This is a genomic window from Paenibacillus ottowii, from assembly GCF_006874425.1.
Classification (GTDB): domain Bacteria; phylum Bacillota; class Bacilli; order Paenibacillales; family Paenibacillaceae; genus Paenibacillus; species Paenibacillus ottowii.
Genome location: NZ_VIJZ01000006.1, coordinates 288,358 through 331,054, shown reverse-complemented (window position 1 = coordinate 331,054; position 42,697 = coordinate 288,358). Strand labels below are relative to the sequence as shown.

The 42,697-nt window shown below is 44.0% G+C and carries 35 protein-coding genes, 15 tRNA genes, 1 rRNA gene and 6 pseudogenes (1 of these 57 cut by a window edge); 51 read left to right on the top strand and 6 right to left on the bottom strand.

The window, feature by feature from the left end; genetic code table 11:
- The 31 genes from FKV70_RS16480 to FKV70_RS16325 all read left to right on the top strand — a co-directional run.
- A 23S ribosomal RNA gene (locus tag FKV70_RS16480) occupies nucleotides 1-672 on the top strand; the annotation flags it as partial.
- Nucleotides 673-737: 65 nt separating this feature from the next.
- Nucleotides 738-813 (top strand) — tRNA-Asn (locus FKV70_RS16475).
- A 3-nt stretch (nucleotides 814-816) separates the two neighbouring features.
- Nucleotides 817-908: transfer RNA gene (locus tag FKV70_RS16470), tRNA-Ser, on the top strand.
- A 17-nt stretch (nucleotides 909-925) separates the two neighbouring features.
- Nucleotides 926-997 (top strand) — tRNA-Glu (locus FKV70_RS16465).
- Nucleotides 998-1,065: 68 nt separating this feature from the next.
- A tRNA-Val gene (locus FKV70_RS16460) sits at nucleotides 1,066-1,141 on the top strand.
- A 25-nt stretch (nucleotides 1,142-1,166) separates the two neighbouring features.
- Nucleotides 1,167-1,243, top strand: a tRNA-Met gene (locus FKV70_RS16455).
- 15 nt (nucleotides 1,244-1,258) lie between these two features.
- Nucleotides 1,259-1,335 (top strand) — tRNA-Asp (locus tag FKV70_RS16450).
- A gap of 37 nt (nucleotides 1,336-1,372) precedes the next feature.
- A tRNA-Phe gene (locus tag FKV70_RS16445) sits at nucleotides 1,373-1,445 on the top strand.
- 23 nt (nucleotides 1,446-1,468) lie between these two features.
- Nucleotides 1,469-1,544, top strand: a tRNA-Thr gene (locus tag FKV70_RS16440).
- Nucleotides 1,545-1,548: 4 nt separating this feature from the next.
- A tRNA-Tyr gene (locus tag FKV70_RS16435) sits at nucleotides 1,549-1,634 on the top strand.
- Nucleotides 1,635-1,641: 7 nt separating this feature from the next.
- A tRNA-Trp gene (locus FKV70_RS16430) sits at nucleotides 1,642-1,715 on the top strand.
- Between the two features lie 18 nt (nucleotides 1,716-1,733).
- Nucleotides 1,734-1,806 (top strand) — tRNA-His (locus FKV70_RS16425).
- Nucleotides 1,807-1,815: 9 nt separating this feature from the next.
- Nucleotides 1,816-1,890, top strand: a tRNA-Gln gene (locus FKV70_RS16420).
- A gap of 6 nt (nucleotides 1,891-1,896) precedes the next feature.
- A tRNA-Gly gene (locus FKV70_RS16415) sits at nucleotides 1,897-1,968 on the top strand.
- A gap of 12 nt (nucleotides 1,969-1,980) precedes the next feature.
- Nucleotides 1,981-2,055 (top strand) — tRNA-Cys (locus FKV70_RS16410).
- 11 nt (nucleotides 2,056-2,066) lie between these two features.
- A tRNA-Leu gene (locus FKV70_RS16405) sits at nucleotides 2,067-2,145 on the top strand.
- 663 nt (nucleotides 2,146-2,808) lie between these two features.
- A complete protein-coding gene (locus FKV70_RS25910; RefSeq protein WP_155762583.1) occupies nucleotides 2,809-2,949 on the top strand; it encodes a hypothetical protein in 141 nt (46 codons plus the stop codon).
- A 202-nt stretch (nucleotides 2,950-3,151) separates the two neighbouring features.
- The gene (locus FKV70_RS16395) at nucleotides 3,152-3,673 is read left to right on the top strand and encodes a MarR family transcriptional regulator (protein ID WP_142613508.1); all 522 of its coding nucleotides are present in this window, start codon (nucleotides 3,152-3,154) and stop codon (nucleotides 3,671-3,673) included.
- Entirely contained in the window at nucleotides 3,654-4,430 is a 777-nt protein-coding gene (sufC, locus tag FKV70_RS16390; RefSeq protein ID WP_142613507.1) for a Fe-S cluster assembly ATPase SufC, read from the top strand. Before FKV70_RS16395 ends, sufC begins: the two co-directional genes overlap by 20 nt.
- Nucleotides 4,431-4,453: 23 nt before the next feature.
- On the top strand, nucleotides 4,454-5,761 hold the full coding sequence (gene sufD, locus FKV70_RS16385) for a Fe-S cluster assembly protein SufD (protein ID WP_425280361.1): 1,308 nt from the start codon (nucleotides 4,454-4,456) through the stop codon (nucleotides 5,759-5,761).
- Between the two features lie 43 nt (nucleotides 5,762-5,804).
- Nucleotides 5,805-7,202 carry a Fe-S cluster assembly protein SufB gene (gene sufB / locus FKV70_RS16380; protein WP_142613506.1) on the top strand — a complete coding sequence of 466 codons (1,398 nt, stop codon included), beginning with the start codon at nucleotides 5,805-5,807 and terminating at the stop codon, nucleotides 7,200-7,202.
- A gap of 312 nt (nucleotides 7,203-7,514) precedes the next feature.
- A complete protein-coding gene (locus FKV70_RS16370) occupies nucleotides 7,515-7,754 on the top strand; it encodes a NifU family protein (protein ID WP_013373004.1) in 240 nt (79 codons plus the stop codon).
- Between the two features lie 440 nt (nucleotides 7,755-8,194).
- On the top strand, nucleotides 8,195-8,752 hold the full coding sequence (locus FKV70_RS16365) for a TetR/AcrR family transcriptional regulator (protein ID WP_063209679.1): 558 nt from the start codon (nucleotides 8,195-8,197) through the stop codon (nucleotides 8,750-8,752).
- 142 nt (nucleotides 8,753-8,894) lie between these two features.
- A complete protein-coding gene (locus FKV70_RS16360) occupies nucleotides 8,895-10,106 on the top strand; it encodes an MFS transporter (protein ID WP_142613505.1) in 1,212 nt (403 codons plus the stop codon).
- Between the two features lie 142 nt (nucleotides 10,107-10,248).
- Nucleotides 10,249-10,560 (top strand): LiaF transmembrane domain-containing protein, encoded by a 312-nt coding sequence (locus FKV70_RS16355; RefSeq protein WP_017428655.1) that lies wholly within the window; start codon nucleotides 10,249-10,251, stop codon nucleotides 10,558-10,560.
- Between the two features lie 87 nt (nucleotides 10,561-10,647).
- On the top strand, nucleotides 10,648-11,316 hold the full coding sequence (locus FKV70_RS16350) for a PspA/IM30 family protein (protein ID WP_142613504.1): 669 nt from the start codon (nucleotides 10,648-10,650) through the stop codon (nucleotides 11,314-11,316).
- A 7-nt stretch (nucleotides 11,317-11,323) separates the two neighbouring features.
- Complete coding sequence (locus FKV70_RS16345; RefSeq protein WP_142613503.1) at nucleotides 11,324-11,809, top strand: PspC domain-containing protein; 486 nt, start codon at nucleotides 11,324-11,326, stop codon at nucleotides 11,807-11,809.
- Nucleotides 11,809-12,513 carry a PspA/IM30 family protein gene (locus FKV70_RS16340; RefSeq protein WP_142613502.1) on the top strand — a complete coding sequence of 235 codons (705 nt, stop codon included), beginning with the start codon at nucleotides 11,809-11,811 and terminating at the stop codon, nucleotides 12,511-12,513. Before FKV70_RS16345 ends, FKV70_RS16340 begins: the two co-directional genes overlap by 1 nt.
- Nucleotides 12,514-12,661: 148 nt before the next feature.
- Nucleotides 12,662-13,309, top strand: coding sequence for a cell wall-active antibiotics response protein LiaF (gene liaF / locus FKV70_RS16335; RefSeq protein WP_063209667.1), 648 nt, complete (start codon nucleotides 12,662-12,664; stop codon nucleotides 13,307-13,309).
- A gap of 16 nt (nucleotides 13,310-13,325) precedes the next feature.
- Nucleotides 13,326-14,405, top strand: a complete 1,080-nt coding sequence (locus tag FKV70_RS16330) for a sensor histidine kinase (protein WP_142613501.1) — start codon at nucleotides 13,326-13,328, stop codon at nucleotides 14,403-14,405.
- Entirely contained in the window at nucleotides 14,383-15,033 is a 651-nt protein-coding gene (locus FKV70_RS16325) for a response regulator (RefSeq protein ID WP_013372995.1), read from the top strand. The genes FKV70_RS16330 and FKV70_RS16325 overlap by 23 nt, the downstream gene beginning before the upstream one ends.
- 73 nt (nucleotides 15,034-15,106) lie before the next feature.
- Here FKV70_RS16325 and FKV70_RS16320 read toward each other — a convergent pair whose 3' ends face one another.
- Entirely contained in the window at nucleotides 15,107-15,586 is a 480-nt protein-coding gene (locus FKV70_RS16320; protein WP_142613500.1) for a hypothetical protein, read from the bottom strand.
- A gap of 251 nt (nucleotides 15,587-15,837) precedes the next feature.
- Here FKV70_RS16320 and FKV70_RS16315 point away from each other — a divergent pair, with 251 nt between their 5' ends.
- From FKV70_RS16315 to FKV70_RS16305, 3 genes are all read left to right on the top strand, one after another.
- Nucleotides 15,838-16,602, top strand: coding sequence for a YwmB family TATA-box binding protein (locus FKV70_RS16315; protein ID WP_142613499.1), 765 nt, complete (start codon nucleotides 15,838-15,840; stop codon nucleotides 16,600-16,602).
- Nucleotides 16,603-16,789: 187 nt separating this feature from the next.
- A complete protein-coding gene (gene zwf, locus FKV70_RS16310; RefSeq protein WP_142613498.1) occupies nucleotides 16,790-18,346 on the top strand; it encodes a glucose-6-phosphate dehydrogenase in 1,557 nt (518 codons plus the stop codon).
- Nucleotides 18,347-18,644: 298 nt separating this feature from the next.
- Nucleotides 18,645-20,225, top strand: a complete 1,581-nt coding sequence (locus tag FKV70_RS16305) for a peptide chain release factor 3 (protein ID WP_063209656.1) — start codon at nucleotides 18,645-18,647, stop codon at nucleotides 20,223-20,225.
- A gap of 149 nt (nucleotides 20,226-20,374) precedes the next feature.
- Here the strand turns inward: FKV70_RS16305 and FKV70_RS16300 are convergent, their stop codons facing one another.
- On the bottom strand, nucleotides 20,375-20,608 hold the full coding sequence (locus FKV70_RS16300) for a small acid-soluble spore protein SspI (protein WP_063209654.1): 234 nt from the start codon (nucleotides 20,606-20,608) through the stop codon (nucleotides 20,375-20,377).
- A gap of 157 nt (nucleotides 20,609-20,765) precedes the next feature.
- Here FKV70_RS16300 and FKV70_RS16295 point away from each other — a divergent pair.
- The 12 genes and pseudogenes from FKV70_RS16295 to FKV70_RS16235 form a co-directional block, all read left to right on the top strand.
- Nucleotides 20,766-21,434, top strand: a pseudogene (locus FKV70_RS16295) (potassium channel family protein); the annotation flags it as partial.
- Between the two features lie 79 nt (nucleotides 21,435-21,513).
- A complete protein-coding gene (locus FKV70_RS16290) occupies nucleotides 21,514-22,302 on the top strand; it encodes a TrmH family RNA methyltransferase (RefSeq protein WP_142613497.1) in 789 nt (262 codons plus the stop codon).
- A 525-nt stretch (nucleotides 22,303-22,827) separates the two neighbouring features.
- Nucleotides 22,828-23,529 (top strand): response regulator transcription factor, encoded by a 702-nt coding sequence (locus tag FKV70_RS16280; RefSeq protein ID WP_142613495.1) that lies wholly within the window; start codon nucleotides 22,828-22,830, stop codon nucleotides 23,527-23,529.
- Entirely contained in the window at nucleotides 23,526-24,512 is a 987-nt protein-coding gene (locus FKV70_RS16275; RefSeq protein ID WP_064798002.1) for a sensor histidine kinase, read from the top strand. The genes FKV70_RS16280 and FKV70_RS16275 overlap by 4 nt, the downstream gene beginning before the upstream one ends.
- Nucleotides 24,513-24,612: 100 nt before the next feature.
- A complete protein-coding gene (locus FKV70_RS16270; RefSeq protein ID WP_142613494.1) occupies nucleotides 24,613-25,392 on the top strand; it encodes an ABC transporter ATP-binding protein in 780 nt (259 codons plus the stop codon).
- Nucleotides 25,358-27,370, top strand: a complete 2,013-nt coding sequence (locus FKV70_RS16265; protein WP_142613493.1) for an ABC transporter permease — start codon at nucleotides 25,358-25,360, stop codon at nucleotides 27,368-27,370. Before FKV70_RS16270 ends, FKV70_RS16265 begins: the two co-directional genes overlap by 35 nt.
- 182 nt (nucleotides 27,371-27,552) lie before the next feature.
- Nucleotides 27,553-28,662, top strand: coding sequence for a TolC family protein (locus FKV70_RS16260; RefSeq protein WP_142613492.1), 1,110 nt, complete (start codon nucleotides 27,553-27,555; stop codon nucleotides 28,660-28,662).
- Between the two features lie 35 nt (nucleotides 28,663-28,697).
- Entirely contained in the window at nucleotides 28,698-30,158 is a 1,461-nt protein-coding gene (locus tag FKV70_RS16255; protein WP_142613491.1) for an efflux RND transporter periplasmic adaptor subunit, read from the top strand.
- Entirely contained in the window at nucleotides 30,155-30,892 is a 738-nt protein-coding gene (locus FKV70_RS16250; protein ID WP_142613490.1) for an ABC transporter ATP-binding protein, read from the top strand. Before FKV70_RS16255 ends, FKV70_RS16250 begins: the two co-directional genes overlap by 4 nt.
- Nucleotides 30,889-32,103 carry an ABC transporter permease gene (locus FKV70_RS16245; RefSeq protein WP_142613489.1) on the top strand — a complete coding sequence of 405 codons (1,215 nt, stop codon included), beginning with the start codon at nucleotides 30,889-30,891 and terminating at the stop codon, nucleotides 32,101-32,103. Before FKV70_RS16250 ends, FKV70_RS16245 begins: the two co-directional genes overlap by 4 nt.
- Before the next feature lie 111 nt (nucleotides 32,104-32,214).
- A pseudogene (locus FKV70_RS27115) lies at nucleotides 32,215-32,854 on the top strand (polysaccharide deacetylase family protein); the annotation flags it as partial.
- Nucleotides 32,855-32,929: 75 nt separating this feature from the next.
- On the top strand, nucleotides 32,930-33,373 hold the full coding sequence (locus tag FKV70_RS16235) for an RNA polymerase sigma factor (RefSeq protein ID WP_244310761.1): 444 nt from the start codon (nucleotides 32,930-32,932) through the stop codon (nucleotides 33,371-33,373).
- A 91-nt stretch (nucleotides 33,374-33,464) separates the two neighbouring features.
- On the opposite strand, the pseudogene FKV70_RS27025 reads toward FKV70_RS16235, so the two are convergent.
- From FKV70_RS27025 to FKV70_RS16215, 4 pseudogenes are all read right to left on the bottom strand, one after another.
- A pseudogene (locus FKV70_RS27025) lies at nucleotides 33,465-33,618 on the bottom strand (PTS sugar transporter subunit IIC); the annotation flags it as partial.
- Nucleotides 33,615-34,172: pseudogene (locus FKV70_RS16225) on the bottom strand (transketolase family protein); the annotation flags it as partial. The pseudogenes FKV70_RS16225 and FKV70_RS27025, both read right to left, overlap by 4 nt.
- Before the next feature lie 2 nt (nucleotides 34,173-34,174).
- Nucleotides 34,175-34,570 (bottom strand): annotated as a pseudogene (locus FKV70_RS16220) (transketolase); the annotation flags it as partial.
- Nucleotides 34,570-35,611: pseudogene (locus FKV70_RS16215) on the bottom strand (L-fucose/L-arabinose isomerase family protein); the annotation flags it as partial. The pseudogenes FKV70_RS16215 and FKV70_RS16220, both read right to left, overlap by 1 nt.
- A 460-nt stretch (nucleotides 35,612-36,071) precedes the next feature.
- Between FKV70_RS16215 and FKV70_RS16210 the strand changes: the two are divergent.
- The 5 genes from FKV70_RS16210 to FKV70_RS16190 all read left to right on the top strand — a co-directional run.
- Nucleotides 36,072-37,517 carry a 6-phospho-beta-glucosidase gene (locus FKV70_RS16210; RefSeq protein ID WP_142613488.1) on the top strand — a complete coding sequence of 482 codons (1,446 nt, stop codon included), beginning with the start codon at nucleotides 36,072-36,074 and terminating at the stop codon, nucleotides 37,515-37,517.
- A 270-nt stretch (nucleotides 37,518-37,787) separates the two neighbouring features.
- On the top strand, nucleotides 37,788-38,618 hold the full coding sequence (gene licT / locus FKV70_RS16205; protein WP_142613487.1) for a BglG family transcription antiterminator LicT: 831 nt from the start codon (nucleotides 37,788-37,790) through the stop codon (nucleotides 38,616-38,618).
- A 247-nt stretch (nucleotides 38,619-38,865) separates the two neighbouring features.
- Nucleotides 38,866-40,755, top strand: a complete 1,890-nt coding sequence (locus FKV70_RS16200) for a beta-glucoside-specific PTS transporter subunit IIABC (RefSeq protein WP_142613486.1) — start codon at nucleotides 38,866-38,868, stop codon at nucleotides 40,753-40,755.
- A 220-nt stretch (nucleotides 40,756-40,975) separates the two neighbouring features.
- Nucleotides 40,976-42,406: an alanine/glycine:cation symporter family protein gene (locus tag FKV70_RS16195; protein ID WP_142613485.1), complete on the top strand. Its 1,431-nt coding sequence runs from the start codon at nucleotides 40,976-40,978 to the stop codon at nucleotides 42,404-42,406.
- 137 nt (nucleotides 42,407-42,543) lie between these two features.
- Nucleotides 42,544-42,697: the beginning of a bifunctional transcriptional activator/DNA repair enzyme AdaA gene (locus tag FKV70_RS16190; protein ID WP_142613484.1), read on the top strand. It continues 452 nt past the right edge of the window; the window shows 154 of its 606 coding nt (coding positions 1-154); its start codon is at nucleotides 42,544-42,546; its stop codon lies beyond the right edge, outside the window.

Below are 42,697 nucleotides of genomic sequence, written 5' to 3'. Positions count from 1 at the left end.
CGAGGACAGTGTCAGGTGGGCAGTTTGACTGGGGCGGTCGCCTCCTAAAGAGTAACGGAGGCGCCCCAAGGTTCCCTCAGAATGGTTGGAAATCATTCGAAGAGTGCAAAGGCAGAAGGGAGCTTGACTGCGAGACCTACAAGTCGAGCAGGGACGAAAGTCGGGCTTAGTGATCCGGTGGTACCGCATGGAAGGGCCATCGCTCAACGGATAAAAGCTACCCTGGGGATAACAGGCTTATCTCCCCCAAGAGTCCACATCGACGGGGAGGTTTGGCACCTCGATGTCGGCTCATCGCATCCTGGGGCTGAAGTAGGTCCCAAGGGTTGGGCTGTTCGCCCATTAAAGCGGTACGCGAGCTGGGTTCAGAACGTCGTGAGACAGTTCGGTCCCTATCTGTCGTGGGCGTAGGAAATTTGAGAGGAGCTGTCCTTAGTACGAGAGGACCGGGATGGACGTACCGCTGGTGTACCAGTTGTTCCGCCAGGAGCACCGCTGGGTAGCTATGTACGGAAGGGATAAGCGCTGAAAGCATCTAAGCGTGAAGCCCCCCTCAAGATGAGATTTCCCAATTAGTAAGACCCCTTGAAGACGACGAGGTAGATAGGTTGGGGGTGGAAGTGCAGTAATGCATGGAGCTGACCAATACTAATCGGTCGAGGGCTTATCCTAAGATAAGACGCAATAAAGTTTCGGATCCAGTTTTCAGGGTGTAATCTTGAGGAAAATGTTAATATTCCCTGATAGCTCAGTTGGTAGAGCACTCGACTGTTAATCGAGTTGTCACAGGTTCGAGTCCTGTTCGGGGAGCCATATGGAGAGGTGTCCGAGTTGGCCGAAGGAGCACGATTGGAAATCGTGTAGGCGCCAAAAGCGTCTCGAGGGTTCGAATCCCTCTCTCTCCGCCAGAATTATTTTATAGCATGGCCCGTTGGTCAAGGGGTTAAGACACCTCCCTTTCACGGAGGTAACAGGGGTTCGAATCCCCTACGGGTCATAAAAATAAATAAAAAAAAGTTGCAATAAAAAGTTTGTTATGGTATAATATGAGAAGTGTTCCGTTAAGGAGGCTTAGCTCAGCTGGGAGAGCATCTGCCTTACAAGCAGAGGGTCGGGGGTTCGATCCCCTCAGCCTCCACCATTTTAAAATAAATATTTATTACTGTCGCGGGGTGGAGCAGTTCGGTAGCTCGTCGGGCTCATAACCCGAAGGTCGCAGGTTCAAATCCTGCCCCCGCAACCAATGAAAATCCATTATGGAACTGTGGTGTAGAGGCCTAACATGCCTGCCTGTCACGCAGGAGATCGCGGGTTCGAATCCCGTCAGTTCCGCCATTAGTAATTTGTTTCTTTATAAGAAGCCTTTTTATGAGGCTCGGTAGCTCAGTCGGTAGAGCAGAGGACTGAAAATCCTCGTGTCGGCGGTTCGATTCCGTCCCGAGCCACTTTTTAACTGAATAGTTTTTGTGCCGGTGTAGCTCAACTGGTAGAGCAACTGACTTGTAATCAGTAGGTTGGGGGTTCAAGTCCTCTCGCCGGCACCATTTTGGAGGATTAGCGAAGTGGCCAAACGCATCAGACTGTAAATCTGCTCCCTTACGGGTTCGGTGGTTCGAATCCATCATCCTCCACCAGTTTTATAGGGGCATAGTTTAAAGGTAGAACAACGGTCTCCAAAACCGTTGGTGTGGGTTCAATTCCTGCTGCCCCTGCCAATTACTTCTTTTCCTGTGGCGGTCGTGGCGAAGTGGTTAACGCACCGGACTGTGACTCCGGCATTCGTGGGTTCAAGCCCCATCGGCCGCCCTTTCTTATTGGGGATTAGCCAAGCGGTAAGGCAACGGACTTTGACTCCGTCATGCATAGGTTCAAATCCTATATCCCCAGCCATCTTATGCGGACGTGGCTCAGCGGTAGAGCATCGCCTTGCCAAGGCGAGGGTCGCGGGTTCGATTCCCGTCGTCCGCTTTTTTATAATCTGGCGCCATAGCCAAGTGGTAAGGCAAAGCTCTGCAAAAGCTTTATTCCCCAGTTCAAATCTGGGTGGCGCCTCCATAATTAAATATGCCGGCGTGGCGGAATGGCAGACGCGCTCGACTCAAAATCGAGTGGGAAACCGTGGAGGTTCGAGTCCTCTCGCCGGTATTAACCAAAAGAGTTCATTAGAGACATTCTCTAGTGAGCTTTTTTTATTTGAGCTTTAGTACCCCACTCATTGCTTGAGCTGAAGACACCTTTGAGTTGTATTCCAAATGCGAATAAATATTTGCCGTTGTTGCATAATCGCTGTGGCCTAATCATTCCTAAACTTCTTTCATGCTTACCCCTAGTACATCTACATAAATATACTCCAGGTATTCAAGACAATAAGAATTGTCAGAAGATAAGCGATAGGATTCCTCTTATTCCTTCATACGAATCAGAAGCTCATAGAACGTGACCATCAGTGGCAGTATATGGCGACTGGCTTTATTCTTGGTTCAGTCCTTTCCAATTTCAATATATCTACCATTCAAATTGCCCGATGTGGCGGTATGTTTAATATTAATAGTCCAATTCAATAAATCAATAGCCGACCATTTTAACCCTACGGCCTCGCTTCGGCTTAGCCCATAAAAGGCAGCCAGGATAACGAAAAGCTCAATTCTTTCGCCTCGGATTACTGCGAGGAGTTGATTGGGCTCCTCGGCATTGTAGAAGCTCACGATAGCGTACTCAAACGCGGCGATACGGCTTTAAAACAGCTCGGCCAAGCACCACCTTTGTCCTCTTTTTACGATAGCAACCCCGGTTTGTGGCAGGTGTACCATGACGTTCATAGGCCACGGTATTGGACTTGGCTTCGGTTATCAGATCCATCCGGGTGCTGCCGAATGGGTACCATTGATCAATCCTCGCAAAGCAGGAATGATCAGAGGTATACAAGACCATTTCTGGGACGTGCCCTAGTCAAAACACAGCATGAGGCCGATGACAATGACAACAAACCCATGAAAAACGCCTCCAAAATTGCGTCACATTCAACACAATTGATATTGATAATCAATATCAATTGTGTTAATATGGTTTTGTTTACTAGTGAACAAAATATAATCTAATGGTGACACTGAACTTGATCTGCAACTACTACAAGAGAGGGGAGATTGGGAAATTGGAGTTTCAAAATCATTTTAAAGGTCATCTTTACGAGCAATATATTAAAATGCTACATCTGAATGAGCTGTATACTGAACAAGAAATTAACTCGTTTCGGCAACAGGCCAGAAAGTACCAGATTGACATGCTCTCCAATAATATTACTAGTGTACACGTTATTGATTGCATTGGTGATTATGAACCGATAAAACATACCGGGATTGTGGAGAAGATGGGGTTGTCCAAAGCTAGCATTACTAAAATTAGTGCAAAGCTGCTGGAAATGGGCTTCATTATGAGAAGCCAACTGAACAGCAATCGTAAGGAGATTTACTTTAGTTTAACGGATAAGGGAAGACACGTTTATCATTTGCATAAAGAACTGCACAAAGAAAAAGAAGAAAGGTTTTACAAATTCATTGAAGCCTATTCAGAGGTTGAGCTGCAGACTATTGGAAAATTTATGAGTGATTTGGTGGCGCGTGCCGAAGAATACTCCGAAGGGAAGTTTATGATAAATGACGACATTAAAGATTGAGAAATTAAGATCCAAGATTGAAGGGAAAGAAATTTTAAAAGGGCTCACACTGGAGATTCATGGCGGAGAGATTCATGCGATTATGGGGCCTAATGGGACGGGAAAAAGTACATTGGCTTCAGCTTTAATGGGCCATCCCAAATATGAGGTTACTGGCGGTAAGGTGACATTGGACAATGAAGACCTTCTGGATATGGAGGTGGATGAGCGTGCCCAGGCAGGTTTGTTCCTCGCTATGCAATACCCAAGTGAAATTGCTGGCGTGACCAACTCGGATTTTCTTAGAAGTGCCATCAATGCACGGCGTGAAGAAGGCGATGAGATATCCTTAATACGTTTTATCCGTGAAATGGAGAGCAAAATGCAGGGGCTAGAGATGAACCCGGAATTTATGCATCGTTATTTGAATGAGGGATTCTCTGGCGGTGAAAAAAAGCGGAATGAGATTTTGCAAATGATGCTGCTTGAACCCAAGTTTGTGATCCTGGATGAAGTGGACTCAGGACTTGATATTGATGCACTGCGTATTGTGGCCAATGGCGTAAATGAGATGCGCAGCCCGGATAGAGGCTTTTTAATCATCACCCATTATCAACGACTGTTGAATTATATTACCCCGGATTTTGTGCATGTCATGATGCAAGGCCGGATAGTTAAATCTGGCGGTCCGGAGCTTGCCCACCGTTTGGAGGCTGAAGGGTACGATTGGGTGAAGGAGGAACTTGGGATTACGGATGAGACGGTAAGTGAAGCTTAAAAGCCGGAGAGGAGGAACAGCACGTGGATATACAAGCTAGGGTTTCAATGAATGTGGACGATTTACGCGCATGGTCAAGCGCTAAGGATGAACCTCGTTGGCTGATTGAACGCCGCGTTCACGCACTCGAACTGGCAGGGACGCTGAAGTTGCCTAAAGTGGAGAAAATCAATCTTGAAAAATGGGATATCTACGAAAGTGGAGATTACAAAGATGAGAATGCGTGGTCTAGTTTGGAGGAAGCGCCGGGGGTTGTTCAAGGTTTGGTTGCTTCTCCGGTGAAAGGCGGACTAATCGTTCAGTTCAACTCGGATGTAGTGTATACGAAATTGTCCGAGGGCTTAGCCGCCCAGGGAGTCATTTTAACGGATCTGCATACTGCGGCAAAAGAGCATGAGGAGCTGGTTCAACGTTATCTCTTTCAGGCAGTAAAGCCAGAAGAGCATCGTTTATCTGCTGCACACAGTGCCTTATGGAGTGGTGGCGTTTTTCTATATGTCCCAGACGGTGTAGAGGTTGAAGCACCTATTCAAGCGATCTTTCTTAACGATACAAGCGGTGTGTGTTTTGCTCCTCACGTCTTAATTGTGGCAGGGAGCAACAGCAAGATCACTTACGTGGATAATTGTGTATCGAGTCGTGATGATGTCAAGGTATTGCATAACGGTGTGACGGAGGTCTTCGCGGGGGCGGGCTCAAAGGTGCAAGTAGCTTCGGTTCATCAGCTTGCTGCAACTACAACAGATTTCACCCAGCGACGGGCGGTCGTTCTTGCTGATGGGGGTGTGGAATGGATTATCGGTGAGATGAACAATGGTTATACCGCCAGCGATACCAAGACTTTGCTACAAGGCAACGGGGCGGTCTCCGACAATAAGGTGATTGCTATTGGCACAGGCAATCAAAAATCGAGCTATACAACTCAAGCTCAGCATTTTGGCAAAAGCTCGGTAAGCCAGATGATCACGCGTGCAGTCATGCTTGAAGAAGCTACGGCCATTATCAACGGCATTACAAAGATTGAAAAAGGTGCAACCCATTGTGATGGTCAGCAAACAGAACGCGTGCTTATGCTAAGTCCTAAAGCTCGCGGCGATGCCAATCCGATCCTGCTGATAGATGAGGATGATGTAACCGCGGGTCATGCTGCATCCGTGGGGCAAGTAAATGCAGAGCAAATCTATTATCTGATGTCGCGCGGGATATCACGGAGTGAAGCCGAACATCTTGTTATTTTCGGATTTCTCGCTCCTATCATTTCGGAGATCCCGCTGGAAGGTGTTCGCAGTCGCCTAAAAGATTTGGTGGAAAGCAAGCTCGGCAGATCATAGCAAATCAAAATGAATCTTGAAAGGTTAAAAAGGAGTGATACTAATGGCTAAAAAAGCACCAGATATGGGCGAATATAAATATGGGTTTCGCGACAAGCACCAGTCTATTTTTCAATCTGGAAAAGGTCTAACGGAAGAAATTGTCCGGGAAATTTCCCGAATCAAGGAAGAGCCGGAATGGATGCTCAATTTTCGGTTGAAAGCTTTGAATCAATTCTACAAAATGCCGATGCCTAATTGGGGAGCGGATTTGACCGGGCTAAATCTTGATGACATCCAGTATTACGTTCGCCCTTCTGAAAAACAGGGAAAGACCTGGGAGGAGGTTCCTTCCGAGATCAAAGCAACCTTTGACAAGCTGGGAATCCCTGAAGCGGAGCAAAAGTTCCTGGCGGGCGTATCCGCTCAATATGAGTCGGAAGTAGTTTATCATAGCATGCGGAAAGAACTGGAGGATCAGGGCGTTATTTTCCTTGATACGGATACTGCATTAAAGCAATACCCCGAAGTGTTTAAGCAACATTTTGGGACGATTATCCCTCCCGCAGACAATAAATTTGCGGCGCTTAATAGTGCGGTTTGGTCAGGCGGTAGCTTTGTATACATTCCGAAGGGTGTTCATTGCGAGGTTCCTATACAAGGTTATTTCCGTATTAATTCTGAAAATATGGGTCAATTCGAGCGGACATTAATTATTGCCGAAGAGGGCAGCTTTGTCCATTATGTTGAAGGATGTACAGCACCTATTTATAGTACCAGTTCTCTGCATAGTGGAGTTATTGAAATTATTTGCCGGAAAGATTCCCGTGTCCGTTACACGACCATTCAGAATTGGGCTCCTAATATCTACAACTTGGTAACCCAAAGGGCTGTGGCAGAAGAAAATGCCACAATGGAATGGGTGGACGGCAACATCGGCTCCAAGGTAACAATGAAGTATCCGGCGGTATTATTGAAAGGGCGGGGAGCCAAGGGGTCCATCCTGTCTATTGCCGTAGCCGGTAAAGATCAGCATCAAGATGCTGGCGCGAAGGTAATTCACCTTGCTCCCCAGACAACATCTACGATTATATCCAAATCCATCAGCAAGCAGGGCGGAAAAGTAAACTACCGAGGGTTGTCCAGCTTCAGCCGCGATTCCGCAGGGTCCAAGTCCAATATTAAGTGCGATACGTTGATATTGGATAACATGTCAACATCAGATACGATTCCGTACAATGAAATTAAAAACGATCAGATTACTTTGGAGCACGAGGCAACAGTATCCAAAGTGTCCGAGGAACAATTGTTTTACTTAATGAGCCGCGGGCTTACAGAACAAGATGCTACACAAATGATTGTAATGGGCTTTATTGAACCGTTTACCAAAGAATTGCCAATGGAATATGCCGTTGAAATGAATCGGTTGATTCAATTCGAGATGGAAGGAAGCATCGGTTGATTCATTAATTTAATAGATCAAACCTTATCATTCTTTAATGAGGTGCTAGTAATGAAGAAAAATAATTCGGACGATTCGGAACTAGCTCAAATTACTCGAGAGATACGAAAACTTCAGTTCTGCCTCCATATGCTGTCAGGATTGAGCGCAAGTTGTGGTGTGATGATACCTTTAGACTCTATTCATACGCTTATAAGGGAACTTTCGGATCAAGAGGTCACTCTTAGGCAAAAAGCAAAGGATCACTCAGACGATTTAGGATGAAAAAAGGTCTGAATGACGGTTGGTAAAACAATGGGAGGAGTTGAAATAATGGATGAAAATGGAGTTTTATTCGATGAAGTATCGGAAGTTCTTCTCAAACTACGTCCTTTCTTACTGCGTGACGGTGGAGATGCTGAACTGGTCGAAGTTGAGAATGGTATAGCAAAATTAAGATTTTTGGGAGCTTGCAATGGTTGCCCAAGTGCTACGATTACGTTAAAGGTTGCTATTGAGCGCGCAATTCTTGAGGAAATTGATGATATTAAAGAAGTTGTACAAGTATTCTAAATTCCTTGATACTGAGCAACTGAGTTAGTCCTGTCGCAGACCATAGCTACGGAAGTTGATTCCGCTGCTCAATATCAAAGTACATCGACAGATTACCTTGCGGTCGAAATCGACGAGTAGCGTTTTTTTTCACTTCGTTAAACAAGGTATTATCAAGGTTTTTTAATTCGTTATCGAGTGGGAAACCGTGGAGGTTCGAGTCCTCTCGCAGGTATATACAAAAGGATGATAAAATGCTTAAAGGCATTTTATCATCCTTTTTATTAATTGCATTCTCAATTTCGGCTACATAATTAATCAGGTGGTCAGATGAATGAAAGATAAGAACTTCGCATAGTTTCTTTTCTAGATATTTGACCAGCGCTTTGATCTTATCGTAAGATGATGGTACTAGAAAAACATTTATAGTTTATTAAGTGTAAAAGAAATGAGGAATGCATATGCAAGAAAGAATTTTGGAAGCTTTTGTAGAGGAAGTTCATGAAAATGGCTTGAAATTCACGATGGATGATCTTGCGAAAAGACTTGCTATCAGTAAGCGTACGTTGTATGAAAATTTTTCGTCTAAGACGCTTATTTTAGAGACGCTTATTGAGCGTACCAATGATGATATGATTCGAAAAACGGAGCAAATTATCCAAAACAGTGAATTATCTTTGTTAGAAAAGATAAAACAATCGATTAGAGTGATGCCGTTGTACTATAAATTTTATGATTTGAGAATATTGGATCAGATGAAAAAGTATTATCCTGAGCAATGGAAAAAGGTACATGCAGATTTAAACGATTGGTCTCCAATTAGAACATTAATTCAGGAGGGTATCCGAGAAGGAATTATTGTGAACAAAAATGAAGCTTTGATCATGAAGCTTATTATTGATTCAGTGAACCTGACGCTTGATCAGCGTTTCTTTCTGGATAACAGTGTGACGGTAGAGGAAGCTACTTATTCCATTGTAGATATATTGTTATTTGGGTTAGTCGAGAAGCAAAAATAGTCTAATAATATATGCCTATAAAAGGAGGGCTTTTTTTATAAGAAAACTAAAAAAACAATTAAAGTTTTTTTGTTTTTGGAGTTGAAATACTGAAAATTTACTAAGGATAAATAAAATGTTCTTGAAAAGGAAGGGTGGAAATATGTCTATTCTGACAAGAAATCGGGGAGCAATGCTGTTATTGATGCTTAACATTTTTTTAGCATTTATGGGGATTGGATTAGTTGTTCCCGTGTTACCGAAATTTATAAGCGAGCTAGGGATGAACGGTTCTTCCATGGGACTGATGGTTGCAGCTTTTGCGCTGACGCAGCTTTTATTATCACCCTTATCTGGAAAATTGTCTGACCGTTATGGACGTAAAAAGTTGATTGTTTTTGGAATGATCATTTTCATGCTATCAGAGCTTGTTTTTGGACTAGCGAGTTCTGTTCCTACGTTATTTGTTGCGAGAATCCTGGGCGGGGTAGGTGCAGCGTTGCTCACTCCTTCTATAATGGCCTACGTCGCTGATGTGACCTCATTTGAGGAAAGAGGCAAGGGGATGGGGATGATCAATGCAGCAATTAACACGGGCTTCATCATCGGGCCAGGAATTGGTGGTTTGTTAGCCGCCTATGGAATACGTATTCCTTTCTTTGCAGCGGCAGGAGCAGCAGCAATAGCGGCTATTTTGTCTCTGCTCGTGCTGCCTGAGTCTTTAAGCAAGGAAAAACAACAGTACAATAGAGAACTTCCGCGTCAAAAAGAAAATCTTTTACAACAGTTTGCCAAGTCCTATCAATCTCCGTATTTCATGGGCTTGCTCATTGTATTTGTCGTTGCTTTTGGGCTGGCGAATTTTGAAACGGTATTTGGACTGTTTGTTGATCATAAATATGGTTTTACACCGATGGATATCGCCATCATTATAACGACAGGCTCTATTTTGGGAGCAGTTGTGCAAGCAACTATATTTGGCTGGATCATTAACCGTTTTGGTGAGAAAAAGGTAATTCATCTTTGCTTGGCTATCGGAGGACTGTTTATTTTTCTAACTTTATTTGCCGAACAGTACGTGATGATTATGCTGACGACCTTCATCATTTTTCTGGCTATGGATATCCTTCGCCCGGCAGTAAGTACTTCTCTATCGCGACAGGCCGGGGATGAGCAAGGGTTTGTGGCCGGCATGAACTCATCCTATACCAGCTTGGGTAATGTGATTGGACCATTAATTGCAGGACTGTTGTTCGATGTTCATATTAATCTGCCTTATATGGTTGCAGCTATAGCGTTACTAGCTTGTCTCGTCCTTTCACTACGTTCCAAGCAAGCGGGTGAGCAAAACTCGATGGCCCGTACACTAGAGTAACATAGAAGTGGTTAGCCGCAGGTCTATATTCACCCCCGACTTAGGTCTAGGTTTAAAAACCGTCTGGGGTCCGTTTTGCCAAACGCTAGGTCCGCGTACAATAAGAACATAAGCAAGACACAGTGAAAGGCGGTGAGAAATAATGAGAGTTAACAAAGGGAATGGGTTAGCCATTGTACTGATCGTGTTGGGTTCGATTATGCTGCTCGGTAAGTTTACTCCGTTTTTCGGTCACTTTGTAGGACATCTGATTGGTTACTTAATTCCGATAGCCATGATTATGCTGGGGTACTACGGTGTGAAAAGAGGAAATGCACTCTTCGGTTGGATCGTGCTTGTGCTCGGGGTACTAATTTTACTGGGCAAGCTGTCCTGGCTGATTGGACCACTGCTGGCAATCGGGTTAATCATTTTTGGTGTATCCATGCTGAGTGACCGTAGAAGACGCTACTAATTGTGACAGTGTGAGGAAGAAGAAAATGCACGTAAGCAAAGAGCATGAGATGATGAAAATACGAAATTGTGAAAGGAGTAGACGCCAATGAGTGTTTTTCGAAGAATGCGTGATATTACAGTAGCAACCTTCAATGAGCATTTGGAACAAAGTCAAGATCCGGTCCAACTCATTGACCAGTTTCTATATAATACCCGCAAGGAAATCGCCGAAGCGGAAAAGCTTCATCAGCAGTATGCAGTGCATACAAGACAAATGAAGCAGCAGTTGGATCATGCATTGTCCATGCAGGCCAAACGGGAGGAACAAGCGCTTCTGGCCTTGAAAGCAGATGAAGAACACGTTGCAAAGCTAGCCCTTCAGGAAAAAATGCTGTATGCAGAAAAAGAAGAGCAGTATAGAGAACTGTGGGAGCAGAGCCGTGAATCCTTACGTGAATTGGAGCAGCAACTGGATACATTAAAGACAGAGTACGAGACAGTTCACAGTAAGCGTCAATATTATGCTGCACGTGTACAAACGTTGAGACTCCAGCAGCAAATGAACGAACGGGCAGGTACATACGGCGGACGAAATGTTCCCCGAATGTTCAACCGCTTGGAAGACCGGGTAGCTGATATGGAAGCAGAAACAATGAGTCTGCGTGATTTGCGCCGGGGTGAGGAGTATACGAGGGATGCTCACAGCGGTGGATCGCTACTCGAACAAGAGTGGGCGAGACTGAAGAGCAAGCTGAACAACAACGGGAAGGAGTAAGTTAATTATGACCCGAATTTACCGATCAAGCCGGGATAGAGTATTAACTGGAGTATGTGGCGGTCTTTCTGACGCAACAGGAATGGACTCAACTTGGATACGTATTCTGGTTGTGATCAGTTTCTTTATTACAGCAGGCACCACATTTATGATTTATGTAATTGCTGCGTTAGTTATTTCCAAGGAGCCAAGATCTCCTTACGATGGGGGATTTGGTCCAGATAGCGGTCCCTACACCCATCAAGACCCACGCTATTATGGCGGTAGTAGTACTAGAACACAGTATGGACAGGGAAATGGTTACAATCAAGGCGGCGCATACGGCAACTCAAACGCGTTTGGTCAGGATGCCCGCTATTCATCCAAATTTAATACAGGGCACAACAGTGATCTGGATTCCATGATGGAAGATATCGAGAAAAAAGCAATGAAAAAGGAACTGGAAGAGTTACGTAAAAAAGTAGAGCAATTCGAGAAGGGAGAACGTAAATAATGGGAATCTTTAAAAGAATGAAGGATATGACAAGAGCATCGGTGAATGAAATGTTGGATAAAGTGGAAGATCCGATTATCATGTTAAATCAGTACTTGCGCGATATGGAGGCAGAAATTCACGAGGCTGAGGTAACAGTCGCCAAGCAAATGGCAAATGAGCGCCGTATGAAGCAGCGTTTGGAAGAGGCTGTGCGTGTATCCAATGAGCGCGAAAAGCAGGCCGAATCTGCATTGCGAAATGGCCAGGAAGAAGTAGCTCGTAAGCTGCTGGGCGAGAAGATTTATTTTGTGCAAAAGCAGGATGAATATCGTGACTTGCACACTCAAGCCGAGCTCCAAGCCAAAGAACTGGTACAGCAGCTTCACGGGATGAAGGATGAATTCTATAAAATGCGCAATAAGCGTAATGAGCTGGTATCCCGTGCTCAAATGGCAAAAGCCAAAAAGCAAATGTCGCAAATCAATAGCTTGCACACGATTGAAAGCGGGTCTGCTTCACTGGGCTTCCACCGCATGGAGGAAAAAATCATGCATATGGAGGCAGAAGCTGACGTACTGCGTGCCCCTTATCGCCAAGCACCGGGAGAGGCTTATGTTAATCCCGCAGAGGCTGAAAAACAATTTAAAGTGGATGAGCAGCTTCAACAGTTGAAGTCCAAAATTCAGGCAGGGGCTAAACCTGTAGATATTAAGAAAGACTAACTACTCGGAACTTAAACATTATGATATGCTGTATAGATGGACACTGATCAATAATAGTGCTCAATCTGTATGATTCAGGAAGCCATATGGCGATATATTACGCCACTATGGCTTTTCCTTCCTGTATAAACAAAAAAGGGGGTGCAGCATGGAGAGAAAAAAATCGGCCTTGGCACTGGCAGGGATTGGCATCGGGATTATCATTTTATTCGGTCAGTGGATTGGGTTCCTCTCTGTGGTTGCACTGATCCTAATGTTGGCAGGAATATATAAGATTCGCAATTCCAAAATCAAAAAGGGCTATACGATGCTTGCAATCGGTGCCGGTCTGCTGGTGCTGGATCATTTGTTCTTGTTTGTGGTGATCACCTTGGCTTCGCTGGCTGTGTTCTATTCACGTTCCAGGAAGCTGCATAAAGGTCAAAGCTCCATATTCAAACACAATTTCATATCCAATCATAAGTGGGATGAAGTACCGTGGAGCTTGCGCAGTACAAGCATATGGCATGTGGTTGGTGATGTGGATGCCGACCTGACGCTGGCTCTTCCAGAGGAACGTGAGCCCGTCGTATTCTTACAAGGGATCTTCGGTGACATTGACATCACGTTGCCAGATAATTACGGTGTAGAGGTAGAGATGTTCGTATTGTTCGGGCAAATTCAGTTTGACCGGGATCATGAGGCGGGGATGCTCAATCGACTGGTGTGGAAGTCTCCTCATTTTGAGCAGAGTGAATATAAAGTGAAGTTTGTCGTTTCGTACTTGGCGGGCGATGTCCGCATTCGATTTTATTGAACCAGGAGGAACCGGGATGAATCACAAGAAAACGTCCAACATGGTAACCCGCAGTATGGGTGAAGGTATCCTCCTGTGTGTTGTTGTGGGCGTAGTTGTTTTTTATATGCTGTATACATATGGATATGTGAAGTCGTTCCCAACCTGGGGGATGATACTGAAAGTAGCAGGCGCCGTTATACTGGTGTTGATTGGCACAGGGGCAATGTACGGATTTTATGAAAGCTATCGCTTTAAAACCAGACTGGAAATGCTGAGAGAGACATTGCTGATGTGGGAAAAGGGAACTCCTGCACGTGAGTTGCCACCCTTGGGGCATGATGAGCTGGGCAGATTAGAAGAGCAGTTGGAACGGATCGGGCGTAAATGGCAGGAGCAAGTTACGTCTTTACAACGCTTATCTACGGATAATGCTCAGTTGGCAGAACAGGCACGGATGACTGCGATCGTGGAGGAACGACAGCGGCTGGCCAGAGAGTTGCATGACGCCGTATCGCAGCAATTGTTTGCTATTTCCATGACAGCAACGGCTGTGGGCAGAACACTGGACAAGGATTTTGATAAAGCGCAGCGTCAAGTTGCATTAATTGAAGAAATGTCTTCCGTGGCACAATCCGAAATGCGGGCGTTACTTCTTCATTTACGACCTGTCTATCTGGAAGGGAAACGGCTTGAGCAGGGTTTGCGCGATTTGGTACAGGAATTACAAGCAAAGGTACCCATGGAGATTGATTTTGAGATGGAAAGCGGAGTACAGTTGGTTAAAGGCATTGAGAATCACTTGTTTCGCATTGTTCAGGAAGCGATGTCTAATACATTGCGTCATGCCAAAGCAACTCGTATGGAAATTCGTATTGTGCAACGCCCGGATTCGATCAGGCTGACCATTCGCGATAATGGTATTGGTTTTGAAATGGATGAGAAAAAGCAGACATCCTATGGATTATCTACAATGCAGGAGCGGGTCAGTGAAATTGGGGGAGCTATTCAGTATATAACGGCTCCAGGAAAAGGGACACGGATCGAGGTGTCTGTGCCAGTTATTTATGATGAAAGCGGAAGGAACGATGATCATGGAAACGGAATTACCGATTAGCGTACTGTTGGTAGACGACCATGAAATGGTACGAATTGGGCTTGCAGCAGTGCTGGGGACGGAAGAAGGGATTGAAGTGGTCGGCGAGGCCGGAAGCGGAGAAGAAGGCATACGATTGGCTTCAGAATACAAGCCCAATGTGATTTTAATGGATTTAGTCATGGATGGCATGGATGGCATCGAGACGACACGTCAAGTGACACGCCTGCTTCCAGAAACGAAGGTGATTGTGCTGACGAGTTATCTGGATGATGAGAAAATGTATCCGGTCATTGAGGCAGGTGCATTCAGCTATTTGCTCAAAACGTCTCGTGCTTCCGAGATCGCGGATGCGATCCGTGCAGCTGCACGCGGGCAATCCGTACTAGAGTCGCAGGTGGCCTCTAAGATGATGAATCGGTTTCGCCAGCCACAGGCTGAAGCGCCCGCACATACAGAGCTAACAGACCGTGAGATGGAGGTTCTTCGCTTATTGGCACAAGGGAAGTCCAACCAGGATATCGCCGATGAGCTGATTATCGGGATTAAGACCGTAAAATTTCACGTCACGAACCTTCTTGCCAAATTAGGAGTGGAAGATCGCACACAGGCGGCAATCTATGCCTATAAAAACGGCTTAGCAGAGTAGACTGTAGAACGACGAATACAAAGAACCGGAGACGATGTAGGGTCCTCCGGTTTTTTGTGTTCCGCAACAATGTTTAGATAAGGAGGAATAAAAAGGCGATTAAAGCCAGGTCTAATGCAAGCCCTGCCCCGTATCCATATCCATATCTGTCGCGATAGCCTTCTCTGCCGTTTCCATACCCTCCATTTCCATAACCCCCATTTCCATATGAGTCAAATACACCTACGTTATTAGGAAAGTATGGATTTAAAAGTTCGTCCGGTGGTTTATTAAAGGAACTTAGCTTGGCAGAAGGGCGAGCTTTGTTTTTAGAATTCCTTTTTTTCTTTTTAGAGGAGATTTTTTTAGCTTTTTGTTTACCATTGTTACTGTAGCTTCCGGCAGCATAGAGACTACCAGGATAGGAGGAAGGATATCCGTTCAACATCAGCTTGCCTTTGCTACACCCACTTAAGATGCCGATGTGTCGTGTACCATCACGCATAACGGCACAGACCATCCTTCCACCATGAGGTGCCACACTGGCTTCATTTACTGGATAAATGGGAAACATGATTTCACCTCTTTTTGGTTAAGATGCGTTGTGATAATAGTCTATTCTTACAGTGTTTATGATGTATGGTCGAACACCCAGTGGGCAGACGGATATTTTTGAAAGATTGCGCTGTACACCTCTACGTATAAAATCTCTTGCAACGGGCAAACTATTGATAGATTCATAGATTTGAATTGAGCCGGAAAAAGAAAGCATCTCATCTCAGGCATATGCGGGGACCGAGTGGTTATAGTGGGGGAGGAATGGCCATGTTAAAAGTAGGGATGATTAAAAAGGGAGTTATTACGCTTTTGGTATTAGGAACGGTGTTGGTACTGGCTGGATGGCGTTATGGAACTCTTCAGACAAATGGCTCAGATTCCCGTGAGGCAGAAACAGCTCTACGCTCGTTGTTAATCATCTCGGATCAAACCCCAGGTACGCTGGACAAGCTAGTTGTAAAATGGCAAGGAGACTGGATTCCTAATCATGCAGATCCGGCAGATATGGCGGCCCAGTTAGTTGATCAACTAGATCTACCCACAGCAAGCAAACTCGTAGAAAATGGGCATACACTTTATCGTTCTGTTGGTGATCATGAGGATTTAAAAATTCGTTTAAATATGATGGAACGCCAAGCTGGACAATGGTATGTGGTCGTTCAACTGGAAAGCAGTGACAAAGGACGTGAGCAGTTGGTTCAGCTTCATAAGCTTTGTGCCGAGCAATTACATTCTATAGGAGTTCAAGCACAGTGGAACATTGCCGTTCAGCGTTCGCTGCAAGCAAAGGAAAGCGTGGATCAACTGATGAAACAGACAGAAGCAAGCTTAACAGGGAAAGTTTCCATGCAGGCTAAAGAAAGATACACAGACGCAACCACAGTAGCTGTATCTTATGAAGCCCCAGATCTACCGTTAATGGTTCAAAGCGGTGAGCATCAAGTTCAGATGCAGATGGCTGTACATGAAGATAGAGAGCATCAAGATAAACATATAACGCTCGGGTTTCCACTCATCACGATTGAATACTGACTTATAAGGTAAATTTATGATTCACCGGATAGCTTATCCATGTGGAATATGTTAAAATGTCATCAAATCTTTAGTTCCATGTTTTTCGAAAATCAAGTATGATCTTGTATAAATATACACAATACTACATGCGGATTTCGAGGATTGTGGATTGCGGAATCTTGACATGGGAAGAATGAGGTACTTCATGGCTGACATACCTGTTAAAGAATCTCTTGTGACACAAGGTGCAGTTCTGTTTATTTTTGGCGCTACGGGCGATTTGGCTCGCCGCAAGCTATTTCCTGCTATTTACAGCTTGTATCGCGAAGGCAAGCTTGCTGAAGATTTTGCTGTTATTGGCGTAGCGAGACGTCCTCGCACTGAAGAAGAATTCCGTAATGACCTGTATGCTTCCATACAGGAGTTTAGCCGCTACAAAGCAGAGAATGATCAAGAATGGCAGGCATTTGCCAAGCATTTTGAATATAAATCACTGGATATCAACAATGTCGATGGTTTTCATGAGCTGAGACAGCAGACGGAGGCTATAGAAGGTAAGTTTAACATACCGGGAAATCGGTTGTTTTATTTGGCCTTGGCTCCTGAATTATTCGGAAGTGTGTCGAAGAGCTTGAAAGAGGGCGGCATGTTGGATGGCAAGGGATGGAATCGTCTGGTAATAGAGAAACCTTTTGGTTACAACCTTGAGTCTGCACAAGAGTTGAACATTGAAATACGTGAAGTATTTGCCGAAGAAGAAATTTATCGGATTGATCACTATCTTGGTAAGGAAATGGTACAAAATATCGAGGTGATTCGCTTCGCTAACGCCTTTTTTGAACCACTATGGAATAACAAGCATATTGCCAACGTGCAAATTACGCTTAGTGAAACAGTAGGGGTGGAGGAACGCGGAGGCTACTATGATCATTCTGGTGCATTGCGCGATATGGGACAGAACCATATGCTGCAAATGCTCACGATGATCGCGATGGAACCACCTAGTCGTTTGTTGCCAGAGGATATCCGTGATGAAAAGGTGAAGGTGTTACGTTCATTACGACCTTTTGAATCGGCTGAAGATGTGAGAACCAACGTGGTACGGGGTCAATATACTGAAGGTAGTTATCGCGGTCAGCAGTTGCCAGGGTATCGCCTAGAAGACAAGGTCGATCCACAATCAAATACAGAAACTTATTTTGCTTCACGCGTGTTTGTAGATAATTTTCGTTGGGCTGGCGTACCGTTCTATATTCGTACAGGTAAACGCCTCCCAGTAAAAACTACGGAGATCGTTGTGGAATTTAAGAGTATGCCGACAAATGTATATCTCGGTCAAAAGCATACGCTCGAACCGAACTTGCTCGTCATTCGGGTTAATCCAATGGAGGGCATTTACATTAAAATCAATGCCAAGAAGCCTGGTTCGGAGTCAGATATTGAGCCGTTGGCAATGGATTTTTGCCAAAGCTGTATGGTGGGGATCAACTCACCGGAAGCTTATGAACGCTTGCTAATGGATGCGATCGAGGGTGATTCGACGTACTTCACGCGTTGGGATGAGGTGGCTACAGCGTGGAGATTCGTTGACCGAATCGCCAAAGCATGGCAGCAGACCCCGGATACGCTGGAAACCTATGCTGCAGGCTCGTGGGGACCTGACGGTGCTCACAAGCTATTGGAACAGGATGGCTTCAAGTGGTGGCCGGTTAGTGGTCAGGATGAAGATAATGTCATCTGGCGAGTAGGCGGCACTCAGTAATTCCGATTTGTCCAGCATCCCCCTATGTCCTGTTTAGGATGTAAGGGGATGCTTTGCGTTCGGAGTATGCTATAATAGCTTAGTCTCAGGTTTTCAGTTTGCAACTGATTTTACGTTAAAGGCAGGCTAAAACATGTAAATAGATCGTATTGATCATGAATATGGTAACGGAGTATGCCGGATACTGGAGCTAACGGCAATGAGCCGATGAACTTATGAACATAGGCGTGCATTACAGCCTTTTTATGAATAGCTTGAGCAGAATTGCAATGGATTTGATCATGAAGGGATATGTGAAATGAGTAAAACAACAGATATACTTCAACAGGAAGTCGACAAACGGCGTACGTTTGCGATTATTTCTCACCCGGATGCGGGTAAAACGACACTGACGGAAAAGTTGCTGCTGTTCGGGGGCGCTATTCGTCTTGCAGGTACAGTTAAGGCTCGTAAAGCAAGCAAGCATGCGACGAGTGACTGGATGGAGATTGAAAAACAACGGGGGATTTCCGTAACATCCTCAGTAATGCAATTTGATTATAATGGGCATCGCGTTAATATTCTGGATACTCCGGGTCACCAGGATTTCAGTGAAGACACGTATCGTACATTAACAGCTGCAGATAGTGCGGTCATGCTGATTGACGTAGCGAAAGGTGTGGAAGCGCAAACGATCAAGCTGTTTCAGGTTTGTGCGAAGCGCGGAATACCGATTTTCACCTTCATTAACAAGCTGGACCGTGAAGGACGCAGTCCCTTTGATCTGATGGAGGAACTGGAGCAGGTGCTTGGTATCCGTTCGGTGCCTATGAACTGGCCGATTGGTACAGGGCGTGATCTGTGCGGTGTTTATGACCGTGTCAAAAATCAGGTCGAGTTATTTCAGGGAGATGATCATTCCACGATCAAAGTACAAAAGGTGGAAGATTACAATGATCCGATTATTCGCGAGATGGCGGGCGAATATTTGCACGACCAATTGTGCCAGGATTTAGAGCTGCTTGATGTTGCAGGTGACCCTTTTGATATGGAAAAGGTACAGCGTGGAGAATTGACGCCTATATTCTTTGGCAGTGCGATTAATAATTTTGGTGTGCAAACATTTTTGGAAAACTTCCTTCAGCTTGCTCCTAAGCCAGAACCGCGCCGCAGTACAGTGGGGGAAATTCAGCCAACGAACGAGAAATTTACCGGCTATGTATTTAAAATTCAGGCCAATATGAACCCGGCTCACCGTGACCGTATTGCATTTTTGCGTATCGTGTCTGGTAAGTTCCAGCGCGGGATGAGTGTTAAGCATGTTCGGATGGGTAAGGAAATTAAGCTGTCCCAACCACAGCAGTTTTTGGCACAGGACCGTGATATTGTCGAAGAGGCATTTCCTGGGGATATTATTGGTTTGTTTGACCCGGGTATTTTCCGCATTGGCGATTCACTCAGTCAAGGTGGTGAGGTTGTATTTGATGAACTGCCGACCTTCTCGCCTGAGATTTTTGCCAAGGTTACTGTAAAAAATGCTTTAAAGCACAAGCAGTATCTGAAAGGTATTGACCAGTTGACTGAAGAAGGTATGATTCAGGTGTTCCGTACGGTAAGTTTTGATGATACGCTACTGGGTGTTGTCGGCCAACTGCAATTTGAAGTATTTGAATACCGCATGAAGGGTGAATACGGGGTAGATGTACAGCTTCAACGTATGCCGTTCCAGTTTGCACGCTGGATTGTGGATGAGCAGATTGATCCGAGCAAGTTCCGTATTAACTCTACGCTGGTAAAAGATAAGAAAGGCAACTATGTCGCCTTATTTGAAAATGAGTATGCCATGCGTACAGCTATGGAAAAAAATCCGACCGCTAAGTTTTTAGAAATGGCTCCATAAAATGATATGCAAAGCAGTCTGATCTCAGTCATTTGATATATACCACGAATAGTCCACTCGCATTCATGTCGAGTGGACTATTCTCATTTTTGAATACGAGTAAAAATAATGAGCAGAACTAAAGCTGAACAAGAAGTTAAAAGCTAGAGCTAGGTTAAGGGCACGGGTTTGATTTTATCAATTTCTTCATGTGCCAAATGGACGAAATCCTGCTGCTGGTTTGGACTCATATGCTTCCATACGATTTCAAGAATTACACCCAATCCAGGCAAAGCGGCTTCGGGTCCATCCACTGACCCAATAATCATATCCGTAAGATCAGCCTCTGATTTGCCATGAACTTTGTGAACAATCGCTTGACGTAAATCCATTGTAATGGGCATGTGTACCTCCCGGATGTTGTAATAGTGGTCGAATGTATTATGGCTTGGGCTGTGGCCTGGTATACATGGAGAAGCATTTGGGATAAGGATGTCAAAATTTATGTTTGTAGCATGATATGCTATACTATGACGGACAGTATGGTGAGCGGGAGGTAAAAAAGGAATGGCAAAAAAACAGTATGCGGTCATTGGCATGGGGCGCTTTGGTTCCAGTGTTGCCAGCGCGCTGAGTGAGATGGGTTTTGATGTGCTGGCTATTGACTCGGACGAGCAGCGTACACAGGAAATGTCGAATATTGTGACGCATGCGGTGTCTGCCGATTCGACGGATGAGGAGGCACTGCGAGCACTGGGTATCCGCAATTTTGACGTAATTGTAGTCGCAATTGGTGAAGATATACAAGCCAGCATTTTAACAACATTGATTCTCAAGGACATGGGTGTGCCTGCTCTTGTGGTTAAAGCACAAAATGAACTCCATGGGAAAGTGCTGCAAAAAATAGGTGCGGATAAAGTGGTTTATCCTGAACGGGATATGGGACTACGGGTAGCTCATCATTTAACATCTCCCAATATTTTGGATTATATTGAGTTGTCCAAGGACTATAGCATTTTGGAGATGCGTGCGGCTGACTCCATGATCGGCAAAAATCTGAAGGAGCTGGACATACGGGCACGCTTTGGCTGCAATGTGATGGCGATTCGCAGAAATCAGGAGATGAACATTTCACCTTATGCCGAGGATCGTCTGGAAGCGGGGGATGTCCTGGTCATTGTGGGTCACAAGGATGATCTGACCAAGCTGGAGCTGGCTTTTGCAGCTTAGTTAAGCTTGATGCTCAAGTACAGGTGATGCATCATTTATTTTTTAAAGAAACGGACCATAGAAACGGAAGGTTAAACCAATGGAAATCATTTCACCGAATAATGCACGTGTAAAAGAATGGTCGCAATTACTGGAGAAAAAGCATCGCACACGGCAGCATAAATATATTGTCGAGGGGATTCATCTAGTGCAGGAAGCGCTGCGTTCGAAGGCGGGTGTTGAAAGCGTCGCTTACGATTTGGACAAGGGGATTCCTGCCGAGCTAAACGGTCTGGATTCAGCCGACCAACCGGTGGAATGGATTCCCGTGTCGGCGGCGGTCATTGCCAAATGCACCGATACCAAGACGCCGCAGCCTGTCTTTGCTATCGTGCGTAAGCAGGAGCGGAACGCATTCGCAGCATTGCTGGAGCAGCCGGATGCGCTGGTGATGGTGCTGGACGGGGTACAGGACCCCGGCAATGTAGGCACCATCATCCGTAGTGCAGACGCTGCTGGCGCCGCAGGCGTTATATTGGGGCATGGCTGCGCCGACCTGTATAATCCCAAAACGATCCGTTCCACGATGGGATCGTTGTTTCATCTGCCGGTGATCGAAGGCAGTCTGGAGGAGCTTTTGCCGCAGGCCAAAAGCAAAGGGGCCCGCTTGCTCAGCACCTCGCTGGATGCGAGCTTGTCATGCTATAATGTGGATTTGCGTGTATCCACTTGGCTTGTGATTGGCAACGAAGGCCAAGGTATTTCTGATGCTACCGCGCGTATCGTGGATGAATCGGTATTCATTCCAATGCAGGGACAAGCAGAATCACTGAATGCAGCCATGGCTTCGACGGTGTTATTATTTGAGGCGATGAGGCAGCGAAGCTAAGAGATAGAGCGATGAATCTGCGAGTGTGATTTATAACATCAATTGATATTAAAATGAGTCGGGTCATAGACCTGACTCATTTTTTTTTAGAAAATGTTATATCTGTCCAGGCTATATACCTTACAACAAAGTAATGTTTTTGTAAGCTTTGGCTGTTGTTCCTTAGGTAGAAGCTAATTAGTATGAAAAATAGCGAGCCAAGGAGAGAAGTGAGCAAAATATGAAATATGCAAAGCATAAAATCAAAGAAGTATGGAAGTCCAAATTAAGTTGTAATAAAACGTTAAAAAACTATAAAGGGATCCTAATTACAGTCATAGTTATCGCCATTATAATTATCCTGTTAACCACTATGGTATTTGGCACCATGCATATCATTCGGGATTCGATTTACACCATGAAATCCTCCTAAGCTGCAATTAAAGGGAATTCGATTATTGTTATTGCTTAGACAATCAAATCAAGGCATGATATAGAGAAAATTATGTTATTTAAAATTTAAGCACTAAGAAGGTAGAAAACACGATGCATAAAATATTAATCGTAGAAGATGACCCTCAAATTAGCTCCTTACTCCAATCCTATCTTGAGAAATATGGTTATCAGGGAGTTGTCGTTTCAAATTTTGATCAAGTATTGGGTACTTTCCAGGAGGTAAAGCCTGATTTGGTCATACTGGATGTGAATTTACCTCGGTTTGATGGTTTTTATTGGTGCAGGCAAATTCGTACTCAATCTACTTGTCCCATCCTGTTTGTATCCGCGCGTGACGATAAAATGGATCAGGTCATAGCTTTGCAAAACGGAGCTGATGACTACATTACCAAACCGTTTCATCCCGAAGTACTGTTAGCCAAAGTAGAAAGCAATCTGCGACGTGCCTATGGTTTATATGCAGTTGCCCAAAAAACACACTCCATAACAGTGTCAGGCTTGACTTTATACCCTGATACTATGGAGCTGGTGTTTTATGACAAGCAGGTAGAAATGAGCCATAAAGAAGCTGCACTGCTGGAGCTGTTGATGACATATCCCAAGCAGGTTGTAGGGAGAGTTCATCTCTTAGAGGCTTTATGGGACGATTACCAATATGTAGGCGAAAACACACTGAATGTTTATGTTACTCGTGTCCGTAAAAAGCTGGCTGAGTTGGGGCTGGAGGATATTATAGAAACGGTTAGAGGAGCTGGATATCGGCTGCACTTGACTGAGGAGGAAGAACAGTGAAGCTGTTTTGGCGTGATCATTTTTCTATGATCCTTTTTAATATTATCCAACTTTTTCTTGTGCTGAGTATTTACTGGATGGATGGTTATAGTAACTTGTCGACGGCCCTGTATTCGGTATTTTTTGGGTTCATCCTATTGCTGGTCTATTTGCTATTCCGGTACGTCATGTATTCTGGTTTATACCAAATATTATCCACTGCTAACATTAGAGATTTAGATGAGCTTATTCAGATGAAGGTACTTAATCCGTTAGCCTCTGCTTTACAGCATTTGCTTTTACAATTTTACCGATTGTACCAGTCTCGAATTCATCAATTAGAGCATCAGCAGCGTGATCACATTACGTTTATAAATCAGTGGGTCCATCAAATGAAAACGCCCTTATCTGTAATTCATTTAATTCTCAGAGGAAAAATAGATCCCGAGTCGGATCAGATTCACGATGAGATTGATCGGATGGGCAAAGGACTAGATATGATTTTGTATATGTCACGATTGGAATCCTTTGAACCAGACTTTCATGTGGAGCCTGTTGTATTACGAAAGCTGGTTGGTGAAGTGATTTATGATAACAAAAGATTATTGATCCGCAATGAAATTTATCCTTCCAATGAAGTGGACGAGCAGTTGAATGTGATTACCGATGCCAAATGGCTAAGATTTATCATTAATCAATTGGTGACCAATGCGGTGAAGTACTCTTCAGGTCATGCCCACAGCCTGAAATTGATATCTGACGTAAGAGATCATGTGATTGTGCTGAAAGTGCAGGACGAGGGGATTGGTATCCCTAAAAAAGATATAGAGCGGGTATTTGAGGCTTATTACACAGGTGAAAACGGACGGAAGTATAGTGAATCTACCGGGATGGGGCTCTATTTGGTGGCAGAAATCTGCAAAAGGCTGAATCATGACATTCAACTCCAATCGACGGTGGGTGAAGGAACGACGGTTGAAATTCTATTTCCCATACACCCATAAGAAACCTTACAACACATTTAAGGTTTTTGTAAGGTTAATCGATCGACGCTCTGATTCGGATGGATTATGATCATAACATAGAAAAAGAAAGGAATGGACGATGGAGATTGTACGAATGGATCAAGTCACCAAAATATACTATGGTAAGGTTCCCCACCGAGCCCTCAACAATATCCATTTAACGATTCAACAAGGTGAGTTTGTTGGCATTATGGGTCCGTCTGGTAGTGGGAAGACAACATTATTAAATATGATTTCGACCATTGATATGCCGACTTCTGGCGAGGTTAGCATTAAAGGGGAAATTCCACATCTGCTCAAGAAGGATAAGCTGGCTTTATTTCGCCGCAAAGAACTGGGGCTTGTATTTCAAGACTATAATTTGCTGGAAACCCTCACTTTGGGAGAGAACATACTGTTTCCTCTGATGCTGAATAAAAAAGGGTTAAAGGAAATGGAGCACAAACTGGAAGAAGTAGCGAAAAAACTGGATATTACAGACGTTTTGGACAAACGGCCTTATGAGGTGTCGGGGGGACAAAAACAACGTGCAGCCATAGGCAGGGCTATGATTCATTCTCCTTCGCTCCTGCTTGCAGATGAACCAACCGGAAATCTCGATTCCAAGTCTTCGCGAGTTGTAATGGAAATGCTGAGCCTTATCCACCGTGTAGACTATTCTACAATTGTGCTGGTAACACACGGCGCCTTGGAAGCCAGCTATTGCGACCGGGTCATTTTTATTAAAGATGGTGAGTTATATAATGAAATCCGTCGTAGTCATAGTCAGCAAATATTTTTTCAGGAAATCATAGATATGCTCTCCTTTTTGGGGGGAAGTAGACATGCACATGAGCTTTCGTCTGTTAGCATGGAATAATCTCAAACGCAATGCGCGTGCTTACGTTCCTTATTATTTAAGTAGCTCCTTGATGATTACGATTTTTTTTGTATATGCGGTATTTATTTTTCACCCGGATGTCTCGAATGTAATCACAGCAGCTAACGTAAAAAAGGGATTACAGGTTGCGGATTTGTTGATTTTTGTATTTTCCTTTTTTTTCGTATTATACACAAACAATATCTTTGTTGCTGCACGTAAGAAAGAATTTGGTATACTCACCATTTTAGGCGCAAGTCATAGACAAATATATTTTTTAATAGCTTTTGAAAATCTAATTATAGGCTTTTTATCATTGGTTACTGGTATGATTGGGGGATTTGTTTCAGCAAAGTTTTTTCTGCTTTTGGGGTCCAAAATCACAGGAATATATTTAAGATTTTATTTTCCTTGGAAAGCACTGGTTTTTACAGGAATCGGTTTCATGTTTTTGTTTATATTGATCTCACTTGTGTCTGTGTTTTTCATCCGACGTTTTAAACTACAGCAGCTTTTTAGCAAGGCTCCTCAGCTTAACAAAGAGCCTAAAGCTTTATGGAGTCTGTCCATTCTTGCCATAGTATTAATCGGAGCGGCTGTATATTTAATGAAGCTTGATTTTTCACCTTACATTTATCTAGCACCGTATCGTTTAGGGACCCTTTCCTTTTATATATTGCACTATTCGGGTGGAGACACCTTTAAATATACAGTTGTAATGGGATCTCTTGGTGTTTACTTATTTTATACTCAATCATGTGTACTATTCATTCAATTGCTTAGAGCTAACAGGAACTGGTCTTGGAGCGGATCGCGTTTGTTATGGTTATCTGAGATCACATATAAAATGAGGAAGAACGCTGGGCTTTTCTCATTAATTACCTTGATCTCTATCGTTTTCTGTGTAGGAGCAGCTTCAAATTTTGACTCTATGCAGCAGCAAAAAAGATTTTTTAGGGATCAGTCTTATTCATTCGCATTTTTTTCTGATGCTGTAAGTTCCATAAATCTCGAGAATGAGATTGACCAAAGTCTTCATCATGCTGGGGTAGATTATTCGAAAAGTGAAGTACTGATATTTCCCTTTCGTGAACAGATGGTACCTGTAATGAAACAATCCAACTATGAAGCACTTGCTTCCAAGTTTAAGAAGCTAAAACAGGTACCTACGCTTCGGGAGGATCAAGGCTTTTTCCTTTTCGATCCAGACGGGATGTCTTTCGAAGAAAAGAAAACCTTTTTTGAAAAAAAGCTAACTTACAAGCAAGGGAAATCTCATATGACGAATCTTCAGATTATGGATACTCTGATGATAGATCATAACCTGAAGTTTGATGGAAATATCATCTCTGAACTAGGAAGGCTACTTGTTGTTTCTGATCGAACTTACGACTATTTAATTGAACATCGGTATTTCAATGATCCGTTGGCCTATAAATCTACTTATTATTTTGTGCCAAAATGGAAGAATGGCCAGCTTTCCTTAGAAACCTTTGAAACTCAACAGGAGGTATGGTTGTATTCCGTGTTGGCCAACAAGGTGAATAAAGGGGTGCTTAACTCTAGGGCCGTCGACTATTTAACATCAGAAATGGATCTGGTTATTAGTGAATTTATTGGCGGATTTATCGCCATTATTATGTTGGCTAGTACGGTAAGCCTGTTGTATTTCAGATTGTATGTAGATCTTCAGCGAGATGAAGAAATATACCGAGCTTTATCAAAAATCGGACTAAACTCAAGGGAAATGAGACAATCGGCTTCCAGACAAATTGCTTTCCTGTTTCTTCTGCCATTAATCGTATCAACTTTAGGGATAGTCCTTTGTATAGTGATGTCAGAACCATCTGGAGTATATGGAGTACCCGTTCATCTTACGCTGATTCAGATTATGCTGTGCTTCTGGGCCATCCAATTTCTTTCTTTTCTTATTGTACGTTCTCTGTATCTTCGTCAATTAGATTTAAAGATACTATAAGGAACGGTACGTTGTGTGTGAAAAGTTGCAGAAGGGCAGGACGGTGTTCCTCCTTTCTGGAATTTTGCACCGAATAGAAGGTAAGGTCTCAAGTGGGATACAGAAGAAAACATGCAATTCATATAACAACATATTAATAAACTAATTTGAGTCGTTACCATATTTTTAAAGTGGGGATATCTATGAAAAAACGTATGTTCATTTTATTGCTGCTCGCCTTGTCGGCTAGTTCTTTATCAGCGTCCTTTGTTCAAGCAGAGGAGGCGCAGCAGCAGATTAGCAAAGCGAGTGTGAAATTAACACTGAATCAAGCCCAGCAATGGGCACGATCCAATAGCTTTAACTTGAGGGAAGCCCAGCAAACGATAGATCGTAACCGAATTATGCTGAAAAATGCAGGCAAGAATCTGGATTTCATTCCGGCAGGTCAAGGCAACAGTGAAGAAGATGCGGCTAGTAGTTCAGCATGGAAGGGGTATGCCTCATCGACAGTTTCTTATTTGGAATCCAAAAAGCAAATCGAACTTGCCCAAGATCAGACAGACTACGCTGCCATTAAAAACTATTATGACGTACTTCTGGCTGATAACAAAGTCAAGAGTAGTGAGGATGCACTTTTGCTCGCGCAATTGGAAGAAAAAGCTGCTGAAGCGAAGGCCAACCGTGGAAAAATTTCTCCAGGTGATCGAGGTACGATTATTCAGACTCGTATAGAGGCTCAAAAAAATGTAGACATTGCAAAAGCTGCGCTGCAAAAAGCGCTAGACTCCCTTAATACACAAATGGGGCAGTCCCAAGGAACGTTATATGAACTGGTGGATCGGCCAGTTTACCGGAAGATGGATAACACGGATTTGGATACGCTGGTGACGCGTGCCATCTCGGCGAGTCCTTCAGTATGGAGACAGGAGGAGGCAGTCAAGCTGGCCAAAATGGAAATTAAATATTACACCTGGAATTCAGGAACTGATGATTATGAGATTAAGCAGATTGATGTAGATTCAGCAGAAGGCGGGCTGGAAAATACCAAGGATCAACTAGCAGAAACACTGAAGAGTATGTACTTTAACTTACAGCAAAATGAAGAACAATACGAGCAAATGCGAAGTAATCTACAGAACCTTAATAAAGTGTTGGATATTTCTCGCAAAAGAAAGGAACGTGGGTTTGCTACGGGCACGGAGGTCGCTACAAATCAGTTGAAAGTAAAGCAAATTGAACGGAATATGGATGAGCTCGTTGTTCAAATGACGCTACTGCAACATGCTTTAAACAAGCCGTGGAGTGTATAGGATTTGGAAAAAATACTATTTAAGGGGATATAACATTGTCGGAAACAGAAAAGAAAGATAAAGATTCATTACAAGTATTAAGAAAAAAAAGAAGAGTGAAAAGGAGCATAGGTATTCTGGTCTTGCTCATTATAGCGGGAATTGGCGGTACGCTCTACATGAAAAGGGATCAGGGAAAGCCTGTGGAGGCTCCGGCGAACCAGGTGGTACAGGTACAGAAAGCTAACATAACCGAGTCGCTTGCCGTGACTGGAACCGTTCAGGCGTCCAAGGAAGTAAATATTAATTTTACAAATGTCGAGGGTGCCAAACTCATCGCTGTCAATGTCAAAGCAGGGGATAGCGTTAAAGCAGGTCAGGTTCTAGCACGATTAGATGATTCGGACGCTAGGCTGCAAATTAAGGATGCCGAATCCAATGTCGCGATTGCAAGGGCCAAACTGGAAGAAGCCAAGCGCGGACCCAAGCCCAATGATATCGAGTTACAGAAAGCCAATGTCTTGAAGGCGCAGATGGCGATTAAAACAGCCAAGAACGCGATGGAATTAGAGGAAGCTGCTGCACAAAAGGAGGCAGCCAAGGTGACTTTGGATAAAGCCCAAAAGGATTATGATGACCAGGCTTATCTGGTTCAGAATGATGCGGCTGCAGAAAGTGACCTGGCGACAGCCAAGCAAAATCTGGACAAGGCAAAACTGGATATGAGCAATGCGGAGCTGCAATACAAGAAAGCACAGACCAAGCAAACTGAGGCGATCGAAGAGGCGGAAATGGGCTATAAAACAGCCTTAATACAATTAAAGGCTGCCCAGTCCCCGCCTGAAGTTTCCAACATCCAATCTGCACAAGCTTCTTTATTGCAGGCTGAAACGGCACTAGAGCAGAAGAAAAGTGTTTTGAGTAAATTGCAGGTTACGGCGCCGTGGGACGGAATCATTTTGAAGGTCAACGGCGATGTAGGCACTAGTCCTACTGCACCTTTTATTGTCATGAATAACTCCAACACAGGGGTTATGAAGGTTCTTGCCAAGGTTAACGAAAGTGATATTGCTAAATTGAAGACTGGACTTCAGGCGACAATGCACTCGAATTCATTCCCAGACAAACCATTTAAAGGCGAAGTACGCTTTGTTTCACCAGAACCGGTGACGGAATCCAATGTGACTACATACAAAATTGAATTGTCTTTGGATAGCCAAAACATAAGGCTGCAACCGGGGATGAATATGGATGTATCCCTACTATTAGCTGAACACAAAAATGCGCTGTCTGTACCATTGTATGCCTTGAGGTCTGAAGGCGGTGTGGATGGAGTATATGTGGCGAAGAACGCGGCGAATCCAGCGGATTATGAGTTTAGACCGGTGAAACTGGGTGTCTACACAGCCGATCAGGCCGAAATCAAATCCGGTGTCAAAGAAGGTGAAACCATTGTGATTCCTCCTCAGAACAGCAGTGCTGACCCGAATGGCAGTGGAGGGGGGCAGGCACAATGAGCGAAACGCAATCCAATAAAACCGTGATTGAAATTAAAGAATTGAAAAAAAGATATGAGGTAGGCGGGCAGGAGATTCAAGCTCTACGCAGTGTGAACTTATCTATTAACGAAGGTGAGTTTGTGGCTATCATGGGACCCTCTGGTTCAGGCAAGTCCACCATGATGAATGTCATTGGTTGTCTGGATCATCCGGATACAGGTAAATACTACCTGGATGGATATTCCATATTAGATGCTCGTGAAAATGAACTTTCGGAGATTAGAAATGAGAAGCTAGGTTTTGTATTTCAGAAATTTTATCTGCTGCCTCGTACTACAGCTTTAGCAAATGTGGAGCTGCCTATGATGTATGCAGGTGTTCCTGCCAAGGAGCGTCGGGAAAGAGCTATAGAGGCGCTTCGGATGGTGGGTCTTGCAGAACGGATGTATAACAAGCCTAATGAGCTCTCTGGCGGTCAGCAGCAGCGGGTTTCCATCGCCCGAGCCTTGGTGAATCATCCGGTCATTCTGCTGGCGGATGAGCCTACGGGCGCACTGGACACGAAAACAAGCATCGAGATTATGGAGCTGTTCCAAGGCTTGAATGAGCAAGGAAAAACCATTGTTCTGGTTACTCATGAACTGGAAATAGCGGAATATGCCAAACGATTGATCAGCTTTCGGGATGGTAACATTGAGCGAGATGAGCCGATTAAGAATAGACGAATTTCATCAAGGGTGGTAAGTCTATGAATTTGATGGAAACGATCCGTATATCGATGAATAGCTTAACTACCAACAAGATGCGCTCCTTTTTAACGTTACTCGGTATTATTATCGGAGTGGCAGCGGTGGTTGCCATTATGGCCATCGGGAATGGCTCAAAGGCCAGTATTAAGGAGGAAATCAATAAGTTAGGGAATAACGTGCTTACGGTTGCTCCCGTCATGCCAATGACTGAGGAAGAAATAAATCAGGATACCTTGCCCTCATTTACGTGGACAGATGTCGAGGCATTGGAGCAAAAGAGTTCGATTGCAGCAATGATGCCCCGCATTTCAAGCAGTTCAAAAGCTGCATGGGGGCGATATAACTATAATGCAACCATTGTAGGGACATCTGCTTCATTTTATAAGACTGAAAAGTTTTCCTTTACCGGGGGTAGAACATTTACCAACGATGAGATGGATAAACGTAGGAATGTTGCCATTCTGGAAAGCCAAGCGGTTGTACGTCTTTTTGGTGGAGATACCAAAGGCGTATTGGGACGAACGTTTCAAATTAAACAGATCCCTTTCAAAGTGATCGGAGTATTGAATCCTCAGCCTGTTTCGAAGTTTAGCTACAGTACAAATGATCAAATTTATATCCCGGCTACAACCATGATGAACCGTCTGGGGGAGAAAAACATTACTGGTCTGGAGGTATCCGCCAAGTCACCGGGCTTGATGAACCAGGCTCAATCAGACATATTGGAAAGCTTGCGTGTGACGCATCAGCTAAAACCTTCGGAACCGGATCAATTTCAAGTGATGAGCCTGTCCGAAGCAGCAGGTGCAGCATCCGGTGTAGATAATATTATGACCAGCTTGCTGGGAGGTGTAGCGGCGATCTCGCTCGTGGTTGGGGGAATTGGAATTATGAATATTATGATGGTATCGGTTATAGAGCGTACGAAAGAAATCGGCATTCGAAAAGCCATCGGTGCCAAGCCGAGAGATATTATGGTTCAATTCCTGTCCGAAGCTGTCATTTTTGGTCTACTGGGGGGAATGCTCGGGGTTGTTACAGGCATAGGCGCCTCCAAAATTATCGAAGCAACGACACACATGACTATTGAATTTACAATCTCGCCGATCCTATACTCGTTTCTTAGCTCTGCAGGCACAGGTATTCTATTTGGGGTATACCCGGCTTATAAAGCAGCAAGATTAAAACCAATAGATGCATTGAGATACGAATAATTGAATAGGCAGATGGTCGCAACATAAAACGTGAACTGCTTCTAGATTTTGGAGGAACAACGACAAACTAAATAACAAATCCAAAGGGAACGAATCTTCTCTACAAAATGTTCCGGGTGTGAAGATGCAGCATTTGTTGAAAAGTACTTAAACCAGCAAATGCAAGGGCAGCGACCTGAGGGGATCAACGGTAAAAAAGTAGTCTATTTATCTTTTGATGATGGTCCTTCGATTACCGTAACGCCTAAAATATTAGATATTCTTAAAGAAGAGAATGTGAAAGCAACGTTTTTTTTAGTAGGAAAAGCAGTAGAGGAAAATGAAGTGACTAAGAAAATAACAAAAAGATTGATTAGGGAAGGACATGCGATCGGAAATCATACCTACTCCCATGACTACGGTTATTTTAAAGCAAGTATTGGGGCAGGACTTTTCGACAAGGGTGATTCGATTTCCGGGCGGTCATATGACATGGCAGAGAAACGATCCCAATGGTATGGAAGTGCTGGACAAAGCTTTACGTGATAAGGATTATCATCAGATTGACTGGAACGTGTTACCTAAAGATGCAGAAGGTGCACCTAAAAATGCTGAACAATTAATTAGCGAATTCATGAGGAATATGGGGAATAGAGAAAAAGCAGTGGTGCTCATGCATGACACTTATGGGAAGGAAGAAACAGCCAAAGCCTTGCCTGAAATCATTAGCTATTTAAAAAAACAGGGATATGAATTTAAGACGATCAAGTAACGTACCAATTCCAATTAAAACAGAGGGGATTAGCAATAATATGGATATTAAAGAATTAGAGGATCTATATGTATCTTGCAAAAATCAGATCTCTTTGGCTATCTATTGAGGATATTGCATAACAAACAGGATGCCGAAGATTTGCTGCATGAGTGCTTTGTTCGGTTTATAAGAGCTTCGCCTGATTTGCCAGAAGACCGTATTCGATTTTATCTTATGAGAATTGCTAAGAATTTAGCTATAGATGTCATAAGAAAACGAAAAAAGATGGAGGACTATATTTTACGTAAGGAGCAGGTCTACGGTCACTGGGATACCTTCGATTTTGAAATTCAGGAGGAGGTTAACCGAATTCTTTTGCTGGCAAGTAACACGGAACAAAGAACGGTACTTAAATTGCGTGTAGTCCAAGGATACTCTATAAAGGAAACGGCTAGAATTTTAAATAAGAGTGAAAATGCAGTGAAGTCTTCACTTCACAGAGCTTCCCAACGTATTAAGTTGAGATATATCTCCTAGACATTAGTTGTATCCAATGCTTCTTCTCCTAACGATTGTAAAGGCAGAAACGGCGACTGTATATCCGTTCGCCGCTTCTGCCTTTTTTCTATTATAGGATCACGGGATTTGCTGTGGCTTCACTTGCTTGCTTTTCCAATTGTGCTTGCGCTTCGTGTTCCTTCTTCAGAGCCTGCTTGTCCAGCACTCTTCCAACTGCCCTCAATGAAGCCCAGAGCAAAGATAGGGGTGCCGAAAGGCGGGTAAGTCCATAATGTTCAAAGACCTCAGCTGTTTTGCCGGCAATCGCCGGTTCATCCGGTATGCCTAGCACTTTCATAGGAACGGGTTGATGTTGAACCACCACTTCTGCTACAGCAGCACCCAAGCCGCCAAATACACTATGCTCCTCCACGGTGACAATACCTCCCGTTTCCCGGGCTGCGGCGATGATCGCTTCCTCATCAAGTGGCTTGATGGTGTGTATATTGAGAACACGAGCTTTCACACCCATCTGCTGGAGCAACGCAGCTGCATCCAGAATGATACGGACCGTCTCACCTGTGCCAATCAGGGTAATGTCTGATCCTTCTTGTAAGGTGACAGCTTTTCCAATCTCAAATGGGTAATTATCGGACGGATAGACATCCCCAACCGCATTACGTCCGATTCGTACATAAGCGCCTCCTTCATGCTGAACCAGCGCTTCGGTCATTTTTTTGGTTTCATGACGATCGGCGGGGAGTAAGACCATCAAACCAGGAATCGCTCGGGCTACAGCAATATCCTGGACAGAGTGATGGGACATCCCCAGTGCGCCGTTTGCTCCCCGTCACCCATTAGACAGAATACACGGTAGGATCGTCCGTCACGCTTGGCAGCCAGTGCCATGCCGATGGAGATGGGGAGGCCATGGCCCAATGCGCCTGTATTCATCTCTATACCAGGAACTTTATTGTTTGGATGTCCAAACAGACGGGTACCAAATTGGCTATAGGTTTCCAGCTCCTCTTTAGGAAAGAAACCAAGGTCAGCGAGAATACACCATAAGGATTCGACGGAATGTCCTTTGCTGGCAATAAAGCGGTCGCGTTCCTCCCATTTTGGATTAGCGATATCAATATTCATGATTTCGTAGTATAGGGCGGTGAGTATATCCGTATTGCTCAATGAACCTCCTGTATACCCTGTTTTGGCACGATGAATAATAGTGAGCACAGGAAGTGCTTGCGCAGTTTGGGTTTGTTCTCAATAGACATGGAAACCGGAAAATTTCCGCAGTGGAAAAGAAGCTCTCCATTTTCGTTTTCAGGGTGACGTACCGTAATATCAGCAAAAAAAGTAGGGAACTCGTTCATCGCAGCCGCTTGTACCATAACCGAAGTAATTGCTCCGTGAATATCGGTTTCGCAGGTGACTGGAATTTGTCCATCTGTCAAAATGGCATTTGCCAGACAAGGCATAATTCCCATGGCTTCCTGGAGGGAGGACCAGCATTGGATGGCGATGGCTGTGCTTCCCGGTTCGATAGCGTAGGATTTCATGGCTACTTTAAGGGCTGCGATGCGTCTGATATCTTCTTCGGTGACTTCACTGTAATCCAGCTTCTCTTTGATATAATCTATCGCTTTTGAAAGCTCAGCACTGCTCCCGGATGCAATTTTCGTTGAACGGAGCTGAATATCTACTAGCGTAATTGGATGAATTTCAATACCGAATCGCTCCAGCAGTTCTCCTTCATTGCAGATCATGGTCCAAAAGGAAGCAGGACGAGGACCTATTTGGAGAATCCGTAAACTTTTGAACTGTCGTACTACATTGGCAGCCGAGATAAAGTTGTTAAAACCTCGTTCAAATACCGCATCAGCTACACGACTGTTTGTGATATAGGTAACAGGGACATTAAAGCGGCGAAGCACTTTTCCGCTGGCGAACAATCCACACTGGGTATCCCGCAATCTCATCCCGTCGGCTAGAGGAGCCTCATCACGTGGACCCCACAATAGAACCGGCTTGCCAATCGTCTTGCCCACGCGGGCAACCGTATCCTCGGTACCAAAATTGCAGTGGGGGAAGAAAACAGCGTCCACTTCCTCTTCCTTGAAACGTTTAATAATCAAATCAGCATTAATATGATCGTCATACAGCAAACCTTCTTCATTAAGTCCTTTGACGAATGGCAACTTTGTAGCGGAATGCATCCTCGGCACTGAAGGTGAAACGTCGAGTAGGCGCATAACCCAGTTTCAGCTTTTTCATGAATAACTCTCCTTGTACTAGAAGTAAATAAACTGAAACCACGATAAACAAAACTAAACTAAAGTAAATAAGTTATATGTTATTTTATTTCCGAGGCCATCGTATCACCTCTATAAACCGCTGTTAATTAGCTTGTTTATAAAAATTAGTTGTTTTAGTTTAGTTATTTAGCGAAAATAAACTAAAAATATGTATCTTGTTTAGAGTGAATAACGTATATATGATTCTCCTTTATGATCAGATATTCGCAATTATCATATCCATTGAATTTGACAGGTTCCTAAAACTTTGTTAGAGTTTCAATCAAATATGAATAACCTTTTCATGGGATGTTACCGATAGGGCATAACCTGAATCGGCTTGTTTGCACATACAAGTGTAATCAGGCTGGTTTGGGTTTTTTTATTATTCCCCCCCTTATTGGTTCCCCTTTTATTACACATTTGGAAGGAGAACTTTTATGTCCAGCTATGTTTTTCCTAAAGACTTTTTATGGGGCGGTGCTCTTGCTGCCAACCAGGCTGAGGGCGCTTATTTGGAAGACGGTAAAGGATTGAGTCTGGTGGATCTGCTGCCTACCGGAGAGAAGAGAAGAGGCATAATGAAAGGGAATGTTCCTTCGCTGACTCAACTTGAAAGCGAATTCTACCCTTCCCACGAAGCCATTGACTTCTATCACCGCTATCGCGAGGATATTGCACTATTTGCGGAAATGGGTTTCAAGGCACTGCGTGTTTCCATTGCCTGGGCTCGTATTTTTCCAACTGGAGAAGATGCTGTTCCCAATGAAGCAGGGCTGCAATTTTACGATGATTTATTTGACGAATTGCATAAACACGGCATTCAGCCGGTTGTGACTCTTGCTCATTTTGACGTACCAGTAGCCCTGATCGAGAAATATGGAAGCTGGCGCAGCCGGAAACTGGTAGGTTTGTTTGAAACCTATGCCAAAACTGTATTTACTCGTTACCAGGATAAAGTAAAATATTGGATGACATTTAATGAGATTAACATGCTGCTTCATTTGCCGTTTCTCGGTGCCGGGCTTGTATTTCAAGAAGGTGAAAACGTTAAACAAATTCAGTACCAGGCGGCGCATCATCAGCTTGTGGCAAGTGCGCTGGCGGTGAAAGCATGTCACGAGATCATTCCAGATGCGAAAATTGGCTGTATGCTTGCTGCTGGCAGCTTCTATCCGTATACATGTAATCCGGAAGATGTGTATCAGGGGATGGAAAAAGATCGCGAATCCTACTTCTTCATTGATGTACAGTCACGCGGCGAATATCCTGGTTATGCGAAGCGCTTCTTCAAGGATCACGGGTTAAACATCGAAATGGAATCGGGCGACGCAGCCATTTTGAAAAATCACACCGTGGATTACATCGGATTTAGCTATTATTCAAGCCGGACAACTAGCACAGATCCAGAAGTTGTTAAAAATATGACCAGCGGTAATGTATTCGGCTCCGTGGCTAACCCATATTTAGACAAGTCTGAATGGGGCTGGACGATCGATCCAAAAGGATTCCGCATCACAGCCAACCAATTACATGATCGCTACCAAAAGCCTCTTTTCGTAGTGGAAAATGGCTTTGGTGCCAATGACGTGGTTTCACCTGAAGGGGAAGTGAATGACGATTACCGAATCGACTATCTCAAGCGGCATATTGCCGAAATGGGTGAGGCTCTTCAGGACGGAGTCGAAATTATCGGTTACACCAGCTGGGGACCGATTGACATTGTCAGCGCTTCCTCCGGAGAGATGAAAAAACGCTATGGTTATATTTATGTTGATCGTGACAACGAAGGCAACGGTTCGTTGAAGCGTATTAAAAAGAAAAGCTTTCACTGGTACAAAAACGTAATTCATTCCGACGGCGAAAATCTCGGCGAATTATCATAAGACAAGAAAATAGGATCGGATGTCCCGAATCCATAGGGATTTCCGATCTTCGTTTCTTGGTTGAAAGCGTTGACAATCGTTCCTTTTCGGGCTATACTTGACGCAATTCCATCATTTTTTAGGATTGTTACTGCATAGCAGGCAAAACCTAAGCCACGAATAAGCGAGTTTTACACTCTAGTTTATTTGGCGTGCTTCGGTTTTTTTGTTTGCAATAAACAAGATGGAGCAATGAGTGGCTCTTGCTGGCATAGGGAACGGGGGATCGAGATGAATATAGCAAAGGTCATCAACAACAATGTAATTAGTGTCTACCAGACGGACGGTACAGAACTTGTGGTCATGGGCCGGGGGATTGCTTTTAAGAAAAAACCTGGAGACAAAGTAGATGAAACCAGAATTCAGAAGGTATTTGCGCTGAAAAACAAGCAGACATCCGATAATTTCAAAATGCTGCTGCGCGAGGTACCGCTGGATTTGATCGTGATCGTGGAGGAAGTCATTAATGACGCCAAGCATAATCTGAATAGAAAGCTGAACGAAAATATTTATGTATCTCTGACCGATCATATCAATTTTGCTATCGAAAGGTACCGGGAAGGTCTAGAAATTAAAAACGCATTATTGTGGGAAATCAAGCAGCTATACAAGGAAGAATTCGCGATTGGTCTGAGAACGCTGGAACAAATCAAGCAAAAGCTCGATATTGAACTGCCTGTGGATGAAGCAGCTTATATTGCCCTTCATATCGTGAATGCTGAAATGAATGAGGAAGTCATTACGACCATGAATATTACGAAGTTCATCCAGCAAATTATCAATATCGCCAAGTACCATTTTAAGGTGGATTTTGACGAGGATTCTTTGAGTTATTTCCGCTTTATTACGCATCTGAAATTTTTCGCCCAGCGCGTATTTAAGGGAAATCACTATGAAAATAACTATGACCATTTGTATGACATGATAAAGGAAAAGCACAAGGAAGCAGCCGCTTGTACCGAAAAAATCGGAACCTTTGTAAAAAAAGAATACGGTCACGAATTGACGAACGAAGAAAAGCTGTATTTAACCGTGCATATTGAACGAGTGGTGAATAGATAAGTTGAACTTTTCAGCAAAAAACTAAAAATATACATTCAAATGTTTTTGTTGACAAATATGGTAGATTAAATATATTATGTGAGTAACAGGAATTTAATAAGTTTTAACTGGGATTGTTACTGGTTATGCAGGCAAAACCTAAGTCATGAAAAATTGCGGGACTCAAATGCCCACCATTTTTCAAGGCTTAGGTTTTTTGTGTGCCTAAATATGTAAAAAGCCCCCTTAGAACATGGAGGTGTCCATCATGAGTTATGAAAAACTGGCTAAAGAAATTGTGCACCTGGTAGGCGGCGAAAAAAATGTAGTATCGCTTGTACATTGCGCTACGCGCCTGCGTTTTGTGCTAAAAGATGAGGCGAAAGCAGATAAGGCAAAGCTGGAGAAAACCGATGGAATTATTACGGTCAAGCAAAACGGTGGTCAGTTCCAGGTTGTGGTCGGCAATAAAGTACCAGAAGTATATAATGCCATCGGCCAAGTATCCAATATTTTGAATGAAACTGGAAAAGAAGAGAATTCAGCTAAAGGAAAGAGAGGGTTTGGCGCTGTAATCGACGTGATTTCCAGTATTTTCGCACCGTTGCTCGGGGTGATGGCGGGGTCCGGTATCTTGAAAGGTCTGCTGCTGATTGCGAGCAACCTCGGCTGGCTGGTTCCGAAAGACACGACTTATATGATTTTGTATGCTGCGGCTGACAGCTTGTTTTATTTCCTCCCGCTCTTGTTAGCGGTTACAACTGCACGGAAATTCGGAGGTAATATCTTCGTTGCTTTGACCATTGCCGGAGGGCTGCTGTACCCGACGATTGTTACGCTGAAAACAGAAGGTACCGCAACCGACTTTTTCGGTATTCCTATTGTGATGATGAGTTATTCATCGACCGTTATTCCAATTATTTTAGCCGTTATTGTCATGAGTAAGCTGGAAAAATGGTGCAATCGACTGATCCATGAGAGCGTCAAAAACTTTATTACACCTTTGATTCTACTTGTAATTATGCTTCCTCTGACCCTGATGGTTTTTGGTCCAGTTGGGGTGTATGTGGGCAACGCAATCGCTACCGCGCTCGTTGCTGCGTTCAGCTTTAGTCCGCTGCTGGCTGGAGCAATTCTTGGTGCTTGCTGGCAGTTGCTCGTTATTTTCGGTGTTCACTGGGGTCTTGTACCTGTATTTATTAATAACATTGCTGTTAACGGCAGAGACGGTATTAAGCCTTCTGCTGCGGCTTCCATCTTTGCTCAAACCGGCGCAGCGTTTGGTGTCATGCTGAAAACGAAAAATAAAAAGCTGAAAACGCTAGCAGGTTCTGCTACACTTACTGCGTTGTTCGGAATCACAGAGCCAGCGGTCTATGGGGTTACGCTGCCGCTGAAGCGCCCGTTTATTGCCGGTGTTATCGGCGGTGCTGTTGGTGGTGCCATTATTGGCCAAGCTGGGACGCAAGCATTTGCCTCTGGCGCACCTGGCTTGCTGACCTTGCCGATCTTTTACGGTCCTGGTGGACAAGGCTTCCCGGGATTGATTTTAGGGATTACCGTTTCATTTTTGGTTTCAGCTATCTTGACTTATATTTTAGGCTTCGAAGATCCAGTTGAAGAGGAAGAAACCACTAACAATTCGACTAAAGAGTCGACTTCTACAGTTGCAGTTTCTAATGAAGAGGTACTAAGCCCGATTGAAGGAACTGTGGTTGCCCTGTCGGAGGTTCCCGATCCTGCGTTTGCTTCAGAAGCTATGGGTAAAGGTATCGCCATCCAGCCGACAACAGGCAGAGTCGTAGCCCCGTTCGATGGAACCATTACGGTGGCGTTCAAGAAAAAGCATGCGTTGGCAGTGGTTTCGCATCAGGGCGCAGAAGTTCTAATTCACGTCGGAGTAGATACGGTTAAGCTGGACGGTAAACATTTTACTTCCTATATTAAAGAAGGCGATCAAGTTAAAGCGGGAGATCTGCTGCTCGAATTTGATGTTGAGCAAATCAAAGCAGAGGGTTATCCTACGATTACGCCGGTTATCATCACAAATTCTTCTGAATATACGGAAATTCTCCCAATCTCTCAAGGGCAGGTAGCTGAGCAGGCACCGCTGTTGAAACTATCTAGTGCTCCAAATGTGCAAGAAGATATCGCCTGAATTTCTTAAAGACCAAGCTCTGACGATCCACTTTTTTGGGTCCTCAGAGCTTTTTTGTCGTCCTTTCTGGTAGCAGATAAGTCGATTTGTAATTGACAATATGTCAATTAAATTAGCTTGTACGGTTGTAAAAACTAATCTATAATTTCTTGTAAATATGAAGAATTTTCTGAAAACATTAACTGAATATGAATTGATGGATCAGGGGGAAATGCAAGGAATGTTAGAGAAGTGGGCAGAGGCAGTAAATGGCGTCATTTGGAGCAATCCTGTGGTATATGTCTGTTTGAGCGTGGGGCTATTATTTTCAATTATGACTCGATTTCTGCAAATCAGACATTTCAAAGAGATGATTCGCCTTGTCTTTAAAGGGAAAAGTTCTGATGCAGGTGTATCCTCATTTCAGGCCTTTACGATGGCGTTATCAGGACGTGTAGGAACGGGGAATATTGCGGGGATTGCACTGGCAGTCGGTATGGGGGGACCCGGGGCAATATTTTGGATGTGGGTCATGGCTTTTATCGGATCGGCCACTGCGTTTGTTGAATCTACACTGGCTCAGATCTATAAGGTAAAGCGTGATGGTCAGTATCGAGGCGGCCCGGCCTTTTATATTGAAAAAGGGACAGGCTTAAAATGGTTTGCGGTTATTTTCGCAGTTGTAGCGTTGGTCGCTATGTGTTTACTGTTGCCGGGAACTCAATCGAATTCGATTGCGGTAGCTTTTCATAGTTCGTTTGGTATGGATATGAAGGTATCCGGGATAGTAGTTGTCGTGTTGCTGGCGCTTATCATATTTGGTGGTGTAAAAAGAATTGCCAATGTGGCACAGGTAGTCATACCCTTCATGGCACTTGGCTACATCCTTGTCTCTTTCTATATTATGATGACGAACATTACTGCGCTTCCCGATGTATTTGCCCTTATTTTTCGCAGTGCCTTCGGTATCGATTCAGTGTTCGGTGGTATAGCAGGGACAGCCATTGCCTGGGGGGTAAAACGAGGCATTTATTCGAATGAAGCAGGACAAGGCTCTGGTGCCCATCCAGCCGCCGCCGCAGAAGTGTCTCATCCGGCAAAGCAAGGACTGGTTCAAGCATTTTCTGTATATGTAGATACCTTTTTAGTCTGTACGTCTACGGCTTTCATGGTCTTGTTTACAGGGATGTACAATGTGAAGGGACCAGGTGGGGGCTATATTGTGCAGCATCTTCCGGGTGTTGAAGAAGGAACTCAATATACACAGGCTGCCATCGAATCGGTATTTCCGGGTTTTGGGTCGAGTCTTTTGTCCATTACATTGTTCTTTTTCGCCTTTACCACCATTATCGCCTATTATTATATCGCTGAAACGAATATGGCCTACCTGATTGCCGATCGTAAAGCCAAATGGCCTATGTTCCTGTTAAAGCTGGTTATTCTGGGTTCGACGTTCTATGGAACGGTTGTCAAGGAATCTGCGTTGGCGTGGACACTGGGGGATATAGGGGTCGGTATTATGATGTGGGTGAATCTGATTGCTATGATCCTCCTGGCCAAGCCTGCGCTTCTGGTGCTTAAGGATTACGAACGGCAACGGAGGCAAGGGATAGACCCGGTATTTGATCCGAAGAAGGCAGGGATTTCAAATGCAGATTACTGGTCACACTAAAATCAAAGGTGGCTCCGCGCGGAGTCATCTTTTTTTCGTTATCTTGCCTTTACATTCCAAGAGGGGTACATATGTTCACTAATTAGTTTATAATTTGGATATGAGGAAGGGTGCATTGCCCAAGAGAGGGGATTAACATGAGCACATCCGATTTATCCATAACAGACGACAGGTGGAGAGCTATTGTAGAAAACGACAAGTCTTATGACGGCGTATTTTTGTACGCTGTGAAAACAACAAGAATATTCTGTCGCCCCTCCTGCAAATCCCGACCTCCTAAAAGAGAGAACA

Excerpts from the sequence above, each read along its gene's own strand:
- FKV70_RS16320 (WP_142613500.1), bottom strand. The coding sequence starts at position 15,586 with ATGTTTCCCATTTATCCAGTAAATGAAGCCAGTGTGGCACCTCATGGT.
- FKV70_RS16325 (WP_013372995.1), top strand. The coding sequence starts at position 14,383 with ATGGAAACGGAATTACCGATTAGCGTACTGTTGGTAGACGACCATGAA.
- FKV70_RS16260 (WP_142613492.1), top strand. The coding sequence starts at position 27,553 with ATGAAAAAACGTATGTTCATTTTATTGCTGCTCGCCTTGTCGGCTAGT.
- FKV70_RS16245 (WP_142613489.1), top strand. The coding sequence starts at position 30,889 with ATGAATTTGATGGAAACGATCCGTATATCGATGAATAGCTTAACTACC.
- FKV70_RS16315 (WP_142613499.1), top strand. The coding sequence starts at position 15,838 with ATGTTAAAAGTAGGGATGATTAAAAAGGGAGTTATTACGCTTTTGGTA.
- FKV70_RS16330 (WP_142613501.1), top strand. The coding sequence starts at position 13,326 with ATGAATCACAAGAAAACGTCCAACATGGTAACCCGCAGTATGGGTGAA.
- FKV70_RS16305 (WP_063209656.1), top strand. The coding sequence starts at position 18,645 with ATGAGTAAAACAACAGATATACTTCAACAGGAAGTCGACAAACGGCGT.
- sufB (WP_142613506.1), top strand. The coding sequence starts at position 5,805 with ATGGCTAAAAAAGCACCAGATATGGGCGAATATAAATATGGGTTTCGC.
- FKV70_RS16200 (WP_142613486.1), top strand. The coding sequence starts at position 38,866 with ATGAGTTATGAAAAACTGGCTAAAGAAATTGTGCACCTGGTAGGCGGC.
- FKV70_RS25910 (WP_155762583.1), top strand. The coding sequence starts at position 2,809 with ATGACGTTCATAGGCCACGGTATTGGACTTGGCTTCGGTTATCAGATC.
- FKV70_RS16210 (WP_142613488.1), top strand. The coding sequence starts at position 36,072 with ATGTCCAGCTATGTTTTTCCTAAAGACTTTTTATGGGGCGGTGCTCTT.
- liaF (WP_063209667.1), top strand. The coding sequence starts at position 12,662 with ATGGAGAGAAAAAAATCGGCCTTGGCACTGGCAGGGATTGGCATCGGG.
- FKV70_RS16345 (WP_142613503.1), top strand. The coding sequence starts at position 11,324 with ATGACCCGAATTTACCGATCAAGCCGGGATAGAGTATTAACTGGAGTA.
- FKV70_RS16280 (WP_142613495.1), top strand. The coding sequence starts at position 22,828 with ATGCATAAAATATTAATCGTAGAAGATGACCCTCAAATTAGCTCCTTA.
- FKV70_RS16360 (WP_142613505.1), top strand. The coding sequence starts at position 8,895 with ATGTCTATTCTGACAAGAAATCGGGGAGCAATGCTGTTATTGATGCTT.
- FKV70_RS16195 (WP_142613485.1), top strand. The coding sequence starts at position 40,976 with ATGTTAGAGAAGTGGGCAGAGGCAGTAAATGGCGTCATTTGGAGCAAT.
- sufC (WP_142613507.1), top strand. The coding sequence starts at position 3,654 with ATGACGACATTAAAGATTGAGAAATTAAGATCCAAGATTGAAGGGAAA.
- FKV70_RS16300 (WP_063209654.1), bottom strand. The coding sequence starts at position 20,608 with ATGCCCATTACAATGGATTTACGTCAAGCGATTGTTCACAAAGTTCAT.
- FKV70_RS16265 (WP_142613493.1), top strand. The coding sequence starts at position 25,358 with ATGCACATGAGCTTTCGTCTGTTAGCATGGAATAATCTCAAACGCAAT.
- FKV70_RS16340 (WP_142613502.1), top strand. The coding sequence starts at position 11,809 with ATGGGAATCTTTAAAAGAATGAAGGATATGACAAGAGCATCGGTGAAT.
- FKV70_RS16365 (WP_063209679.1), top strand. The coding sequence starts at position 8,195 with ATGCAAGAAAGAATTTTGGAAGCTTTTGTAGAGGAAGTTCATGAAAAT.
- licT (WP_142613487.1), top strand. The coding sequence starts at position 37,788 with ATGAATATAGCAAAGGTCATCAACAACAATGTAATTAGTGTCTACCAG.
- FKV70_RS16355 (WP_017428655.1), top strand. The coding sequence starts at position 10,249 with ATGAGAGTTAACAAAGGGAATGGGTTAGCCATTGTACTGATCGTGTTG.
- FKV70_RS16250 (WP_142613490.1), top strand. The coding sequence starts at position 30,155 with ATGAGCGAAACGCAATCCAATAAAACCGTGATTGAAATTAAAGAATTG.
- zwf (WP_142613498.1), top strand. The coding sequence starts at position 16,790 with ATGGCTGACATACCTGTTAAAGAATCTCTTGTGACACAAGGTGCAGTT.
- FKV70_RS16290 (WP_142613497.1), top strand. The coding sequence starts at position 21,514 with ATGGAAATCATTTCACCGAATAATGCACGTGTAAAAGAATGGTCGCAA.
- FKV70_RS16350 (WP_142613504.1), top strand. The coding sequence starts at position 10,648 with ATGAGTGTTTTTCGAAGAATGCGTGATATTACAGTAGCAACCTTCAAT.
- FKV70_RS16270 (WP_142613494.1), top strand. The coding sequence starts at position 24,613 with ATGGAGATTGTACGAATGGATCAAGTCACCAAAATATACTATGGTAAG.
- FKV70_RS16370 (WP_013373004.1), top strand. The coding sequence starts at position 7,515 with ATGGATGAAAATGGAGTTTTATTCGATGAAGTATCGGAAGTTCTTCTC.